Origin of the sequence: Novosphingobium sp. KN65.2, assembly GCF_001368935.1 — a bacterium.
GTDB classification, from domain to species: Bacteria; Pseudomonadota; Alphaproteobacteria; order Sphingomonadales; family Sphingomonadaceae; genus Novosphingobium; species Novosphingobium mathurense.
This window is the reverse complement of record NZ_CCBH010000176.1, coordinates 1-45749: the sequence shown is the minus strand read 5'-3', so window position 1 is coordinate 45749 and position 45749 is coordinate 1. Positions and strand designations below refer to the sequence as shown.

Below are 45749 nucleotides of genomic sequence, written 5' to 3'. Positions count from 1 at the left end.
GGGGGGGGGGGGGCTTTTCAATTCCGGTCTGTGCCGTGCAGGTCAGCGCAGCGAGACGACGTTGTCCGAAACGCGCGGATCCTTGCGGCCGGTGTAGAGGCTCGCCATCGGTTCGTCCGACACGGTCACGACATCGCCCTGGCCGAAGCCGTTGAAGGCCGTGCGCATGGCCGCGCCGTAAGCGCCGAGCATGCCGACCTCGATCCAGTCACCCGCCTTGATATCCGCCGGCAGCATGAAGGGGCCCTCCATGAAGTCGGCATCGTCGCAAGTCGGGCCGTAGAACGAGAATTCCTGCATTTCCGCAACGTCGATCGCAACATTATCGTTGCTGCCACCGCGCGGCAGGTGCCGTACCGGGAAGCGCCATGCGACATGCGCTGCATCGTAGAGTGCGCCGTAAGCGCCATCGTTGATGTAGAGCTCGTCGCCGCGACGCTTCTCGACCTTGACGATCAGCGAGTTGTACTCGGCCGACAGCGCCCGGCCCGGTTCGCACCAGAGTTCGGCGTTGTAGGCGATCGGCAGGGCCTCGAAGTGGCGATGGATGATCGCGAAGTAGTCCTCTAGCGGCGGCGGCTCCATGCCCGGATAGCTCGACGGGAACCCGCCGCCGACATCGATCATGTCGATGACCACGCCGGCATCGGCAATCGCGGCACGTGCGCGTTCCAGCGCCTGGACATAGGCGAAAGGCGTCATCGCCTGCGAGCCCACGTGGAAGCAGACGCCGAGCCAGTCGGCGACCTGGCGGGTCGCCTGCAGCAGCGGCGCGGCATCGGCAAGGTCGATGCCGAACTTCGAGGCCAGGCTTAGCTCCGAATACTCGGAAGAGACGCGCAGGCGCACGCAAAGGCGCAGGTCAGTGGCGACATTGCCTTCATCGTCGACGGTCGCGGCGAGGATCTTTTCCAGTTCCTCCTGCGTGTCGAGGCTGAAGGTACGCACGCCATGAACGCGATAGGCCTCGCGAATGGCGCTCGCCGTCTTGACCGGGTGCATGAAGCACAGCGTTGCCTTGGGCAGGACGCCGCGGACCATGCGCACCTCGGCAATCGAGGCGACATCGTAATGCGTGATGCCGTTATCCCACAGGATCTGCACGAGATCCGGGGAGGGATTCGCCTTCACGGCATAGAGCGACTTGCCCGGGAACTTCGTTGCAAAGAAGCGGGCAGCGCGCGCAGCAGCGTGCGGGCGGTTCAGAATAACGGGTTCGTCGGGCGCGAGGGCGCGAACTACAGCCGGTGCGTCAGGATGTTCGAGCAACTCAAGGGACCCCCAATCGGTGTGTTAGCGTCAAAAGCTGCCTTGCGGTTTGGAAGTCCCCATGGGGCAGCGAGGGGCGGGATATAAGCCTGCGGTGATGAATCGCAAGTGAAAATCCGGAGGATTCACAAAAACGTCACATAGGGTTTCCAGCCCTGCTCGGCAGGGTGGTTACCGGTGACTATCTCCTGTGATTTCCGTAGGTTACCCAGAAATCTCTCCACTCGGAAAAATGCAAACCCGAGGCGGCAAATCCGCCCCGCACACCATTATCAACGTCAGCGCTAACATGAAGGTCCCGGCGACTCGCCGCCAAGGGGACCGACAGGGTCTGTGTTGAGACGAAACGCCCCTACTCGCCTAAGCCTTTCAACTCAAGCGGTCGCGGAAATCCTCGTATCCGAACTTGCGGACGCACTCGAGCGAATCCGTTTCCGAATCCCACAACCAGATCGAAGGAAGCGGCACCCCGTTGAAGGTCGTGGTCTTGACCATCGAGTAGTGGGCCTGATCGAGAAAGGCGAAGCGTTCGCCCGGCTTGGCCTCGACCGGAAGCGCATAGTCGCCGATCACATCGCCTGCGAGACAGGACGGCCCGCCAAGACGGACCCTGCCCCCTTGCGCCTCATCGACGAGGTCGTCGTCGTCGATGGGCACTTCACCCAGCATCGCCGGGCGGTAGGGTGCCTCGATCACGTCGGGCATGTGGCAGGTGGCCGAAATGTCGGTAATCGCCACCGGCATCCCGTTGAAGCCCACGTCGAGGATCGTGCCGACGAGGATGCCGGCGTCGAGTGCCACCGCCTCACCCGGTTCCAGATAGATTTCCGCACCGGTGTCCTCGGCCATGTCGCGCAGGAACTCCACCAGCTCGTCGCGCTGGTAGTCGGCACGGGTGATGTGGTGGCCACCGCCGATGTTGATCCACTTGAACTGGCCGAAATAGGGTTCGAGATAGTCGAACACCTTGTCCCACGTCCGGTGGAGCGGTTCGAAATCCTGCTCGCACAGCGTATGCATGTGCACGCCGTCGATCATCGCGACATGCTCGTCGGTCAACTGGTCGATCGGGAAACCCAGTCGCGAATGCGGCGCGCACGGATCGTAGCGGGGCACTTCGCCCTCGGGATGCAGCGGGTTGATACGCAGCCCGATGTCGAAGTCCTCACCCCGGGCACGGGCGGCCTCGATGATCGGCCAGCAACGCTCGATCTGCTGGGGCGAATTGAAGATCACGTGGTCCGAAAGGCGCAGGATCTCGTCGAGGTCGTCGGGCTTGTAGGCCGCGCAATACGTCGCGATCTCGCCGTCGTAGAACTCGGAGGCCAGCCGCGCTTCCCACAGGCCAGAAGTGCACACGCCGTCGAGATACTCGCCGATGATCGGTGCAGTCGACCACATCGAGAACGCCTTGAGCGCCGAGAGCACTTTGGCGCCCGAACGCTCGCCGATATCGGAGAGTATGCGCAGGTTGTCGCGCAGCTTGGCGGCGTCGACGACGAAGCTGGGACTGTCGACGCGCGACAGGTCGAATTGGGCGAAGGCGCCCGGATCACCGGCTCTGGTTTCCATATCTTTCACACCTGCAGCATCGCCCCGTCACTGCGAGGCGCAATTGCGTCGAAGCAATCCGGAGCCGATCCTGCAACGCCCCGGATTGCTTCGCTACTTTCGCAATAACGGCCTTGCGGCCGAAAACCTTAGAACGGCAGCGGTTCGGCCAGTTCCTCGCAGGTCCACGGCAGACCGTGCTCGTTGAGCATCGCCATGAACGGATCGGGGTCGAACTGCTCCATGTTGAACACGCCCTCACCCTTCCAGGCGCCGGTCAGCACCATGGCGGCACCGATCATCGCCGGAACGCCGGTGGTGTAGCTCACCGCCTGGTTGCCGGTTTCCTCGTAAGCGTCCTCATGGTCGCAGATGTTCTTGATGTAGAACGTCTTCTCACCCGATCCGTCGAGTGCCTCGCCGGTCGCGATATCGCCGATGTTGGTCTTGCCCTTGGTCGTCGGGCCGAGCGAGGCCGGCTCGGGCAGGACCGCCTTGAGGAACTGCAGCGGGACGATCTCGACACCGTTGTAGATGACCGGATCGATGCGGGTCATGCCCACGTTCTGCAGCACGGTCAGGTGCTTGATGTACTCGTCGCCGAAAGTCATCCAGAAGCGCGCGCGCTCCATCTCGGGGATGAACTTCGCAAGGCTTTCCAGTTCCTCGTGGTACATCATGTACATGTTCTTCGGGCCGACCGCCTCGAAGTCGAACGACTGCTTCACGCCCATCGCCGGGGTCTCGACGAATTCGCCGTTCTCCCAGTGGCGCGCGGGCGCGGTCACTTCGCGGATGTTGATTTCCGGGTTGAAGTTGGTCGCGAAGGCCTGGCCGTGATCGCCGCCATTGCAGTCGAGAATGTCGAGCGTGCGGATGGTCTTGAGCTTGTGCTTCTTGAGCCACATCGCGAACACGCTGGTAACACCCGGATCGAAGCCCGAACCGAGCAGCGCCATGAGCCCGGCGTCCTTGAAGCGGTCCTGATATTCCCACTGCCAACGGTACTCGAACTTCGCCACGTCCTTGGGCTCGTAGTTCGCCGTGTCCATGTAGTTCACGCCGGTCGCAAGGCAGGCGTCCATGATCGCCAGGTCCTGGTAAGGCAGCGCAAGATTGACGACAAGCTCGGGGCCGATCGAGCGGATCAGCGCCGAAGTGGCTTCCACATCGTCGGCGTCGATGGCGTAAGTGCCGATCGTCACGCCGGTGCGATCCTTCACCGATTCCGCAATCGCCTCGCACTTGGAGACCGTGCGGCTGGCGAGGTGGATGTCACTGAAGATATTCGGGTTCATCGCCATCTTGTGGACTGCGACCGAGCCGACGCCGCCTGCGCCGATCACCAGAACCTTGCTCACCGGGTATTCTCCTTCAATTCGCCTGCAACTGCGGCGCGCACGAACAGGTGCGAAAGGCCGCATATAGAATGCCTGTGTGACAACTCAACGCCGATCCGCGCCCGGGGTTCACGGATTTTTCGATTCCCGGGCTGTCATAAACTGCCATCGTCGCGTCATCACCCGGTCACGCACCGCGCACAAAAGCCCCAGAACCGTCAGCGGCGAAGGACTGACCCAGATGCCCAAGAGTGCCTCGACCCTCATCGAGAAGGCTGTTGTCCGACACGAATCCCCCCGCCTCTCGCGCCTGCTCGACAAGGCTTTCGCCATGGCTTTCAAGGGCCTGGTCTATGCCCAGATCTGGGAAGACCCGGTGGCGGACATGGATGCGCTGCAGATCGGACCGGAAAGCCGCATCATCACCATTGCCAGCGGCGGCTGCAATGCACTGAGCTACCTGACGGCCAACCCGCACTCGATCACCTGCGTCGACCTCAACACCGCGCACATCGCCCTCAACAAGCTCAAGCACGCCGCGGTGCGCCACTTGCCGGACTATGCGAACGTGCGCCGCTTCATCGCCGAGGCCGATCATCCTTCCAACGTCGAGACCTACTCTCTGCTGCTCGCCCCCCATCTCGACGAGGCCACGCGCCGCTACTGGGAAGGCCGCGACATCGTCGGCCGCCGTCGGATCGGCGCCTTTACCCGGGGTATCTACAAGCACGGCCTGCTCGGCAACTTCATCGGCCTCGCCCACATCCTTGCCAGGCTGTACCGGATCGATCCGGCCGAGATCCTCGGTGCAGGATCGCTCGAGGACCAGCGCCGCGTCTTCGACGAGCGGTTCGCGCCCATCTTCGAACGGCGCCTCGTGCGCTGGCTGACCAATCACCCCGCCTCGCTGTTCGGGCTTGGCATTCCCCCCGCGCAGTACACCGCTCTGGCCGGCGAGCAGCGCATGGCCGACGTCCTGCGCGCCCGGCTCGAAAAGCTGGCGTGCCACTTTCCGGTCAACGACAACTACTTCGCCTGGCAGGCCTTCGGACGCGGCTACGGGCGCGGCGCGGAGCACCCGCTGCCGCCGTACCTGCAGCGCGGCAACCTGCCCCTCGTGCGCGAACGGCTCGACCGGCTCACCGTGCGCCACGCCAATTTCACCCAGGTCCTCGCCGAAGCCGACGATGTATCCTACGACCGCTACATCCTGCTCGACGCGCAGGACTGGATGACCGACGGGCAACTGGCCGAGCTATGGAGCCAGATCTCCCGCACTGCCCGACCGGGCTCGCGCGTGCTGTTCCGCACGGCCGCCGAGCCCTCGCTGCTGCCGGGCCGCGTGCCCGACGCCATCCTCGATCGCTGGGAATACCGCGAGGCGGAGTCGCAGGCTGCGACGCGAGCCGACCGTTCCTCGATCTATGGCGGCGTCCACCTCTACGCGTTGCGCCCGTGACCGGTTCGACACCTGCGACCGACCATGCCGCGCTGATGGACAGGGTCTATCGCGGCCAGCGCCACATTTACGACCTGACGCGCAAGTACTACCTGTTCGGCCGCGACCGGCTGATCGACGAACTCGAATGCCGCGCCAGTCACGCCGTGCTCGAACTGGGCTGCGGCACCGGACGCAACCTGCAGCTCATCGCCCGACGCTGGCCCAGCGTGCAGTGCCACGGCCTCGATATCTCCGCCGAAATGCTCAAGAACGCCAGCAAGCGGCTTGGCTCTTCCGGTCACCTGGCACTCGGCGATGCCACCCGCTTCGATGCACGCAACCTGTTCGGACGCGAGGGCTTCGATCGCGTCGTCCTGTCCTATGCACTCTCGATGATCCCGGGCTGGGAAGCCGCACTGGAGCAAGCGGTCGCGGCGCTGGCCCCGGGCGGCTCCGTGCGCATCGTCGACTTCGGAGACCTCTCGGGCCTGCCGACGCCGCTCGCCGGGGGATTGCGCAAGTGGCTGGCGCATTTCCACGTCACCCCGCGCGTGGAGCTGCAAACGGTGTGCGCCCGGATTGCGAACGACAGGCGCCTGAAACTGGAGCACATGCGCGGGCCGCTGGGCTATTACCAGATGGTGCATATCTCGCGCTGAGCCTATAGCGCGGCGATGAGCAATGCATCCCCCCGCAAGCCGACCGCCGAGGGCGTCAGCCTCGCCGCGCGCAAGGTCGGCGAAATCCTGCCCATGACTCCCCTGCTCCCGCTCGAGGTCGAGGGCACGACGATCTGGTGCAAGGCCGAGTGCCTGCAACCGGTCGGCGCCTTCAAGATCCGCGGCGCCTGGCATCGCCTGACGGCGTTGTCCGGGGACGAGCGCAAGCGCGGTGTCATCGGCGTGTCGAGCGGCAACCACGCCCAGGGGGTCGCCTGGGCCGCGCGCGAACTGGGCATCGCCGCAACCATCGTCATGCCTCTCGACGCACCGCAGGTGAAGCTCGCGAACACCCGCGCGCTGGGCGCAGAAGTCGTGCTCTACGACAGGCCGGGCGGCGAGGACCGCGACGAAGTGGCCGAGCGCCTTTCTGCAGAGCGCGGCGCCACCCTCGTCCATGCCTTCGGCGACCCTTGGATCATCGAGGGTCAAGGCTCCGTCGGGATCGAGATTGCCCGGCAGATGGACGGTGCGCCCGATCTCCTCGTCACACCTTGCGGCGGCGGCGGTCTTGCCGCAGGCCTTGCCCTCGCCTGCCCCGATTCGCGCGTGATCCCGGTCGAACCGGAAGGGTGGGACGACGTCTGCCGCAGCCTTGAAGCGGGCGAGATCGTCCCGGTTTCACGCGATGCGCCGCCTACCGCCTGCGATGCCCTGCAGACGCCCGCAACACGACCGGTCAATTTCGAAGTGCTCAAGGCACGTTGCCCCTTCGGCCTTGTCGCCACACCTGCGGAAATTCGGGCCGCGCAGCGTCTGGCATTTCAGAAACTGCGCCTTGTCGTCGAGCCGGGCGGTGCGGCGGCACTGGCCGCCGTTCTGGCGGGCAAGGTCGAACTGGCGCCGCGCACCGCAATCGTACTGTCCGGCGGCAATACCGATGCCGCAAGCTTTGCCGCGGTACTCGCCGGGAACGATTGACAAGTTCCCCGTCTCGGCAGACGCTTAGGCACTGGCAGAGGGGGGAAATCTAATGATCGGAATGGCGATACTGCAACCGGTGGTGGCGCTGGCCGCTTGGACCATGATCATGTGGTTCTGGCTCTACGGCACCCGCATTCCGGCCCTCAGCGCCGCCAAGGTCGATCCCGAGGAACTGGTCAACGATCCCGCGCTGACGCTCGACAACATCCTGCCGGCGCAGGTGCAGTGGAAGGCCCACAATTACAACCACCTGCACGAAGCGCCGACCGTCTTCTATGCCGTAGCGATCACCCTTGCCATCATCGGCCAGGGCGACGGGCTCAATGCCCAGATCGGCTGGGCCTACGTTATCCTGCGGGTGATCCATTCGATCGTGCAGTCGACGATCAACAGGGTCACCCTGCGCTTCGGGATCTTCGCGCTCTCGAGCTTCTGCCTGATGTTCCTCGTCGCACGCGCGGCCCTCGCCATGTTCTGAGGCCCGGCAGGCTCTGGACCGAGGCGCCGAATCGGCATATTGTACTTTCAAGAAACAATGAATTTGGGAGTTCGAGCGTGGCAGCTGGTCGCTCTTTTCCGGCTATCAAGCCGGGAAAATACGCCTTCTTCGGCGTAGTGGTCTTCTTCATCCTGCTGACCCTGACCTCGCTGGTGGACAAGGTCCTCCAAACCGGGTGGGGCCTGAACTGGTACACATTCTTCGTCGGGTTCATCGCCAGCGCCTGGGGCATCGTTTCCTACCAGCTTTGCGCTTCCTGCCTGGGATGGACGAAGCGGCGCGACTGAACCCTCGGCCGCCCGCCAACCGGCACGGCCGTCACCGAATGCCCTGCCTCACTCCGTCTTGCATCACACCCCACTGCATAACATTGCAGCTTCGCGTGATGCGCGCCTGCTGGTAAGGCGTGGCGCATGGATTTCGACGACCAGCTCCGCCGCTACTTCGGCACCGAGGACCTCACCACCATTGCCCCGACCACGCTGGAGGTCGGGATCGACCGCATGAAGGTCGACTTCGGGATGGAGAAGGACCGCAGCCGCAAGTTCGCGCTGTGGACGCTGATGTACATGTTCGGCGCTGCGCCCGACCTCGACGTCGCCTTCAAAAGCGAGGAAGACCGCGAGGCCGCGCGCGACTTCATGGACATGATGGCCAAGGCCGCCGGAGAATAGCGCAGCAGCGGCCCAGGCCGCCCGCGCCCGCTCAATCCCTTACGAACAGGCTCGCCAGCTCGACGTGCGTCGACCAGCGGAACTGGCCAACCGGGCGCAGTTCGACGAGCCGGAACCCCGCCTCGATCAGCCGTGCGGCATCGCGCGACCAGCTCGACGGGTTGCAGGAAATGTAGACCACCCGCCCGACGCTCGATTCGGCGATGCAATCCACCTGTTCGCGCGCACCGGCGCGCGGCGGATCCAGCAGAACGGCGGCGAACTTGCCCAACTCGTCCGCCTGCAGCGGATTGCGGAACAGGTCGCGGTGAACGGCGAAAACCGGTTGCTGCGAACGATCCGCAGCGGCCTTGCAGGCAAGGTGCGCATCGCGCGCGGCCTCTGCAGCCAGCACCTTCGTGTCCGGCCCGGCCAGTGCGAAAGCGAAAGTGCCCAGCCCGGAGAACAGGTCCGCGACCGTCGGCATCCCGGCAAGCCATTCCTTCGCTGCGCCGACCAGCGTCTCCTCGCCGTCGAGCGTTGCCTGCAGGAAGCTGCCCGGAGGGAACGGCACCGAGACTTCGCCCAGCTTTACCGTGACCGGCTCGGGCTCCCAGACGACCTCATGCCCATAGCCGCCGTCCATGGTCAGGCGCGCAAGGCCATGGTCCCGCGCGAAGTCGAGCATGGCCTCGGTCGCCGCGAGCCCCTCTGTGGCCAGGCCCTTCACGCCAAGGTCAACGCCCTGCTCGACCAGCGTCATTTCGATATCGGCAGCCATGCGCGGCATGGCGCCGCCCTTTTCCGCGCGCCGTCCCTGCTTCCCGCCCTTCTTCGGCTTGGCCGCGCCCTTGCCCATCGTGATCAGCAGCTTGCGCAAGGGCGCAAAAAGCGCCGCAAGCTCAGGCGCCATCACATGGCATTCCTCCAGCTCGACGAGCCGGTGCGAACGCGCCTCGCGGAAACCGACGACGATGCGGCCTCCCGAACTTTCCGCACGCAGCGACACGCGGCGGCGGCTCATCGGCGGCGAGAGATGCGGCGGCGTGATCGTCTCGGCGCCCAGCTCCTGCGAGACCGAGGCATTGGCCACGCGCGCCTCGACGAACGCGGCAAGGCTCTCTTCGTCGAGCTGCTGCAGCTGGCAGCCACCGCAACGGCCGAAATGGCGGCACGGCGGCTCCACGTGGTGCGGTCCCCATTCCAGGGTGCCGTCCTCGCGCAGCAGGTCCCCCGGGGCGGCACCCCAGGCAAATCGGCCACTTGCGGTAACGCCATCGCCCTTGGAGGCGATGCGCAGGATTTCTTCGGTTTCGCTCACAGACAGGCCGCTAGCGCAGCCGGTATCCTCTCGGCAAGCTGTCCGGCCGTGAAAGCCGGCGGACAAACCCGCGCAGCCTCGCCGTGGAGCCATATGCCCTCGCAGGCTGCCTCGAAGGCGGGCACTCCGCTCGCAACGCGGCTGGCAATGGCCCCGGCAAGCACGTCCCCGGTTCCGGCGGTCGAAAGCCACGCAGTTGCGCGCGGCGCGCAGGCCAGACGGCCATCGGGCGCGGCGATGACCGTATCCGGCCCCTTGGCAACCACGACCATGCCGCTTTCCGCCGCCAGCGCGAGGGCGCGCTCGGGCCGCGAACCGCTGCCATCGAGGTCGAAGGCACGTTCGAGCGCAACCATTTCGCCTTCATGGGGCGTGGCGATCGTCGCCGCCTGCCGCACGGCAAGTTGGCGCGGACCAAGCAGGATCAGCGCGTCGGCATCGACCACGGCAGGCACCGCATCGGCGAGTGCGATCGCCAATCTCTCGCGCGCCAGAGCGTTGCGGCCGAGGCCCGGGCCAACCAGAACTGCGCTGTTGCGGTCGTCGGCCAGCACATCGGACAGCGCGCCGGTATCGACAACGAGATCGGCAGGCGCATTGCGCTTGCTGTCGGCAAAGAGTTTCACATAGCCCGCGCCCGCGCCCTGCGCCGCTATGCTGGCAAGGATCGCCGCGCCCGGCATGGCCCCGCCCACGACGGCGAGAAGTCCGCGCTTGTACTTATGCGAATCCGGGGCCGGTGCGCCAATGGTCGGGCGCGCAACCGCGACGGCAGCACCCTCGACCGGCTCGACGCCGATCGGGACCAGCCGCAAGGCCCCCATGCGCGCCGAAGCAGGCATCAGGAAATGCGCGAACTTCCAGGCCCCCAGGGCAATCGTCAGGTCGTACTGCGGCAGGCACTCGTTGAGCAACATGCCGCTATCGGACTGGACCCCGCTCGGCAGGTCGACCGCCACCGACAGGCGGTGCGATGCCGCCAGCACGTTGACGATGGCCGCGTGCTCCGCGGTCAGGGGACGTGCAAGGCCGCTGCCGAACAGGCAGTCCACGAAGACGTCGCCTTCGAGCCGGGCATCGCCGCCAAGGCCATCGAGGGCGATCACTTTGCCCTTGTAGAGCGTCCGCGCATTTCGGGCGGCGTCCGTCTTAGGCTCGGTTGCGGCGATGACCACGGCATCGCCCCCGCGCTCGCGGATCGCCTCGGCAATCACATAGCCGTCGCCGCCGTTGTTGCCCGGGCCGCACAGGACCGTGACCTTGTGCTGTCCGGCCAACCGCCAGACCCAGTCAGCAGCTCCGCGCCCCGCCACCTGCATCAGCTCGTCGACCGATGTCCCGGCATCGATCAGCGCCTGTTCGGCATCGCGCATCTGCGCGACAGTGAGGATCTGGTCAGTTTGCGTCAGATTGCAGTGCGTCTGTTCGCTGGACATCAGGTTCTCCGGTGGCATCCTGCTTCGGTCGCACCTTCGCAGGGAAGACATAGCGGTCCGTGCCCACGGTTACGTCGAGCGAACCATCCCTGAGCGCGGTCACCGCCTCGTCCGCACCGTCGGCCACGGCAACGCCGCGCCCGTCGGTCAGCACTTCGAAGCGGCGAAAGGCGCCATCGGGATGATGCACGACGAGCATGAGCTTGCCGTCGACCTCGTCGCGCTCAACCGCGCAAACATCGGCCAGATTGTCAGCCCCGCTCACCGCGCAGGCGATGTGATCGGCGCCTGCGGCCGTTGCGGGCGCCTGCGGCTCCCCGCCCGAGCAGGCTACGAGCGCGAGGAACGGCAAAAGCGCGAGCGCGCCACGCGAAAGTCCGTCAACCACCGCGCAGTGCGCCATGCGGATCAGCTCCGCTTGAGCTGGCTTACGTCGCGCACTGCGCCGCGTGCGGCACTGGTGGTCATTGCCGCATAGGCCTGCAGTGCGACCGAAACCTTGCGCTTGCGCGGATGGACCGGCGCCCAGGCGTCGGCCCCGCGCGCTTCCATCCTGGCGCGGCGCGTAGCCAGTTCCTCGTCCGAGATCTTGAGCGAGATGGAGCGGCCCGGAATGTCGATCTCGATCACGTCGCCGTTCTCGACCAGACCGATCGCCCCGCCTTCGGCCGCTTCGGGCGAAACGTGGCCGATCGACAGGCCCGAAGTACCGCCCGAGAAGCGTCCGTCGGTGATCAGCGCACAAGCTGCGCCGAGGCCCTTCGACTTGAGGTAGCTGGTCGGATAGAGCATTTCCTGCATGCCCGGTCCGCCCCGCGGTCCTTCGTAGCGGATGACGACAACGTCGCCGGCAACCACTTCGCCGCCGAGAATTCCGGCAACCGCCGCATCCTGGCTTTCATAGACCCGCGCCGGGCCGGTGAACTTGAGGATGCTGTCGTCCACGCCCGCCGTCTTCACGATGCAACCGTCGAGCGCGACATTGCCCGACAGGACAGCAAGGCCGCCGTCCTGGCTGAAGGCATGTTCCTTGGAACGGATCACGCCGCCTTCGCGGTCGATATCCAGTTCCTTCCAGCGGCGCGACTGGCTGAACGCGGTCTGCGTGGGCACGCCGCCCGGAGCCGCCTTGAAGAATTCCTGCACCGAGGCGTCCTTGGTGCGCACGATGTCCCAGCGCTCCAGCGCATCGCCAAGGGTGCGGCTGTGAACGGTGGGCAGATCGCGATGGATCAGTCCGGCCCGGTCCAGCTCGCCGAGGATCGCCATGATGCCGCCGGCGCGGTGAACGTCTTCCATGTGGACGTCGGACTTGGCCGGAGCGACCTTGGACAGGCACGGCACCTTGCGCGAGAGCCGGTCGATGTCGGTCATGGTGAAGTCCACGCCGGCTTCGTATGCCGCGGCAAGCAGGTGCAGCACAGTGTTGGTCGAACCGCCCATGGCGATGTCGAGGCTCATCGCGTTCTCGAAGGCGCCGAAGCTGGCGATCTTGCGCGGCAGGACGCTTTCGTCCTCCTGCTCGTAATAGCGGTGGCACAGGTCGACGACCAGACGGCCCGCCTCGCGAAACAGCTTCTCGCGGTCGGCATGTGTGGCCAGCACCGAACCGTTGCCCGGCAGCGAAAGGCCCAGCGCTTCGGTGAGGCAGTTCATCGAGTTGGCCGTGAACATGCCCGAGCACGAACCGCAAGTCGGACAGGCCGAACGCTCGATCGCGGTGACTTCCTCGTCGGTGTAGCTCTCGTCGGCAGCGGCGACCATGGCATCGACCAGGTCGAGCGCATGTTCCTTGCCCTTGAGGACGACCTTGCCCGCTTCCATCGGCCCGCCCGAAACGAAGACCGCCGGAATGTTCAGACGCAGCGCGGCCATGAGCATGCCCGGGGTGATCTTGTCGCAGTTCGAGATGCACACCAGCGCGTCTGCGCAGTGGGCATTGGCCATGTACTCGACACTGTCGGCGATCAGGTCACGGCTCGGCAGCGAGTAGAGCATGCCGTCGTGCCCCATGGCGATGCCGTCGTCGACCGCGATGGTGTTGAATTCCTTGGCAACGCCCCCCGCGGCCTCGATCTCCCCGGCGACGAGCTGGCCAAGGTCCTTGAGGTGGACGTGACCGGGCACGAACTGGGTGAAGGAATTGACCACGGCAATGATCGGCTTGCCGAAATCGCCGTCCTTCATGCCGGTCGCGCGCCACAGGCCACGGGCACCGGCCATGTTGCGGCCGTGGGTGGAAGTGCGGGAACGATAGGCAGGCATCAGCGAAACTCCGGTCGAAACAGGCGCCCCACAGGGCGCATTGATACTTGGTGCGCCCCCTACGCCATATGCGGCCGCAGCCGAAGCGAAAAAATAACATGAACTGCGCCCGCACAGCACCCTTTCTTGCGCGGCCGGCCCCCACGGCGATTGCTCACAGGCAATTCACAGGCCGGTTTTGGCCACCGGGCGCCATGCTGCTATTATGGCTCCATGGACATGCCGGAACCCCTTACCCTCGCACCCGAGGAGCAAGAGTGGCTCGATCTGGCCAGGGGATGGATCAAGGGCCACTTCGCCAACAACCCCGACGAGGCCTATGGTACGATCGAGGGCAAGCTGGCCGTGATCCGCGCCAATCTGGCGCAAGGGTGGGTCGGCCCCGAAGACACCTGGAAGCTGCAGTCGCTGGGAATCGCCATGGGAGACGCGCTGGCGCAGGACCTCATGCTCGACTGGGTCACGGTGGACGACGAGTATGGCCGCCAGCCCGCGCTCAACTGGCCGGGCACCAGCATCCTGTGCTTCCCGGTCACGATGATCTCGCAGCGCGTCGAGGAAGGCGAGCGGGTCGACATCGACATGATGTACGAACAGACGCGCGAACAGCTGAACGAGATCGCCTTCGGCGGCGAGGCGGAATAGCGCAAAGGGAGAGCTTTGCCACGGTCAGGCTAAGCCTGCCGAAACCTTCGGTCGCGTCCCCAACCCTACTCCAGCCCGATCGCCACCTGATTGCAGATGCGCGTCAGGCGCTCGGCCCACTCCTCCTGCCCGGCATCGTCGGCGATCAGGTCCTGCCGCACTTCGAGGTAGAGGTAGGGGCGCCCCTCGCTTTCGACGTGGCGGCAGATCGTCGAGTTATAGATCTTGCCCGAGTAGGGAAGCTGGTCTCCGACGATCAGGCCGTCCGCCTCCAGCAAGGGCTCGGCAAGGCGCGCGCCGCGATCGTCCTCGTCGTAGAGCAGGCCGCAGTGCCAGGGGCGCTCCTCGTCCGGCCGGGTTTCCAGCGCCGGGGTGAAGCTGTGCAGGATCAGGGTCAGTGCCTGCGGGGTGCCGTGAAGGATCTCTCCCAGCGCGTCGTGAAAGGGGCGATGGAAGCGCACCAGTCGCGATTCCCGGTCGATGTCGAGATTGCCGGGAATGACGCGGCCGTCGCTCTTTTCGGGGATCGCGGCAGGGTCGCTCTCGTCTCGGTTGGTGTCGCACACGAGGCGGCTGACATTGCCGAGAAAGGCGGCCGTGCCGGTATTGCGCGCCATCTTCTCCGCGATCCCGGCAACGCCGATGTCGATAGCGATGTGCTCGTCCATCAGCGGCGCATCGATGCCGAGCGCGATGTCCTCCGGAACGCGGTTCGAGGCATGATCGGCAACGACGAGGATGCCGCCGAAACGCGGGGTTCCGACGATACGATAGGCTTCGTGAATCAACGCAGGGCTCCGGTCATCTGCCAGTATTCGGGATGGTCGCGCGCAATCGCCTCGGCAGCGGCCCGCATGGCATCGCAGCTGTCGTAGAGGGCAAAACAGGTCGCGCCCGAGCCGGACATGCGGGCGAGGAAGGGTTCTGTGCGCTTCAGGGCCGCCAGCACATCGGCCACCTGCGGACAGATGCCGATGGCCGGGTCCTCCAGGTCGTTGCGCCCGCAAAGCGCAATCTCGCGCAGCGAGCCTTTCGGCATCGCCCCGCGATCCTTGCCGTCCCACGCCTTGAACACCGGCCCGGTCGGCACCGGCACGCGCGGATTGACGAGCAGGACCGGGCACCCGGCGAGATCGTTTTCGGCCACTTCTTCCAGTTCGGTTCCGGTCCCCGTACCGATGCACGGCCGCGAGAGGACGCAGGCCGGCACGTCCGCGCCCAGCTTCGCCGCCTTCGCCTGCCAGTCGTCCGGCAGGCCCCGGGCCCGCTCGACCATGCGGAACACCGCGCCCGCGTCCGCCGACCCACCGCCCAGCCCCGCCGCGACAGGCAGGCGCTTGTCGAGATCGACCGCCCAGCCCTTGCCATGCGGCAGGGCCGTGAGCGCCTTGGCGACGATATTGCCGAAGGGATCGTCGATCTTCCCGGCGAATTCGCCGTGCGTCGTCAGGTGGTCGCGATCCGCGGGGGAGGCAGAGAGACGGTCGCCGTCATCGACGAAGGCGAAGAGGGTCTCCAGCTCGTGATAGCCGTCCTCACGACGCCTGCGCACGTGCAGCGCGAGGTTGATCTTCGCATAAGCGGTTTCGGAAAGAGTCATCGCCCCCTCCCTGAAACGAGTGAAGCGCCGGAGCAACCCCCGACGCTTCACTGTCATTGCGCTATGATCCGAAAATCACATGTTCGGATAGTTCGGGCCACCGCCGCCTTCGGGCGTGACCCATTCGATGTTCTGGGTCGGGTCCTTGATGTCGCAGGTCTTGCAGTGGACGCAGTTCTGCGCGTTGATCTGCAGGCGCGGCCCCGCGCCGTCCGGATCGACGAACTCGTACACGCCGGCCGGGCAGTAGCGCGCTTCCGGCCCGGCATAGACCGGCAGGTTGATCGCCGTCGGCACCGTCGGGTCCTTGAGGCGCAGGTGACAGGGCTGCTCCTCCTCGTGGTTGGTGAACGAGTAGGACACGCTGGTCAGGCGATCGAAGCTGATGACGCCGTCGGGCTTGGGATATTCGATCGGCTTGTACAGATCGGCCCGCTGCAGCGTCGAGGCGTCGGTGTGGTGCTTCATCGGCTTGGCGAGACCGAAGCCGAACAGGGTGCGCAGCCACATGTCCGCACCGGCAAGGATCGTGCCCAGTTCGCCGCCCCACTTGGCAACCATCGGCTCGGCGTTCTGCACGAGCTTGAGTTCCTTGGCGATCCAGCTTTCGCGCACGGCGGTGTCGTATTCCATGAGCGCGTCCTGCTCACGGCCCGCCTTGATCGCAGCGGCGATCGTCTCGGCGGCGAGCATGCCCGACTTCATCGCGGTGTGCGTACCCTTGATGCGGGGCACGTTGACGAAACCGGCAGAGCAACCGGCCAGCACGCCGCCCGGGAAGGCAAGCTGCGGCACCGACTGCCAACCGCCCTCGTTGATCGCACGCGCGCCATAGGCCACGCGCTTGCCGCCCTCGAGGATCTTGCGGATTTCCGGGTGCTGCTTCCAGCGCTGGAATTCCTCGAAGGGGTAGACATAAGGGTTCTTGTAGTCGAGCGCGGTCACGAAGCCGAGCGAGACCTGGTTGTTGGCCTGGTGGTACAGGAAGCCGCCGCCCCAGGAATCGCTCTCGCTGAGCGGCCAGCCCTGGGTGTGGATGACGCGGCCCGGCGCGTGCTTGTCGGGATCGATGTCCCACAGTTCCTTGATGCCAAGGCCATAGATCTGCGGCTCGCAGTTCGCCTCGAGGTCGTACTTGGCCTTGAGACGCTTGGTCAGGTGACCGCGCGCGCCTTCGCAGAAGACGGTATACTTGCCGAGCAGGTTCATGCCCGGCTGGAAGTCGTCCTTGGGGTTACCTTCCCGGTCGACACCCATGTCGCCGGTCTGGACACCGATCACCGCGCCGTTGTCGTCGTAAAGGATTTCGGCAGCCGGGAAGCCGGGGAAGATCTCGACTTCGAGTTCCTCGGCCTTTTCGGCAAGCCAGCGGCACAGGTTGCCCAGCGAGCCGGTGAAGTTGCCTTCGTTCGACATGAAGGGCGGCATCAGGATCTCGGGCATCGAGACCTTGCCCTTCTTGGTCAGGTGCCAGTGCAGGTTGTCGGTCACCGGCGTTTCGGCCAGCGGACAACCGTCATCGGCCCAGCCCGGAAGCAGTTCGTCCAGCGCCTTGGGATCGATGGTCGCACCCGAAAGGATGTGGGCGCCGATCTCGGAACCCTTCTCCAGAACGCAGACCTGCAATTCGGGATCAACCTGCTTGAGCCGGATCGCCGTCGACAGGCCTGCCGGACCGCCGCCGACGATGACGACGTCATATGGCATCTCTTCACGTTCAATCATGGGGCCCCCAACTCCGATCCTGTTATTCGGTATCAACTTAGTCGTACGATTAATTTCTCTTGTGCCTTGATTGCTCGTCGCCGACAGGTCAAGACCCCGGCGATGGTTCAAGCCACGAATACGCAATTTCTGGACGAAATCACAGGCGCGCTCGACTGGTGGCGGGACGCGGGTGTGGAATATGCCTTCCTCGACGAGCCGCGCCAATGGCTGGCCCCGCCCGAAGACGAACAGGCCGACGCCTCCGGATCGCAGCGTCCCCGCCGCGCACCGGTCGAACAGGCGGAAGTGGCACCGCCGCCCAGCCGCTTCGACCCCGCGGCGCTGCCCGGCGACCTGGCCGCCTTTGGCCAGTGGTGGCTGAGCGAGCCCCTGCTCGACGATGGCTCCACCGAGGGCAGGATGCTGCCTCAGGGCCCGGCGGGCGCGAAACTGATGGTCGTCGTCGATATGCCGGAGCCCGACGACAGCGAGGCACTGCTTTCCGGACCGCAAGGCCGTCTGCTCGATGCCATGCTGGCCGCATTCGGTACGCGCCGCGACGATATCTACCTCGCAAGCGCCCTGCCCCGCGCCGCACCGGCGCCAGACTGGCCGGCGATGAACGAACGCGGGCTTGGACAAGTCCTCGTTCACCACATCAATCTGGTGGCGCCTGAGCGGCTTATCGTACTGGGAACAAACGTTCTACCGCTCATCGGGCACGAATTGCCGCAACGCTCTGCCGTTTTGCACACATTCGATCATGAAGGAGGAACGATACCTCTGCTTGCTTCGAGGGGGCTACCCGCACTGCTGGCGCAGCCGCGTTGGAAAGCCGTTCTCTGGCAGGCCTGGCTCAAGTGGACGGCCGGCTGAATCGGCCCAGCGCAGACACCACGCGGGCAGGTTGCGCCGGAACGGTCCGGGCCGCACCGGACAGGCAGAGTGATCGAACGATCGGGGATGCGAATTTTGAGTAAACTTGCCAAGGCAGGATGGATCGCCGGTATCGCCATCGCGTGCACCGCGACAGTGGCGACCGCTCCTGCATATGCGAACAGTGCCGCCGTCGACTATTTCCGCACCCGGGCGGACCGCACCGCCGTGCCGTCGCTACTGAGCCAGGACGACCGCGCCTACTACAAGCAGGTGTTCGACGCGATCGACGCCAAGAACTGGTCCAAGGTCCAGCAGATGCTGTCCGAGCGGCCCGATGGTCCGCTGCACCAGCAGGCCCGCGCCGAGTACTATCTTGCCGCTGGTTCCCCGAAGATCGAACTGCCCGACCTGCAGGATTGGCTGGCCAAGGGCACGGAGCTTCCCGGCGCCGACCAGATCTCCCGCCTCGCCCTGAAGCGCGGGGCCGATGCGATCCCCGACCTGCCCACCGAACAGCAGTTCGCCCGCCTGCCCTCGATGACCAAACGCACCCGTCCCGCCTCGATCAGCGACGGAACGATGCCCGAGGCGATTTCCTCCAGCATCCTCGAGCGCATCAAGAACGATGACCCGATGGGCGCGCGCGTCCTGCTCGATGGGATCGATGCCGGGCTGAGCAATTCGGCGCGCGCCGAATGGCGCCAGCGTGTCGCCTGGAGCTTCTACATCGAGAACCAGGACACATCGGCCTACCAGATGGCACAACTGGCTGCCCTGGGCACCGGCCCGTGGGTAGGTGAGGCATGGTGGACAGCCGGCCTCGCCGCATGGCGCCTTGGCGACTGCGACGCCGCCAGCGACGCCTTCGCCAAGGCCGCGAAAGCGTCCGAGAATGCGGAACTGACTTCCGCTTCCTATTACTGGCAGAGCCGCGCCCTCGTACGCTGCCGCCGCCCCGACCTTGCCACGGAACCCCTGCGCATGGCGGCGAAGCGCGACGAGACGCTTTACGGCATGCTGGCGAGCGAACAGCTCGGCGTGCACCTGCCCGAACAGCACGCCGGCGCTGACTTCACCCAGACCGACTGGCAATCGCTGCGCAACAACACCAATGTGCGTGCTGCCGTGGAACTGGCCGAAATCGGCGAGGTCGGCCTCGCCGACGAAGTCCTGCGCCATCAGGCGCGCATCGGCGATCCTAAACAGTACGAACCGCTCTCGCGCCTTGCACGCGACCTCGGCCTTCCTTCGACCCAGCTGTGGATGGCCTACAATGCGCCGCGCGGCGGCAAGCCCGAGCCGGCTACCCGCTTCCCCACACCGAAGTGGACGCCCATCGGCGGCTGGAAAGTCGATCCGGCGCTCGTCTATGCCCATGCGCTGCAGGAATCGATCTTCCAGACCAGCGTCGTCAGCCCCGCCGGCGCGCGCGGCCTGATGCAGATCATGCCCTCGGCCGCACGCGACCATGCGTCAGACATCGGCGTATCCGGATCGCCCAGCGATCTCAACAAGCCCGAAATCAATCTCGCCTTCGGCCAGCGGCATCTCGAAATGCTGAAGAGCGCGTCGGGGACGCAGGGCCTGCTGCCCAAGGTCATGGCAGCCTACAACGCAGGGCTCGCGCCGATCACGCGGTGGAACACCGAGATCAAGGACGACGGCGATCCGCTGCTCTGGATGGAATCGATTCCCTACTGGGAAACCCGTGGCTACGTGAACATTGTCCTGCGCAATTACTGGATGTACGAGCGCCAGGCGGGTGGCGTTTCGGAAAGCCGGGTGGCGCTCGCTCAGGACATGTGGCCGACTTTCCCCGAACTGGCCGGGTCGAAGGCCGTACGCATGGCAGCGAACGGAGCGATCTTGCGTGGCCATTGATCTCGAGCGGACTTTCAAGCCGATAAATATTGCCCTTCTGACAGTATCCGACACCCGAGGCCCCGAAGACGACACGTCGGGCGACATTCTCGAACAGCGGATCCGGGATGCCGGCCACAAACTGGTCGAGCGGGCCATCGAACGCGACGATGCAGGTCGCATCGTCAACCGGCTGAACAACTGGATCGACGATCGCGGCATCGACGCCATCATCTCGACCGGCGGCACCGGCCTCACCGGCCGCGACGTCACGCCAGAGGCGCTCGACAAGATCAAGGACAAGGAAATTCCGGGCTTCGGGGAGCTGTTCCGCTGGCTTTCCTACAAGACCATCGGCACCTCGACCGTGCAGAGCCGCGCCTTGGCCGTGGTTGCGCGCGGGACCTACATCTTCGCCCTGCCCGGATCGAACGGCGCGGTGAAGGACGGCTGGGATGGCATTCTGGCCGAACAGCTCGACAGCCGTAACCGGCCCTGCAACTTCGTCGAGCTGATGCCGCGCCTGCGCGAAGTCTGACCGCCACTCACCGGCTTCATCGACATACCGGCCCGCACCACCTCGCCCTTGTGCGAGTAGGCTACCTGAACCTGCAGACCTAGCGTCTCACCCGAAAAGACATTGGGAGAGAGTGCGATGGCAACTGTGACGGCGAACCGTCCCGACCATGTTCCTGCAGACCGGGTTGTCGATTTCGACATCTTCGCCCCGCCCGGCGCGGAGGACGATTACTTTGCGGCCTGGGCGTCAGTACGCGGAGACCATGCACTTGTCTGGACCACGGCCAACGGCGGCCACTGGATCGCCGCCGATGGCGAGACGACGCGCAGGCTCTGGAACGATGCCGAGAACCTGTCCAACGAGGCGCTGGCGGTAACCCCGGGTCTTGGCGAAGCGATGGAGTTCATCCCGCTCCAGCAGGACGCCCCCGAGCACAAACCGTTCCGTATGGCGGTGATGAAGGGCTTCGCCAACAACCACGTCGTCGCGATGGAACCGCTCATCCGCGAGGTCGCGCGCGAACTGACCGCGCAGATCGCCCCGCACGGCGAATGCGAGTTCATGGAGGAATACGCCGAAGTCCTGCCGATCCACATCTTCCTCACCCTGATCGACGTGCCGACGCAGGACCGCCTGCGCCTTCGTCCGCTGGGCCAGCAGCTGACCCGGCCCGACGGTTCGATGACGGTCGAGCAATTGCGCGATGCGGCCGACGGCTACTTGCGCCCCTATATCGAGGAACGGCTGCGCAATCCCGGGCAGGACCTGTTCAGCCGCATTCTCTCCATCCCCATCGAGGGCCGCGCATGGACCTTCAACGAGGCCCAGCGCATGTGCCGCAACCTGCTTTTCGGCGGGCTGGACACGGTCGTCTCGATGTTCGGCAACATCGCCCTGCACCTTGCGCGCCATCCCGAGAACCAGGACCTGCTGCGGCAACGTCCCGAGCTGATCCCGCAGGCCGCAGACGAACTGATGCGCCGCTATCCGATGGTCTCGGTCACCCGCAATCTCGTGAGGAATGTGGAGATCGACGGCATCACGCTCAAGGCAGGCGATCTCGTCTACCTCAACAGCTCGATCCACAACCTCGACACGGCCTGCTTCGACAACCCCCACAAGGTCGATTTCGAACGCAATCTCCCGCCAGTGCGCCACACCACCATGGGTGTCGGCCCGCATCGCTGCGTGGGTGCGGGGCTCGCCCGGCTGGAGGCGATCCTGTTCATCGAGGAATGGCTCAAGGGCATTCCGCCGTTCCGGGTCAAGCCCGGCTCTCCTCCGCGGTACCGCGCAGGCAATGTCGGCGCCCTGACCGAGCTACGGCTTGAGTGGGACTGACCCGCTCAGGTAAACAGCGGTAGCTCGGCGACCTCGTCGTCGGTCATCGCGATGCGGAAAAGATCGCGCAGGAGACGCCCATAATCTCGCGGATCGTCGATAGTGCGCGTCTCGCTTGTGCCGTCACGATAGACCGTCAGCTGCCTTTCGCTGAGCGCTGCAAAACCACCCGGCAGGACAATGCTGGCGATATGCAGCGCGGTGAAGCGCGTATCGGGCCGCGTCGCAGTCCAGTGATTGCCCATCTCCAGGTCATCGGGAGCAACCTGCGTGAGGTCGAAGGCGTACTGCGGCTGCCAGTCGCCGTGCGGGGCGCTGCGGCCATCGGTCGCACTCACCGGCCCGGCACGTTCGAGCCGCCATTCGCCCAGCAGCGAACCCGGTTCGCCCGCGCGCAGCAGGCGATGGCGGGCACCGTCCGACGTCCCCACTTCCGCGCAGTGTTCGAGCGGCAGAGGCGGCACGAAGCTGCCTCCGAAGCCCGCATCGGCAATCCACGGCTTGCCGTCGACTTGCACAAGGAGCAGCGTGTGCGTGCGCGGCGGAGCGACACCCTCGGGAATGCCGAGCAGGACCCGTGCCAGCAACGGGCGATTTGCAGAACCCAGCAGCGTGAGCATGTCCGCATAGAGGCGGTTCTGCTCGAAGCAGTAGCCACCCCGCTCGCGCACCACGAGCTTGTCGAACACCGACGCACTGTCGATGCGGATGCCGCGTCCCAAGCGGATATCGAGATTCTCGAAACCGATGGCGCGCCGGTGCGCGAGCTGCAACTGGGCCAGCCCGCCCGCATCGAGGGCCGGCGCTTCGCTCAGGCCGATACGGCCAAGGTACTGTTCGAGTTCCATTCGCGGCGGAATGGCATGTTCACGCGGCCTTGGGCAAGCCTGTGAATAACTCGGGGATAACCGGTGCATGGACGGGGGAAATGCTGTGCGTGAACGGGGGACTATTCAGCGCCCCCTGTCCTCCCCTTGCGATACTGCCGATCAGGTAATGACGTCAGGCGCCGTGCGTCCGGTATGTTCCACGATGCCCGCAATCGCCTCGGCTGCCACGATCTGGTCGGCCAGCATCGCCCCGGTTTCCTCGTCGAGCCTTCCGTCTGCCGGTTCGTATCTTTCGAGATAGACGCGCAAGGTCGCGCCCTGCGTGCCGGTGCCGGAGAGGCGAAAGACGATGCGCGAGCCGTCCTCGAACAGCACACGGATGCCCTGGTTCTCACTGACCGAACCGTCGACCGGGTCGGAGTAGGAGAAGCTGTCGGCCAACTTCACCGTCAGGGGGCCGAAGGCATGGCCCTTGAGCACGCCAAGGCTGTCCTTGAGTTCAGCCATCAGGACATCGGCGCCGTCCTTGGCGATCCCCTCGTAGTCGTGGCGGGCGTAGTAATTGCGACCGAACCGCGCCCAATGCTCTCGGGCAAGCTGATCGACCGGGATCTGCCTTGCCGCCAAAATGTTGAGCCACAGGAGCACGGCCCAAAGGCCGTCCTTCTCGCGCACGTGATCGGAACCCGTGCCCGCGCTCTCCTCGCCGCAGATCGTCACCTTGCCCGCATCCAGCAGATTTCCGAAGAACTTCCAGCCCGTCGGCGTCTCGAAACACGGCACGCCCAGCGCTTCGGCTACGCGGTCGGCCGCGGCGCTGGTCGGCATCGAACGGGCAATTCCGGCCAGGCGTCCCTTGTAGGCCGGCGCGATCTCGATGTTGGCTGCCAGCATGGCCAGCGAATCCGAAGGCGTGATGAAGCGACCGCGCCCGATGATCAGGTTGCGGTCCCCATCGCCATCGGAGGCAGCGCCGAGGTCGGGCGCGTCCTCACCCATCATCAGGTCATGAAGTTCCTTGGCGTGGATGAGGTTGGGGTCGGGATGATGACCGCCGAAATCCTCAAGCGGCGTGCCGTTGACGACGGTGCCCTTCGCAAAGCCCAGTCTGTTCTCGAGGATTTCGACGGCATATGGGCCGGTCACCGCGCTCATCGCATCGAAGCGCATGGTGAACCCGTCCGCGACCGCCTTGCGGATTGCGGCGAAGTCGAACAGCTCTTCCATGAGGTCCGCATAGTCGGCGACCGGATCGATCACGCTGACCGTCATCCCTGCCACTTCGACATCGCCGATCCGGTCGAGATCGATGTCATCGGCCTCCACGGTGAGCCAGCGGTCGATCTCCAGCGTGCGGGCGTGGATCGCCGTGGTCACGCCCTCCGGCGCGGGACCGCCGTTGGCGATATTGTACTTGATGCCGAAATCCTCGTCCGGACCGCCGGGGTTGTGGCTGGCCGAAAGGACCAGTCCACCGCTTGCCCTGTACTTGCGGATCACGTGGCTGGCTGCCGGGGTCGAGAGAATGCCGCCGCGCCCCACGAGCACCCGACCGTAGCCGTTCGCCGCCGCCATGCGGATCGCCTGCTGGATGACCGTGCGGTTATGAAACCGGCCGTCTCCACCGATAACAAGCGTCGCCCCGGGATCACGCGTCACGGAATCGAAGACGGACTGGATGAAATTCTCGGCATAGTTCGCTTGCTGGAACACCTTCACCTTCTTGCGCAGGCCGGACGTGCCGGGGGCCTGTCCATCGAAGGGCTGGGTTTGAACCGTGACGATCTGGGTCAATCCGAAGTCTCCACCGGGATGAGCTGAACAGCATAAACCAAAAAGGGATGAACCGCGGGGCAGAACCACCGGCGGAACGGCGCGATTGCACCTGCGAACACTTTCATGGCGTTTCCATTGAAGTCAAACGCCCGATGGGATGACGCGAGTGCGCAATTGGCTGAATCGAAAAGGACCGGTTCCCGGACCGATCCGACTTCGGCTCACATGACCTTGTGCAACGTCAATACGATGCCCAGCGACACAAGCACGACGAGGATCGTCCCACCGGTGATGATCAGCGCCTTCGCCAACGGACTGCGCGGCGACGGCTCCGGAAGAGGAGAAGCGGCTCGTGCCAGGCTCCCGGGTGTCAGGGGATCGACCGCGATAGCGCCACTGACGATAACAGCATCGACATCGGGCACGCGGACTTGTTCTTCACCATCGTCCACGGTCGCATCCGGCTCTTTGGACGCAGGCGCCAGTTCTATGAATGCGGGCGCCGGCTCTTCCGGCTCCGCAGTCTTTTCCTGCTCCAGCAGGTAGGTCCGGTAGGCGCGCGCCAGTTCGGCACGCGGCGGAGATCCGGTGCGATTGCGGATGCTCTCGATACGCTGATTGACGGCACTCACCGAAATGCCGAGTTCGAACGCGATTTCCTTGCTCGTGCGATTTTCCGCCACGTATCCCAGGACTTCATGCTGCTTTGGCGTCAGACTGGGAAACACATCGAGCGGACTTGGCGCCCGATCGGCGCCGTCGTCACCCATGCCCCGCCCGACAGATAGTATTGTTCATGTATAAACCCCAGTTTCGCGCCGACACCCTTTCCCGGCACTTAACTTGTTGCATTATAAGGCTGACTTTGACTTCCTAGCAAGCCAAAGAGACGAAAAAATGTCCGGCCCGGTATCGTTTCTTCCGGGGCATAAAGCGGCGCCCATCCGCGCACCCGAATGTCGAGAAGGCGCACCGGACAAGAACACGCCTGGCAACATGGCACTGCAGGCTTTCCAAGGCCTTGGCGCGCCATCGGCCGGACGAGGAGCGCAAGAACGGCGCACCGGCTTCTGCAATTCCGCCTTGCCCGCCCTTGCCTTTCGCGCGCCCTGCCCCTAGCGGCACACGCGCGTCAGGTCTGAAGGAGTCGAACCATGGTCCCCCGTTATGCCCGCCCCGCGATGTCCGCGATCTGGGAACCCGAAGCCCGTTACCGCATCTGGTTCGAGATCGAGGCTCATGCCGCCGTCAAGATGGGCGAGCTTGGCGTCGTGCCGGAAAGCGCCGGCAAGGCCCTGTGGGACTGGTGGGCCTCCAACCCGGTGATCGACGTTGCCGCCATCGATGCCATCGAGGCCGTCACCAAGCATGATGTCATCGCCTTCCTCGACTGGGTCGCCCAGCAGGTAGGCCCCGAAGCGCGCTTCATGCACCAGGGCATGACCAGCTCGGACGTTCTCGACACCACGCTCAACGTCCAGCTCATCAAGGCTGCCGACATCCTGCTTGCCGACCTCGACGACCTGCTGGCCGCGATCAAGCGCCGCGCCGAAGAGCACAAGTACACCCCGACCATCGGCCGCAGCCACGGCATCCATGCCGAACCGGTCACCTTCGGCCTCAAGATGGCCGAAGCCTATGCCGAGTTCGCCCGCTGCCGCAAGCGCCTCGTCGCCGCGCGCGAAGAAATCGCCACTTGCGCCATTTCGGGTGCCGTGGGCACATTCGCCAACGTCGATCCTTCGGTCGAAGCCTATGTCGCCGAGAAGATGGGTCTCGAGATCGAACCGGTTTCGACCCAGGTCATCCCGCGCGACCGCCATGCGATGTTCTTCGCCACCCTGGCCGTGATCGCCAGCTCGATCGAGCGCATCGCCGTCGAGGTTCGCCACCTGCAGCGCACCGAAGTGCTCGAGGCCGAAGAATACTTCTCGCCGGGCCAGAAGGGCTCGTCGGCCATGCCGCACAAGCGCAACCCCGTGCTGACCGAGAACCTCACCGGCCAGGCGCGCATGATCCGCTCCTATGCCTTCCCGGCGATGGAGAACGTGGCGCTGTGGCACGAGCGTGACATCTCGCACTCCTCGGTCGAACGCTTCATCGGTCCGGACGCAACGATCACCCTCGACTTCGCGCTCGCGCGCCTCACCGGCGTGATCGACAAGCTGCTCGTCTACCCCGAACGGATGCAGAAGAATCTCGACCGCATGGGCGGCCTGGTGCACTCGCAGCGCGTCCTGCTGGCCCTCACGCAGGCGGGCCTGACCCGAGACGAGAGCTACCGCCTCGTCCAGCGCAACGCGATGAAGGTCTGGGAATCCGACGGACAGCTCAGCCTGCTCGAATTGCTCAAGGCCGATGCCGACGTTGCCAAGGCCCTGCCCGCCGAAGTGATCGAGGACAAGTTCAACCTCGACTACCACTTCAAGCACGTCGACACGATCTTCGCGCGGGTCTTCGGCAACTAAGCCTTCTGCCCGGTCTTCCAATGCCCTGATTTCACGCCTAGCATCGTGAAATTCCCTCAGGGAGCACAGGAGGAAAAATGCAGGTCATTCGTACCGTCCTGTGGATCGCGCTCACCGCGATCCTCGTGGCGTTCATTGCCATGAACTGGACCAAGGTTCCCGTGAACTTCTGGCCGCTCGACGATGGCAATTACGTCCACTTCGAATGGCCGGTGGGCGTCGTCGCCCTGCTGTTCTTCCTCCTGGGCATGCTTCCGGTCTGGCTCTACCTGCGTGCCGTGCGCTGGCGTCTGACCCGCCGCATCGCTTCGCTGGAGAACTCGATCCGGGCAAGCTCGATGCCGTCCATGACTTCGCAGCCAGGCGACACCCCGCTGGCTGCCGAACCACTCGATACGCCAACGCCCACCCCCTCTCCGGAAGCCTGAGAATGAGCAACAACCCCATCTATCTCGCCCTCGACGTGCCCCGCCTCGACGCCGCCGAAACGCTGGCGCGCAAGGTTGCGGGCCATATCGGCGGGATCAAGCTGGGGCTCGAATTCTTCTGCGCGCACGGACATCACGGCGTGCACGAGTTGCACAAGCTCGGCCTGCCGATCTTTCTCGACCTCAAGCTGCACGACATTCCCAACACGGTCGCCGCCGCGATGCAGGCGATCCACGTGCTGGAACCGGCGATCGTCACCATCCACGCCGCCGGTGGGCGCGCCATGATGGAAGACGCCAAGGCCGCTGCCGGGGAAAACTGCAAGGTCGTGGCCGTTACCGTGCTCACCAGCCTCGACGATGACGACCTGACCGCGATCGGCGTCCAGTCCGACCCCGGCGAACAGGCCCTGCGCCTTGCCGACCTCGCCCATTCGGCCGGACTCGACGGCATCGTCTGCTCCGGCCACGAAGTCGGCGCGGTACACAAGCAGTGGAAGGACGGATTTTTCGTCGTCCCCGGCCTGCGTCCTGACGACGGCAAGGGCAACGGCGACCAGAAGCGCATCGTCACCCCGCGCCAGGCGCGCGACAACGGCGCCAGCGTGCTGGTAATCGGCCGCCCGATCAGCCGCGCCGAAGATCCCCTCGCCGCTGCGCGGGCCATCGAAGCCACCCTGTAACGCGCGCACTCGGTTCAGCGCGCAGAAACCTCTTTCCGTCCAGATCGTTGCACGGTCACCAAGACGGAGAATACCCAATGAAACGCCTGAGCCTGATTGCCGCCGCCGCGCTTGCCACTGCCATCGCGCCGCCGGCTCTTGCCCAGCAGAGCGATGTCGTCCCTGCCATTGCCGCAGGGCACACGCTACTGACTGTCACTGCACAGGGTAGTTCCACGCGCACGCCCGACATGGCCAGCTACTCGGCCGGAGTCGCCACCCAGGGCCGCACCGCCAGCGAAGCGCTGTCCGCCAATTCGCGGCAGATGGCGCAGGTCATGGCTGCCCTGAAGAAGGCGGGCATCGCCGACAAGGACATCCAGACCAGCGACCTCAACCTAAACCCGGTCTATTCCCAGCCCAAGCGCTTGCCCGACGGCAGCTATGACAGCGACGCGCGGACCATCGTCGGCTACGAGGCCAACAACAACGTCATGGTGCGCCAACGCAAGCTCGACGACATGGGCAAGGTGATCGACGCGCTGGTCAGCGCCGGTGCCAATCAGGTCAACGGCCCCAACTTCATGCTGGCCGAGCCCGGCGCGGCAAGCAACGAATCGCGCGTCGATGCCATGAAGGAGGCCCGCGCACGCGCCGATCTTTACGCCAAGGCAGCCGGACTGCGCGTGGTACGCATCGTATCCATCAGCGAGAGCGGCGGATACTCGCCGCCGATGCCGATGGCCGTACGCATGGAAGCGAGCAAGGTCGGCGCAGCCCCGCCGGTCGCTGCGGGCGAACTGGAACTCAACACCAACGTCACGGTTCAGTTCGAACTGGCGCCCTGAGGCCTTCAGCAACCCGTCAGTTGAGCATCATGTCCTGCGACTGGATATTGTAGCGCACCAGCGCCATAGCCTTCCCTTCGCCGCGACGAAAGACGAACTCCTCGGTGCCGGTGCCTTTTGCAAACGTGGTCTGCATGATCACGGTCACGAAAGTGCCACCGGTGCCGGAATTCACGTTGAGGCTGACCTGCCTGCTGTCCCTGACGGCTCCCAGCTTGCGATGGACCGCTTCGAGCAGCTTTTCGAACTGCGCCTTGTCGGTCCCCTTGCGCAGATCCGGGTCGGCGGCGATCCAGATCTTCTTCCACTGGCCGCCATCCAGAGCGGCATGGAACTCGCCGACTTCGACCTGGGCGTCCTTCACCGACTCCTTGATCCCGCAGCCCGCAAGCATTGCGGCTGCGGCAAATGGCATTAGATAGCGCGCGACACGGTACATCTTCGTCCCCGGAATGGCTGGGGCCAATACATAGGCGACGACTGCGCGATGCCAACACCCGAGATCAAGATATGCGGTATCCGCGAGCCCGGTTCGCTCGACGTGGCGATCAGGGCGCGTGCCGCCTATGCCGGGTTCGTCTTCTTCCCCAAGAGCCCGCGCAACGTCACGCCCGCTGAAGCCGCCGCACTCTCTGCCCGCGCGCAGGGGCGCATTGCGCGCGTCGGCCTGTTCGTCGATGCGGAAGATGCCATGCTCGCCGAAGCGATGGCCGCAGCCCGCCTCGACGTCCTGCAGCTCCACGGCCAGGAAACGCCCGAACGCGCAGCACAACTGCGTGCGCGCTTCGGCATTCCGGTGTGGAAGGCACTTTCGGTGGCGAGCGCCGAGGACGTGGCGCGCGCCGAGACCTATGTCGGTGCCATCGACCGGGTCCTGTTCGACGCCAAGACGCCGAAAGGCACGCTGCCCGGCGGCATGGGCCTGAGCTTCGACTGGACGCTGGTGGCGAACTGGAAGGGCCCGATGGCCTGGGGCCTCGCCGGCGGGCTGACGCCGGACAACGTTGCGCAGGCGGTCGAACTTACCGGCGCACCGCTCGTCGATACATCGTCGGGCGTGGAAAGCGCGCCGGGCGTGAAGGACAACGACCGGATCGCCGCCTTCTGCCGCGCAATCCAGGCACCCTGACGCCACAACGAGAAAGGGCGGCCCCTCATGGACCGCCCTTCCCCTGGCTTACGCTCCGAGGAGCGAATTCAGATCAGGCCTGAGCCCGAAATCAGAACTTCACGCCAACGCCGATGAGGCCGAGGTCGGCATCGGGGGTGTTGTCGCCAACGAGCAGGTGCTTGTACTCGACCTTGGCGTAGACCTTCTGGCCGAGGTCCTGCTGCCAGCCACCGCCAACGCCCACGGCGCTGTTGCAGGTACGGCAGAACTTCGACTGCCAGTTTGCCGCAGCATAGAGCTTGCTGCCCGGGAGCACCTTGAAGCCGGCGCGGCCGCCTGCACCCCACGAAACGCGGGTGTCGTCAGCCAGAACCTTGTCAGCCGAACCTTCGATGCCGACGAAAAGCTTGTCGCCGAGATCGTAGTCGTAGCCGGCTGCGACGCCCGCAACTGCATCGCTGTCGCTACCGTTCCAGATGAGGCCGGTGCGCGCCTCGATGCGGGCTTCATTGGCCATGGCGGGGGTGGCAGCAGCTGCGGCAGCAACCGCGGCGAGCGAAACAAGTGCAATACGCATATTTTATAACTCCAGAATTCTTCCCCCGACCCTCATCGGGGACGGCCCCGCTGCGCCCGCCTTCCTTGCCGCCAGATGAACAAAATAATTCAGGAAAGCTCGAAAGTGTCACAAATCCGCCATTTAAGGATACTATCGTGTTATATCCTCATGTTAAGATGCATAATTTGCAATTGAATTCGGTCGTCAGCCACCCACCGCGCGAAGGCTCTGGACTTGGCCGCGCTCGTCTGCCAAGCGGCCCGATTATGACTACCATCACGCCCGTGAATTCGCTGCGTTCCCTGCCCGACGAGACCGGCCACTTCGGCAAGTTCGGTGGTCGTTACGTCGCCGAAACGCTGATGCCGCTGATCCTCGATCTCGAGAAGGAGTATCGCAAGGCCAAGCAGGACCCTGCGTTCGAAGCAGAGTTTCAGGACCTGCTGAAGAACTTCGTCGGCCGTCCGAACCCGCTCTATTTCGCGCCGCGCCTGACGGAACATTTCCGCAAGCTGGCGCCCGCGGGCAAGGGTCCGAAGATCTACTTCAAGCGCGAGGACCTCAATCACACCGGCGCGCACAAGATCAACAACTGCATCGGCCAGATCCTGCTGGCGATCCGCATGGGCAAGACCCGGATCATCGCAGAGACCGGCGCCGGCCAGCATGGCGTTGCCACGGCCACCGTCGCCGCCCGCTTCGGCCTGCCCTGCACCATCTTCATGGGCGCCAAGGACGTTGAGCGGCAGAAGCCCAACGTGTTCCGCATGAAGCTGCTGGGCGCGCAAGTGCAGCCCGTCACCAGCGGCGCGGAAACGCTCAAGGACGCGATGAACGAGGCCCTGCGCGACTGGGTCGCGAACGTCCACGACACGTTCTACATCATCGGCACCGCAGCAGGTCCGCACCCCTATCCGGAACTCGTTCGCGACTTCCAGAGCGTGATCGGCCACGAGACCCGCCAGCAGGTCCTCGAAGCCGAAGGTCGCCTGCCCGACATGGTCCTGGCCTGCGTTGGCGGCGGATCGAACGCGATCGGCATGTTCCACCCCTTCCTCGATGACCCGGAAGTGGCGATGGTTGGCGTCGAAGCGGCAGGCCACGGTATCGAGACCGGCCAGCACGCGGCCAGCCTCACCGGCGGCAAGCCCGGCATTCTGCACGGCAACAAGACCTACCTGCTGCAGGACGAGGACGGCCAGATCACCGAGGCACACTCGATCAGCGCCGGACTCGACTATCCCGGCCTCGGCCCCGAGCACTCCTGGCTGCATGAAAGCGGCCGCGTGCGTTACGTGCCGATCACCGATGACGAATCGCTCGAGGCGTTCCAGCTGTGCTGCGCACTCGAAGGCATCATCCCGGCGCTCGAAAGCGCCCATGCGCTGGCCGCCCTGCCCCAGCTCACCGCCGAAATGGACGAGGACAAGATCCTCGTCGTCAACGTCTCGGGCCGCGGCGACAAGGACATCTTCACCGTCGCCGAAGCGCTGGGAGTGGAACTCTAAGACATGACCCGCTTCGAAACTGCCTTTTCCAAGGGCCCTGCGCTCGTCTGCTTCATTACCGGCGGTGACGGCGATACCGCGGCCAATCTCGACGCGCTCGTCGAGGGCGGCGCCGACGTGATCGAACTGGGCATGCCCTTCACCGATCCGATGGCCGATGGCCCGGCGATCCAGGAAGCCAACCTGCGCAGCCTGGCCAAGGGCACGCGCACGGCTGACATCTTCCGCATGGCGGCCGAATTTCGCGCGCGTCACCCGCAAGTGCCGCTGGTGCTGATGGGCTATGCCAACCCGATGACGATCCGCGGCCCCGAATGGTTCGCCGAGGAGTGCCGCAAGGCCGGCGTCGACGGCGTCATCTGCGTGGACATCCCGCCCGAGGAAGACGCCGAACTCGGCCCGGCACTGCGCGGAGCCGGCGTTTCGCTGATCCGCCTCGCCACGCCGACCACCGACACCGCGCGCCTTCCCGCCGTTCTCGAAGGCTCCTCCGGCTTCCTCTACTACGTCTCCGTCGCGGGGATCACCGGCATGCAGCAGGCTGCGCAGGCTTCGATCGAGGATGCCGTCGCCCGCCTGAAGGCAGCCTCGGACATCCCGGTGGCCGTCGGTTTCGGCGTGCGTACGCCTGAACAGGCCGGCAAGATCGCCAAGGTCGCCGATGGCGTCGTCGTCGGCTCCGCCTTCATCGACCTGGTGAAGCAGCACGGCGACAACGCCGCCGGTCCCTTGCGCGAACTGACCGCGGCATTGGCCGAAGCGGTACATTCGGCACGCTGATCCCATGCGCGACTTTGCGGTTTCGGACGACCCCCGCGTCCAGGCCCAGCTCGATCGCCTCGGCGCACTCTCGGTGCCGCAGGGGCGCATCGGTCTCGACGTCGTGCGCGTGCTGCTCGATCGCCTCGGTAACCCGCAGCGCAACATGCCGCCGGTGTTCCACGTCGCCGGCACCAATGGCAAGGGTTCGACCTGCGCCTTCCTGCGCGCCGCGCTGGAGGCGGCGGGCAAGACCGTCCACGTCTTCACCAGCCCGCACCTCGTCCGCTTCAACGAGCGTATCCGCGTTTCGGGCAAGCTGATCGCAGACGAAACGCTGGCAGAGCTGCTGAACGAAGTGCTCGACGTTGCCGTAGCTGCCGGAATCGGCGCAAGCTTCTTCGAGGTTTCGACCGCGGCGGCCTTCCTTGCCTTTTCACGCTATCCTGCCGATGCCTGCGTGATCGAGGTCGGCCTTGGCGGACGCTTCGATGCGACCAACGTCATCGAGGCACCGGTGGTGTGCGGCATAGCGTCGCTGGGCATCGATCACGAGGCCTTCCTCCTCTCACCCGAAGACAACGTGCCGACCGATGCCATGGCCCGCATCGCCTTCGAAAAGGCAGGCATCGCCAAGTCCGGCGCGGCGCTGGTCACCCTCGACTATACCCCGGCGATGAACCAGGCGATCCAGGGTCAGGCCGCCATCGTCGGTGCGCCGGTGATCCGCCGCGGCCAGGACTGGGCGATCGTCGCGTCGCCCGAGGGCCTGACCTACTCCGACGCGCAAGGCAGCCTGCCCTTGCCGACCCCGCGCATGCCGGGCCTGCACCAGGGCGTGAACGCCGGGCTGGCCATCGCCATGCTGCGCCAACAGCAGGCCATCGACATACCGCAAGGCGCCTATGCCCAGGCCATGGAGCAAGCCAGCTGGCCTGCCCGCCTGCAACGGCTGGGCGATGGTCCTCTGACTGCGCTGCTGCCCTCGGGCACGACATGCTGGCTCGACGGCGGGCACAACCCGGATGCGGGCAATGCCATCGCCACCCACTTCCGCCGACCGACCAGAGTTCACCTCATTCTCGGCATGCTGGCCAACAAGGCGCCGCAGGCCCTGCTCGATCCGCTGCGCGAAAGGCTCGCCAGCGTCACGGTCGTGCCGGTACCCGGCCACGATTGCCATGGCCTCGACGCTTTTCTCCAGGTTCCGGAAATTCCCGTCCCGGTGGCTGCGGCCAGTGTCCGAGCGGCGCTGTCGACACTCGAGATCGATCCCGCGCAGGATGAAGTCGTGCTGATCGGCGGCTCGCTTTACCTTGCCGGTACCGTGCTTCGGGATAACGACGAGATTCCCGAGTAACCGAAGCAAGCACCCGCGCGCCCTGAAACAGGGGCTCTGGGTGAGCGGTGATCCACAGCAGTCCGGAGCGGCTAGCCGGTCAGGCGCCTTCCAGCGCGGTCGCGTCGATGCCCGATGCCCGGCCCAGCCGCGCAACGCGCGCCCATTCGATCAGGCACAGCACAACCGCGACCATTCCCATCGCGGTGGTAAGCAGGAACACCGGATAATATCCGTATTCTTCGATCATCTGCCCGAGCGCGCCGCGCCCGAGCGTGCCGACCAGCAGGGTCAGGGACGACAGCAGGGCGTACTGGACGGCGCTGTATCCTCTGGCGACAACCGAAGAGAGATAGGCAACGAAGGCTGCCCCGGCGATGCCCACGGCGATGTTCTCGCCCGCGATCGTCAGCATCAGCTTGGCCAGCCGCTGGTCTCCGCCAAGGTGCGAGACGAGCCAGGTGAAACCGGTCGCATCGCTGACGGCGGCCATGCGCGCGCCGCCAACGGCAAGGTCGGCATAAAGCAGGTTGGTCAGGGCGGCGATCAGAGCGCCGAAGGTCAGCGTGGCCATGCGCCCCATGACCGTCAGCAGGGTCCCGCCCAGCGCCAGCCCGATGACCAGCGCACCGACGCCGAAGAACTTGGAGGCAATCGCGACTTCGTCTTTCGAATACTTCAGTTCGCCGAGGTAGAACGGATAGGCAAAGCTGCCCCAGATCGCGTCGGTGATGCGATAGGTGAGCACCAGCGCGAAGACGAGGATGACCGCCCAGCCCAGTCGCCCCACGAAATCGGTCAGGGGCAGGATCAGGGCGCGATAGCCGTGGTCGACGAAGCGGTCCATCGCGCTGCGGGCAGGCGCAGCGGCCGTCAGCACGTAGCGCCCCTTGTCCTTCATGCGCACCAACCAGGCGGCCACCAGCGCCGGCACGACGACGGTCGCAATGACCACCAACGGCCCTTTCGTGGCAATGAAGGCGACCGAATCGGGCCGGGTTCCGGGGTCACTGCCGAGCGAGCGGACCATGAACACGCCGACGGTGATCAGTGCCCAGGCCCAGAGCAGGCCGATGCCGAAAAGCGCCCACTTGCGCACGCGCGGGTCGATCTCCCCCACATCGCGCAGCGCCAGCAGTTCGTCCTCGGCCGCGCCGATCGTGGCGGCAGTGACTTCTGCATCGGGTGCGAACAGGCCCAGCACGCCGACAAGGGCCATGATCGCACCCATCGTCGCATAGACCGTCGGCCAGTCGGTGCGCTCGGCCATGAACAGCGCCAGCGCACCGCCGACCAGCGCGGCGATGCGATAGCCCATCTGGTAGACGGTCGAGAGCATGTCGATCGTCGCTTCCTCGTCGGCGACATCGACGCGCCAGGCATCGACCACAACGTCCTGCGTTGCCGAGGCGAAGGCACCGATCCCGGCGAGCAGCGAGAACCAGCCGAGCGCGGTCAGCGGATTGAGCGTCGAGAGCACCAGCAGGATCAGCCCAAGCATGAGCTGGGCCGAAACGATCCACTGCTTGCGCTTTCCGAGCCGTTTGAGAAGCGGCAGCTCTACCCGGTCGAGCAAGGGCGACCAGAGGAACTTGAACGAGTAGGCAAGGCCGATCAGCGAGAAGACGCCCATCGTTTCCAGATCGACCCTGGCGTCGGACAGCCAGGCGTAGAGCGTGCCGAGCAGCAGTGCGTAGGGCAGGCCCGATGCGAAGCCGAACAGGGCCATGAAGCCCGTCTTTCGGTTCCTGAGTGCGAGAAGGACGCGGCGCCAGCCCGGCTTCTTCGGCTGATCTGTCGCGGCTTCGGCCATTCATGAAACTCCATCGGCGTTCGAGGCTTCGGGATACGCAGGCCCCACCTGTATGGGAAGGCTGGATGAACCGGCGATCAACAGCTAAGGCGCTGCCATGGCCAGACCTCCCCAGAAACCCGGCGAACCGAGGCGCCCGCGCGCCGCGACCGGCAGCAAGCGTCCCTTCAACAGCCGTTCCGGCAAGCCTGAAGACCGTTCCGGCGGCGAAAAAGGCCGTTACGGCAATGACAAGGGCCGATCCGGCGGTGACAAAATCCGATCCGGCGGTGACAAAATCCGTCCGGGCAAGGACGACGCGCGCGGCAATGCGCCGCGCAAGCCGCGTACTGCGCGTCCCGCGGCCGCACCGCCGACACCGCGCGATCCTTCCCTGCCCGAGCGCGAGGGTGAGCGCATTGCCAAGCTGCTGGCCCGCGCCGGCGTCGCCAGCCGCCGCGAAGCGGAGCGAATGATCGCAGAGGGCCGCGTAAAGCTGGACGACGAGCCGATCACCGCACCTTCAACCGTGCTGAAGGACCTGCGCGGAGTGACCGTCGACGGCAAGCCGGTGAAGGCGCCCGAGGAAACCCGCCTGTTCGTGTTCCACAAGCCTGCCGGGCTGCTGACCGCCGAACGCGATCCCGCCGGTCGCCCGACCATCTACAACGCCCTGCGCAATGCCCTGCCCGCCGGAACCGGCCGAGTCATGCCGATCGGCCGTCTCGATCTCAATACCGAGGGCCTGCTGCTGCTGACCAACGACGGCGAATTCAAGCGCCAGCTCGAACTGCCCGCCAACGGCGTCCCGCGCACCTATCGCGCGCGCGCCTTCGGCGACATTACGCAGGCCCAGCTCGAGGACCTGATCGACGGCATCGAGATCGACGGCATCCACTACGGCAAGATCGACGCCAACATGGAGCGTCGCACCGGGCGCAACCAGTGGATCGAAATGACCCTGACCGAAGGCAAGAACCGCGAAGTGCGCCGCGTGCTCGAGCATCTCGGGCTGAAGGTCAGCCGGCTGCTGCGCATCTCCTATGGCCCCTTCGTGCTGGGCGACCTGCCCAAGGGCACCGTAGGCGAAGTATCGCAGCGCGATCTCGACAACTTCCGCCGCTCCCTTGGAAAGGGCAAAGGCGAATGAAGGGCGCAAGCACCGGCCTGCGAATCGTTGCGGGCACGTGGCGCGGGCGCAAGCTCGCCGCGCCCGAGGGAGACACGACGCGCCCGACCGCCGACCGCACCCGCGAGACGCTTTTCTCGATGCTGACGAGCCGCCTCGGCACGTTCGAGGGGCTGAAGGTGGCCGACCTTTTCGCAGGTTCGGGCGCGCTCGGCCTTGAAGCCCTGTCCCGCGGCGCGGCGCATTGCCTGTTCGTCGATCAGGACGCTGCCGCGATCCGGGCGATCCGGCGCAACATCGCCAACCTGCAGGCCCAGTCGCAATGCGACGTGCGGGCCTGTTCGGCGCTCTCGCTCGGCCCGGCTAAGGAGCCGCTCGACCTCGTTCTGCTCGATCCGCCTTACGATACGGGCGCGGGTGCTGTCGCCGTCGACAAACTGACGCGGCTTGGCTGGATCGGCGAATCGACCTGGGTGAGCCTTGAGACGGCACGCGGCGAGGACGTCTCTATCCGCGGGTTCGATACCGATGCCGTGCGCGATGTCGGCAAGGCACGACTTCACATCCTGCGCCGCGTCGAAGCCTGACACTACGCGGCTGTAAAAAGGGCCCCGCCAAGCGGCGAGGCCCTTTCCGTGCGCAAAGGCAAGATCGTTACTTGCCGCCGGGATTGCGGCAGTTGTCCTGCACGGTCTTGCTACAGACCGGGTAATCCTTGTTCATGGCCGAGGCCGGAGGCGGCGTCAGCGCGCCCTTGTAGGGCCCGCCCTGATAGCTCTGATCCGCAGGCATCGCGGGGCGCACGGCCTGCTCGGCGGTTTCCGGTGCCGGCACTCCGGCAGTGGGGACGCCTTCGCCCGGGGGATTGGCCTGCGTCGCCGGCGTCGTCGGGGTCTGTCCGTTCAACTGCTGGATGATCGAAGTCCACGCCGCCTCGCGCTGCTGCGGGCTCATCTTGTAGACCTGTCCGCGCTGGTCGGGCGTCAGGGCCCAATAGCCCTCCTGCCGCTCGGGGACGAGCGTCCAGAAGTAGCCCTTGTACTCGTCGGGCCATGCATCGTACTCGGCCTGACGGTCTGCCGGCCAGCCATCGTACATGGCCTGCTGCTCAGCTGTCAGCGTCACCGGCGCCGCTGGACTGACCTGCGCGGAATCGCCTGCCGCGGATGGCGCATTCTGGGCCAACAGCGCATTGGGCAAGGTTGCAAGTGCGAGCGCCGATGCGCCCGCGAAAATCAAGTGTCGCATGGTCTCTCTCCTCTGTGTACCTGTTGCCAAGCGGACGTTTCGCGCTCGGGAATGTTCCATGTTTGCGGCAAAGCGGCCTTGCGCCGCGATGTTCCGTTCCCTAGTTGTTCGCATGTGAACAGCCTGCAAGATACCTCGCGCGGCGGCTTGCCTGCCGAAAGCAACGATCCCCTGATCGAGGGCCTCAACGCGCCCCAGAAGGAGGCCGTGCTGACCACCGAAGGGCCGGTGCTGATGCTGGCGGGCGCGGGAACCGGCAAGACCGCCGCCCTCACCCGGCGTCTTGCCAACATCATCCGCAATCGCCTTGCCTGGCCGAGCGAAGTTCTGTGCGTCACGTTCACCAACAAGGCTGCGCGCGAGATGCGCGACCGGGTCGGCCAGCTCGTCGGCCCTGCGGTCGAAGGCATGCCGTGGCTGGGCACCTTCCACGCCATCGCTGCCAAGATGCTGCGCCGCCATGCCGAACTGGTCGGCCTCGAACCCAATTACACGATCATCGACACCGACGATCAGCTGCGTCTGCTCAAGCAGCTCATCCAGGCCGAAGGGGTCGACGAAAAGCGCTTCCCCGCCCGCCAGCTGGCGGGATGCATCGATCGCTGGAAGAACCGCGGCCTCAATCCGCAGGATCTCGATGCGGCGGAAAACGAAGCCTATGCCAACGGCCGCGGCCAGAAATTCTACAGCCTTTACCAGGACCGCCTGAAGACGCTCAACGCCTGCGACTTCGGCGACCTGCTGCTGCACATGCTCAACATCCTGCGTACCAATCGCGAGGTGCTGGAGCAGTACCAGCAGCGCTTCAAGTACGTCATGGTGGACGAGTATCAGGACACCAACCAGGTCCAGTACCTGTGGCTGCGCCTGATCGCGCAAGGCCGCCAGAACATCTGCGTGGTGGGTGACGACGACCAGTCGATCTATTCATGGCGCGGCGCAGAAGTCGCCAATATCCTTCGATTTGAAAAGGATTTCCCCGGAGCGAAAGTGATCCGGCTCGAACAGAACTATCGCTCGACGCCCGAGATCCTTGCCGCCGCTTCCGGCCTCATCAACGAGAACAGTCAGCGCCTGGGCAAGACCTTGTGGACCGAGCGCCATGCCGGGGACAAGGTTCGCGTCATCGGCGTCTGGGACGCACCGGAAGAAGCGCGCCGCGTCGGCGACGAGATCGAGCGACTCGAACGCGAGGGCGCCCCGCTGGACCAGATGGCGATACTCGTGCGCGCGCAGTACCAGACGCGCGAGTTCGAAGACCGCTTCATCTCGATCGGCCTCAAGTACCGCATCGTCGGCGGCTTTCGCTTCTATGAGCGCGCGGAAATCCGCGATGCGCTGGCCTACATGCGCGTCATCGCCCAGCCCGCCGACGACCTGGCTTTCGAGCGCATCTACAATGCTCCCAAGCGCGGCCTTGGTGCCAAGGCGCTGGAGAAGCTGCACCAGCTCGCCCGCCGCCAGGGCATTCCGCTTGCCGCAGCCGCCATCGAGATCGTCGATACCGACGAACTGCCCGCGCGTGCGCGCAACACCTTCCTGTCGCTGATGCGCGACTTCGCCCGCTGGCGCGATCTGGAGAAGACGGAGAACCCGGCGGACCTGATGCGCACCGTCCTCGACGAAAGCGGCTACACCGACGCGCTGCAGGCCGAGCGGACGGCCGAAGCCTCAGGGCGACTCGAGAACCTCGTTGAACTCGCCCGCGCCATGGAAGAGTACGAAAGCCTCGGCGACTTCCTCGAGCATGTCAGCCTCGTCATGGACAACGACGCGGCCAGCGACGAGGAAAAGGTCACGATCATGACCATGCACGCCGCCAAGGGCCTGGAATTCGACCACGTGTTCCTGCCCGGATGGGAGGAAGGCGTATTTCCCTCGCAGCGCTCGCTCGACGAAGGCGGCCTTGCCAGCCTCGAGGAAGAGCGGCGCCTCGCCTACGTCGCGATCACCCGGGCGCGCCGCAATTGCACGATCCTCCATGCCGCCAATCGGCGCATCTACGGGCAGTGGACGAGTTCGATCCCTTCGCGCTTCATTGCCGAACTGCCCGAAGATCATATCGACAGTGAGACGACCCTGACCGGCGGCGCCTCGCTGTGGCGTGCGCAATGGTCCGAACATGCCGATCCCTTCGCCGACGTCGCCCGCGCCCAACCGGCCCGCACGATGACGCGCGGCCCGGGTTGGCAGCGGGCCGCCGCGCGCGAATTCGAAACAAAGCCGCGCCGGATCGCCGAAACGACGCGCAGCGCAGCCAGCTTCGCCGCCAAGCCGCGCACCGACATCGCCATCGGCGCGCGCGTGTTTCATGAAAAGTTCGGCTACGGCACCGTGGCCGGGCAGGAAGGCAACAAGCTGGAGATCGACTTCGAACAGTCGGGACGCAAGCGCGTCATCGACAGCTTCGTCAAGCTTGCAGGCTGAGGCCGCAGGGACCGGACCGGTCCCTGCCTGCCCTCACCCGCAACCGGCCTTGATCAGGCCAGTGCGGAAACGCGGAGGAATTCGGGAACCGGACCGTTCCAGCCATCGTCGGCCGGCTCGGGCTCGCTGCGGCGCTGGCGACGTTCGCGGCGCGGTTCCTCGGTAGCAGCGCGCGGTTCGCGACGCGGTGCTCGCTCTGCCGGCTCTTCGCGCTCTTCCCTGACCTTCGATGTGCGGCGCGACTTCGGCTTTGCCTCGCGCGGCTCTTCGGCGTCTTCGATCTTGAGGTCGAACAGCGGGATCTTGTGACCGGTCAGCTTCTCGACGCTGTCGATCGCTTCGGCATCTTCGGGGGCCACGAACGTGAAGGCCCGGCCCGAAGCACCGCCACGACCGGTCCGTCCGATACGGTGGACGTAATCGTCGGGGTGCCAGGGCGTGTCGAAGTTGAAGACGTGGCTCACGCCCTTCACGTCGAGGCCGCGGGCCGCAACGTCGGAGGCGACGAGAATGTTCAGGTCGCCCGACTTGAAGCGTTCAAGTTCGGCCAGGCGCGCGGGCTGGTCCATGTCGCCATGGATTTCACCGGCGCCGAAACCGTGCCGCTTAAGGCTCTTGGCCAGTTCGCGCACGGTCGTCTTGCGATTGCAGAAGACGATCGCGGTCGAGACATTGTCGGTCTGCAGCAGGTGGCGCAGAACTTCGCGCTTCTTGCGCGCGTTCACGGCAACCTTGTGCTGAACGATGTTGATATTCGCAGTCGCCGGACGCGCCACTTCGATATACTTCGGGTTCGACAGGAAGCGGTCGGACAGCTTCTTGATCGGCGGCGGCATCGTCGCCGAGAACAGCATCGTCTGGCGATTGGTCGGCAGCTTCGAGCAGATGTTCTCGATATCGGGAATGAAGCCCATGTCGAGCATGCGGTCGGCTTCGTCGATGACGAGCAGCTCGCAGCCGGTCAGCAGGATCTTGCCCCGCTCGAACAGGTCCATCAGGCGGCCCGGAGTCGCGATAAGGACGTCCACGCCCTCTGTCAGCGCCTTGACCTGATCGCCCATCTGCACACCGCCGATAAGCAGCGCCATCTTGAGATCGTGGTTCTTGCCGTACTTCTCGAAGTTCTCGGCAACCTGTGCGGCGAGTTCGCGAGTCGGCTCGAGGATCAGCGAGCGCGGCATCAGCGCGCGGCGGCGGCCATGCGCAAGAATGTCGATCATCGGCAACACGAAGCTGGCTGTCTTGCCGGTGCCGGTCTGGGCGATGCCGATGAGATCCTTCATCATCAGGACTGGCGGAATCGCCTGCGCCTGGATCGGAGTCGGTTCGGTATAGCCCGCGGCTTCCACCGCTTGCAGCAATTCTTCAGACAGGCCGAGATCGGCAAAGTTCATAGGCGAACAAGTTTCCGGAAATACGAGAGTAACAGGTTGCAGGGACGCTTGCGGGATTACCCATCACCACGCGCATCGTTTGTGCAACTGGCCGCGCCCTATGCGTGATCCAGCACAAAAGTCAAGGAAATCCGCGATAGAGCCGCACACAAAGGACTCAGTGATCGACTTCGACCAACTGGCGGATACGGGTGAGCCTGCAATTCATGCCACTGCGCGAAAGCAGCGTATCGCGGTCGATGCACAATTGTCCGTCGGACGTATGCGAAAGGTAGAAGCCGGAATAGAAGTCCCGCGCCCGGCAGGCGCGCTCGAGTTCGGCGCTGACGAGCCGCCTGTCGCGCATGAAGAGGAGCAGGCGATTGTCGCCATCGGGCTGCACGCCTGCAATACCCGCGATCGAGAGACACTTGCCGATCTTGCGCTCGGAAAAGTGCGAACCGATCTCGCCATCGGGCAAGCCGACGAACATGTCCGGCGGCGCCGTGCGCGGACTGCGCGGGCTGATGCGGATCGTCATGCGCTGTTCGATCCGGATCTGCCAGGCATCCTGCGGCTCTACACGCTGGAAGGCCGAGACGGAGAACGGCCAGGCGGGAAGCGCCGCGCGGGCCTCATCGTCGAACGGCGCGGCATCGGATTCGCGCCACGAATAGACCGCCGTGCCATCTTCGCCGGACGTCCAGGCGGCATCGAACCCGCTCTCGTCCGTCGACCGCTCGCTATCGACCAGGCCTGCTGCCGGAAGCAGCGCCATGATCGGATAAAGCATCGCAGTCGCAAGATTCATCGTCGAGCAGGTTCCCTGAACACGGTCATGCCGCTTGTGTAGCCATAGCCCATGAGCTTGAACCACCGCTTAACTCGAAACGAAAGTTCCTCACTCGGCGCAAGGCTAGGCAATGCATCCAAGCAGTTGCAAGGATTGAGGATGAAACGGCCAAATCGCTGTGGCATAGCGCACCCATGACACATGCCGACACATTCTTCGAAGAAGCCCTCGCACTGCTCGGTCCGCGCGGAATTACGCGTGACGCCGATCTCGTTGCCCCTTCGCTGACCGACTGGCGCGGACGCTATACCGGGCGCGCCATCGCCCTCGCCTCGCCCGCAAACACCGCAGAAGTCGCCGCCCTCGTCCAGCTATGCGCGAAGCATGGCGTGCCGATCGTCCCGCAAGGCGGCAACAGCGGCATGTCGGGCGGAGCGACTCCGGACGAATCGGGCACGGCCATCGTCCTCTCGCTGCGGCGCATGAACGCCATCCGCGAGATCGACATCGAAGCCCGCCGCGCCACCTGCGAAGCCGGCGTGGTGCTCCAGACGCTGCACGAAGCGGCGGACGCAAAGGGCATGCGCTTTCCGCTCACTCTTGGCGGCAAGGGCTCTGCGACCGTGGGGGGCCTGATTTCCACCAATGCCGGCGGCTGCCAGGTCCTGCGCCATGGCTCCATGCGCGCGCTCGTTCTCGGGCTCGAAGCGGTCCTCCCCGACGGTCAGGTCTACTCGATGCTGACGCCACTGAAGAAGGACAATCGCGGCTTTGACGTCAAGCAATTGCTGATCGGCTCCGAAGGCACGATGGGTGTCGTTACCGCGGCCACGCTCAAGCTGCTGCCCGCCGTCGCGGACCGCGTGGTGATCTGGGCTGGCTTGCCCACCCTCGGGGATGCGCGCAGGCTGATGCTGTTTTGCGAGGATGCCATGGGCGATGCCCTCGAGGGTTTCGAGGTTCTCCCCCAGGCCTGCCTCGATGCCGTGCTGAACCACCTGCCCGATTCGCGCGCCCCGCTGGAGGGCCGCCACGGCTGGCATGTGCTGATCGAGGTCGTGGCCGATCGCGCTGCGGCGGACACACTGCGCGAGCGCTGCGAAGACATGATGGCCACCGCCTTCGCGCAGGAGCTGGTCGAAGACGCCGTGATGTCCGCCAGCGAAGCCCAGGCCGAAGCCTTCTGGCTCCTGCGCGAATCGATTTCTCCGGCCGAGCGCGAGCGCGGACCGGCGATGCAGCACGACATCTCGGTTCCCGTCGAGAAGATGCCTGAATTCGTCGAGGCGACGGCGCCGATGATCGAAGCGAAATGGCCCGGCACGGAGGCCGTCGCATTCGGGCACTTGGGCGACGGCAACGTGCACTACCACGTCATTGCGCCCAACGTGCAGGACCCGCTTGCCTGGCAGACCGGCCCGGGCAAGGACATCAGCCGCTATGTCCATGATCTCGTAACCGAGTGGGGCGGCTCGATTTCCGCCGAACACGGCATCGGCCAGATGAAGCGCGACGAACTGGCCCGCCTTGGCGATCCGGTCGCGCTTTCGATGCTGCGCGCGGTCAAGCAGGCACTCGACCCGAAGGGCATTCTCAACCCCGGCAAGCTCATCTGAGCCAGCCCGCAGAAAGTCGCCGCCCGCCCGTGCGCAACGCGGGCAGCGCGCTTGCGCGCCTGCAGACCAGCCACTAAAGCGACCTATCCAAAAATCTACCCAGCCTGCGGAGAAGATCGTAATGGCCAGCGCGCCGCAAAATTCTGCCCTGCCCTTGTTCTACAAGGACCTTATCCCGCTCAATTCGCAGCAGCATGCTTCGTGGAAGACGCGCGCAACCGACAAGGCCACCTGGCTGGTCGGGGTGAACTCCGTCCCGCTTACGGTCGAGGAATTCCCGCAGGCCCAGCGCAATTTCCCGATCATCTTCACCACCGGCGACAATCCGGTTCCGCTTGCGCTGATGGGCATGAACGAAGGCGTGAATGTCTTCGTCGACGAAGACGGCAGCGTGAACAGCCCGGTCTATATTCCAGCCTATGTCCGCCGCTACCCCTTCATGCTCGCCAAGCTGCGTCCGGAGAGCGAGGAACTCTCGCTGTGCTTCGACCCGACCAGCGACCTTGTCGGCGAACTCGACGAAGGCCAGGCGCTCTTCGACGGCACCGACCCCGCCGAAGCGACCCAGAACATGCTCAAGTTCTGCGAAAACTTCGAAATCGCCGGCAACAAGACCGCCAACTTCATCGCCGAACTCAAGAAGCACGACCTGCTGATGGACGGCGAGCTGAACATCGAGACCGGCCAGGGCCAGCCGTTCAACTATCGCGGCTTCCAGATGGTCAACGAGGAAAAGCTGCGAGAGATGCGCGGCGACATTCTGCGCCAGTGGAACCAGAACGGCATGCTCCCGCTGATCTACGCACACCTGTTCTCGCTCGAGCTCGTGCGTGACATTTTCGGGCGCCAGATCAGTCAGGGCAAGGGCCCGCTGGCGCTCGCCAACGCCTGAGGCAAAAGCCGATGCGGACGAGAGTTTTGACAAATTTGTCACACTCTCGTCCAATTCGCCACGGTCACGTCGGAAACTCCGTGCAAAGCGATTCCGATTTGTTTTAAAGAACCTCTTGAATCTCGCCTCAGGCCTGCATATTATTGCAATGCCTGATCGGCGCTACCCTCATGGCCCGGTCGGGTTGGTGCACATCGTGCACCTCCTCCCTGAACCTTGGC

The 45749-nt window shown here is 65.1% G+C and carries 43 protein-coding genes; 24 read left to right on the top strand and 19 right to left on the bottom strand.

Annotated features, from left to right (window positions below):
- Positions 1-42: 42 nt before the first annotated feature.
- From SPHV1_RS18115 to SPHV1_RS18105, 3 genes are all read right to left on the bottom strand, one after another.
- Entirely contained in the window at positions 43-1269 is a 1227-nt protein-coding gene (locus SPHV1_RS18115) for a type III PLP-dependent enzyme (RefSeq protein ID WP_054947435.1), read from the bottom strand.
- A 369-nt stretch (positions 1270-1638) separates the two neighbouring features.
- On the bottom strand, positions 1639-2841 hold the full coding sequence (locus tag SPHV1_RS18110; protein WP_054947438.1) for a carboxynorspermidine decarboxylase: 1203 nt from the start codon (positions 2839-2841) through the stop codon (positions 1639-1641).
- Positions 2842-2969: 128 nt separating this feature from the next.
- Positions 2970-4181, bottom strand: coding sequence for a saccharopine dehydrogenase family protein (locus tag SPHV1_RS18105; RefSeq protein ID WP_054947434.1), 1212 nt, complete (start codon positions 4179-4181; stop codon positions 2970-2972).
- Between the two features lie 220 nt (positions 4182-4401).
- On the opposite strand from SPHV1_RS18105, the gene SPHV1_RS18100 reads away from it, so the two are divergent.
- The 6 genes from SPHV1_RS18100 to SPHV1_RS18075 all read left to right on the top strand — a co-directional run bounded on the left by SPHV1_RS18100 (position 4402) and on the right by SPHV1_RS18075 (position 8417).
- Complete coding sequence (locus SPHV1_RS18100; protein WP_054947433.1) at positions 4402-5619, top strand: DUF3419 family protein; 1218 nt, start codon at positions 4402-4404, stop codon at positions 5617-5619.
- The gene (locus tag SPHV1_RS18095; RefSeq protein WP_156367384.1) at positions 5616-6260 is read left to right on the top strand and encodes a class I SAM-dependent methyltransferase; all 645 of its coding nucleotides are present in this window, start codon (positions 5616-5618) and stop codon (positions 6258-6260) included. The genes SPHV1_RS18100 and SPHV1_RS18095 overlap by 4 nt, the downstream gene beginning before the upstream one ends.
- Positions 6261-6275: 15 nt before the next feature.
- Positions 6276-7241: a threonine/serine dehydratase gene (locus SPHV1_RS18090; protein WP_054947432.1), complete on the top strand. Its 966-nt coding sequence runs from the start codon at positions 6276-6278 to the stop codon at positions 7239-7241.
- A gap of 52 nt (positions 7242-7293) precedes the next feature.
- On the top strand, positions 7294-7722 hold the full coding sequence (locus SPHV1_RS18085) for an MAPEG family protein (RefSeq protein WP_054947431.1): 429 nt from the start codon (positions 7294-7296) through the stop codon (positions 7720-7722).
- A 77-nt stretch (positions 7723-7799) separates the two neighbouring features.
- The gene (locus SPHV1_RS18080) at positions 7800-8030 is read left to right on the top strand and encodes a hypothetical protein (protein WP_041559061.1); all 231 of its coding nucleotides are present in this window, start codon (positions 7800-7802) and stop codon (positions 8028-8030) included.
- A 126-nt stretch (positions 8031-8156) separates the two neighbouring features.
- Positions 8157-8417 carry a hypothetical protein gene (locus tag SPHV1_RS18075; protein ID WP_054947430.1) on the top strand — a complete coding sequence of 87 codons (261 nt, stop codon included), beginning with the start codon at positions 8157-8159 and terminating at the stop codon, positions 8415-8417.
- Between the two features lie 31 nt (positions 8418-8448).
- On the opposite strand, the gene SPHV1_RS18070 is transcribed toward SPHV1_RS18075, so the two are convergent.
- Genes SPHV1_RS18070 through ilvD form a run of 4 tightly spaced genes read right to left on the bottom strand, consistent with a single transcriptional unit; the run spans position 8449 to position 13418 of the window.
- Positions 8449-9717 carry a class I SAM-dependent RNA methyltransferase gene (locus SPHV1_RS18070; RefSeq protein ID WP_054947429.1) on the bottom strand — a complete coding sequence of 423 codons (1269 nt, stop codon included), beginning with the start codon at positions 9715-9717 and terminating at the stop codon, positions 8449-8451.
- Positions 9714-11153: an NAD(P)H-hydrate epimerase gene (locus SPHV1_RS18065; RefSeq protein WP_054947428.1), complete on the bottom strand. Its 1440-nt coding sequence runs from the start codon at positions 11151-11153 to the stop codon at positions 9714-9716. The genes SPHV1_RS18070 and SPHV1_RS18065 overlap by 4 nt, the downstream gene beginning before the upstream one ends.
- Positions 11113-11556, bottom strand: a complete 444-nt coding sequence (locus SPHV1_RS18060; RefSeq protein WP_054947427.1) for a hypothetical protein — start codon at positions 11554-11556, stop codon at positions 11113-11115. Before SPHV1_RS18060 ends, SPHV1_RS18065 begins: the two co-directional genes overlap by 41 nt.
- Before the next feature lie 5 nt (positions 11557-11561).
- Positions 11562-13418, bottom strand: coding sequence for a dihydroxy-acid dehydratase (gene ilvD, locus SPHV1_RS18055; RefSeq protein WP_054947426.1), 1857 nt, complete (start codon positions 13416-13418; stop codon positions 11562-11564).
- A gap of 219 nt (positions 13419-13637) precedes the next feature.
- Here ilvD and SPHV1_RS18050 point away from each other — a divergent pair, with 219 nt between their 5' ends.
- The gene (locus SPHV1_RS18050; RefSeq protein WP_231634730.1) at positions 13638-14063 is read left to right on the top strand and encodes a DUF3806 domain-containing protein; all 426 of its coding nucleotides are present in this window, start codon (positions 13638-13640) and stop codon (positions 14061-14063) included.
- 65 nt (positions 14064-14128) lie between these two features.
- Here SPHV1_RS18050 and SPHV1_RS18045 read toward each other — a convergent pair whose 3' ends face one another.
- The 3 genes from SPHV1_RS18045 to SPHV1_RS18035 all read right to left on the bottom strand — a co-directional run bounded on the left by SPHV1_RS18045 (position 14129) and on the right by SPHV1_RS18035 (position 17388).
- Positions 14129-14851 (bottom strand): N-formylglutamate amidohydrolase, encoded by a 723-nt coding sequence (locus SPHV1_RS18045; protein WP_054947424.1) that lies wholly within the window; start codon positions 14849-14851, stop codon positions 14129-14131.
- A complete protein-coding gene (locus tag SPHV1_RS18040) occupies positions 14848-15663 on the bottom strand; it encodes a 4-(cytidine 5'-diphospho)-2-C-methyl-D-erythritol kinase (protein ID WP_054947423.1) in 816 nt (271 codons plus the stop codon). The genes SPHV1_RS18045 and SPHV1_RS18040 overlap by 4 nt, the downstream gene beginning before the upstream one ends.
- 75 nt (positions 15664-15738) lie before the next feature.
- Positions 15739-17388: an electron transfer flavoprotein-ubiquinone oxidoreductase gene (locus SPHV1_RS18035; RefSeq protein WP_054947422.1), complete on the bottom strand. Its 1650-nt coding sequence runs from the start codon at positions 17386-17388 to the stop codon at positions 15739-15741.
- Positions 17389-17490: 102 nt separating this feature from the next.
- Here SPHV1_RS18035 and SPHV1_RS18030 point away from each other — a divergent pair, with 102 nt between their 5' ends.
- The 4 genes from SPHV1_RS18030 to SPHV1_RS18015 all read left to right on the top strand — a co-directional run bounded on the left by SPHV1_RS18030 (position 17491) and on the right by SPHV1_RS18015 (position 21970).
- Positions 17491-18246: a hypothetical protein gene (locus SPHV1_RS18030; protein ID WP_054947421.1), complete on the top strand. Its 756-nt coding sequence runs from the start codon at positions 17491-17493 to the stop codon at positions 18244-18246.
- Between the two features lie 87 nt (positions 18247-18333).
- Positions 18334-20130, top strand: a complete 1797-nt coding sequence (locus tag SPHV1_RS18025) for a lytic transglycosylase domain-containing protein (protein ID WP_231634732.1) — start codon at positions 18334-18336, stop codon at positions 20128-20130.
- Positions 20120-20647: a molybdenum cofactor biosynthesis protein B gene (gene moaB, locus SPHV1_RS18020; RefSeq protein ID WP_054947419.1), complete on the top strand. Its 528-nt coding sequence runs from the start codon at positions 20120-20122 to the stop codon at positions 20645-20647. The genes SPHV1_RS18025 and moaB overlap by 11 nt, the downstream gene beginning before the upstream one ends.
- Positions 20648-20764: 117 nt before the next feature.
- Positions 20765-21970 carry a cytochrome P450 gene (locus SPHV1_RS18015; RefSeq protein ID WP_054947418.1) on the top strand — a complete coding sequence of 402 codons (1206 nt, stop codon included), beginning with the start codon at positions 20765-20767 and terminating at the stop codon, positions 21968-21970.
- A gap of 5 nt (positions 21971-21975) precedes the next feature.
- Here the strand turns inward: SPHV1_RS18015 and SPHV1_RS18010 are convergent, their stop codons facing one another.
- From SPHV1_RS18010 to SPHV1_RS18000, 3 genes are all read right to left on the bottom strand, one after another.
- Entirely contained in the window at positions 21976-22818 is an 843-nt protein-coding gene (locus tag SPHV1_RS18010) for an arylamine N-acetyltransferase (protein ID WP_054947417.1), read from the bottom strand.
- 141 nt (positions 22819-22959) lie between these two features.
- Positions 22960-24594: an alpha-D-glucose phosphate-specific phosphoglucomutase gene (locus SPHV1_RS18005; RefSeq protein WP_054947416.1), complete on the bottom strand. Its 1635-nt coding sequence runs from the start codon at positions 24592-24594 to the stop codon at positions 22960-22962.
- A 203-nt stretch (positions 24595-24797) separates the two neighbouring features.
- Positions 24798-25346: a helix-turn-helix transcriptional regulator gene (locus SPHV1_RS18000; protein WP_054947415.1), complete on the bottom strand. Its 549-nt coding sequence runs from the start codon at positions 25344-25346 to the stop codon at positions 24798-24800.
- Between the two features lie 384 nt (positions 25347-25730).
- On the opposite strand from SPHV1_RS18000, the gene purB reads away from it, so the two are divergent.
- The 4 genes from purB (at position 25731) to SPHV1_RS17980 (ending at position 28982) form a co-directional block, all read left to right on the top strand.
- Positions 25731-27044, top strand: a complete 1314-nt coding sequence (purB, locus tag SPHV1_RS17995; RefSeq protein WP_054947414.1) for an adenylosuccinate lyase — start codon at positions 25731-25733, stop codon at positions 27042-27044.
- Positions 27045-27121: 77 nt separating this feature from the next.
- The gene (locus tag SPHV1_RS17990; RefSeq protein ID WP_054947413.1) at positions 27122-27472 is read left to right on the top strand and encodes a LapA family protein; all 351 of its coding nucleotides are present in this window, start codon (positions 27122-27124) and stop codon (positions 27470-27472) included.
- A gap of 2 nt (positions 27473-27474) precedes the next feature.
- Positions 27475-28155, top strand: coding sequence for an orotidine-5'-phosphate decarboxylase (pyrF, locus tag SPHV1_RS17985; RefSeq protein ID WP_054947412.1), 681 nt, complete (start codon positions 27475-27477; stop codon positions 28153-28155).
- A gap of 77 nt (positions 28156-28232) precedes the next feature.
- Positions 28233-28982, top strand: coding sequence for an SIMPL domain-containing protein (locus SPHV1_RS17980; RefSeq protein WP_054947411.1), 750 nt, complete (start codon positions 28233-28235; stop codon positions 28980-28982).
- Between the two features lie 16 nt (positions 28983-28998).
- Here the strand turns inward: SPHV1_RS17980 and SPHV1_RS17975 are convergent, their stop codons facing one another.
- Entirely contained in the window at positions 28999-29346 is a 348-nt protein-coding gene (locus SPHV1_RS17975) for a DUF4019 domain-containing protein (RefSeq protein ID WP_231634729.1), read from the bottom strand.
- Between the two features lie 123 nt (positions 29347-29469).
- Here SPHV1_RS17975 and SPHV1_RS17970 point away from each other — a divergent pair, with 123 nt between their 5' ends.
- Positions 29470-30111, top strand: coding sequence for a phosphoribosylanthranilate isomerase (locus SPHV1_RS17970; RefSeq protein WP_054947409.1), 642 nt, complete (start codon positions 29470-29472; stop codon positions 30109-30111).
- Positions 30112-30202: 91 nt separating this feature from the next.
- Here the strand turns inward: SPHV1_RS17970 and SPHV1_RS17965 are convergent, their stop codons facing one another.
- Complete coding sequence (locus tag SPHV1_RS17965; RefSeq protein WP_054947408.1) at positions 30203-30670, bottom strand: outer membrane protein; 468 nt, start codon at positions 30668-30670, stop codon at positions 30203-30205.
- 248 nt (positions 30671-30918) lie between these two features.
- Between SPHV1_RS17965 and trpB the strand changes: the two genes are divergently transcribed.
- From trpB to SPHV1_RS17950, 3 genes are read left to right on the top strand one after another with little or no spacing between them, the layout of a single operon-like run.
- Positions 30919-32160 (top strand): tryptophan synthase subunit beta, encoded by a 1242-nt coding sequence (trpB, locus tag SPHV1_RS17960; protein WP_054947407.1) that lies wholly within the window; start codon positions 30919-30921, stop codon positions 32158-32160.
- A 3-nt stretch (positions 32161-32163) separates the two neighbouring features.
- Positions 32164-32940, top strand: coding sequence for a tryptophan synthase subunit alpha (gene trpA / locus SPHV1_RS17955; protein WP_054947406.1), 777 nt, complete (start codon positions 32164-32166; stop codon positions 32938-32940).
- A 4-nt stretch (positions 32941-32944) separates the two neighbouring features.
- Positions 32945-34279: a folylpolyglutamate synthase/dihydrofolate synthase family protein gene (locus tag SPHV1_RS17950; RefSeq protein ID WP_054947405.1), complete on the top strand. Its 1335-nt coding sequence runs from the start codon at positions 32945-32947 to the stop codon at positions 34277-34279.
- Between the two features lie 79 nt (positions 34280-34358).
- On the opposite strand, the gene SPHV1_RS17945 is transcribed toward SPHV1_RS17950, so the two are convergent.
- Positions 34359-36071, bottom strand: a complete 1713-nt coding sequence (locus tag SPHV1_RS17945) for an MFS transporter (protein WP_054947404.1) — start codon at positions 36069-36071, stop codon at positions 34359-34361.
- Positions 36072-36168: 97 nt separating this feature from the next.
- On the opposite strand from SPHV1_RS17945, the gene SPHV1_RS17940 reads away from it, so the two are divergent.
- Positions 36169-37200 (top strand): pseudouridine synthase, encoded by a 1032-nt coding sequence (locus SPHV1_RS17940; RefSeq protein WP_054947403.1) that lies wholly within the window; start codon positions 36169-36171, stop codon positions 37198-37200.
- Positions 37197-37766, top strand: coding sequence for a 16S rRNA (guanine(966)-N(2))-methyltransferase RsmD (rsmD, locus tag SPHV1_RS17935; protein WP_054947402.1), 570 nt, complete (start codon positions 37197-37199; stop codon positions 37764-37766). The genes SPHV1_RS17940 and rsmD overlap by 4 nt, the downstream gene beginning before the upstream one ends.
- Positions 37767-37833: 67 nt before the next feature.
- Here rsmD and SPHV1_RS17930 read toward each other — a convergent pair whose 3' ends face one another.
- Entirely contained in the window at positions 37834-38427 is a 594-nt protein-coding gene (locus SPHV1_RS17930; protein ID WP_054947401.1) for a hypothetical protein, read from the bottom strand.
- A gap of 114 nt (positions 38428-38541) precedes the next feature.
- On the opposite strand from SPHV1_RS17930, the gene SPHV1_RS17925 reads away from it, so the two are divergent.
- On the top strand, positions 38542-40854 hold the full coding sequence (locus SPHV1_RS17925) for an ATP-dependent helicase (RefSeq protein ID WP_369817944.1): 2313 nt from the start codon (positions 38542-38544) through the stop codon (positions 40852-40854).
- Positions 40855-40907: 53 nt separating this feature from the next.
- Here the strand turns inward: SPHV1_RS17925 and SPHV1_RS17920 are convergent, their stop codons facing one another.
- Together SPHV1_RS17920 and SPHV1_RS17915 are read right to left on the bottom strand one after the other, a co-directional pair.
- Positions 40908-42248, bottom strand: a complete 1341-nt coding sequence (locus SPHV1_RS17920) for a DEAD/DEAH box helicase (protein WP_054947400.1) — start codon at positions 42246-42248, stop codon at positions 40908-40910.
- Between the two features lie 157 nt (positions 42249-42405).
- Entirely contained in the window at positions 42406-43038 is a 633-nt protein-coding gene (locus tag SPHV1_RS17915; RefSeq protein ID WP_054947399.1) for a hypothetical protein, read from the bottom strand.
- A gap of 176 nt (positions 43039-43214) precedes the next feature.
- Between SPHV1_RS17915 and SPHV1_RS17910 the strand changes: the two genes are divergently transcribed.
- Entirely contained in the window at positions 43215-44636 is a 1422-nt protein-coding gene (locus SPHV1_RS17910; protein WP_054947398.1) for an FAD-binding oxidoreductase, read from the top strand.
- Positions 44637-44757: 121 nt separating this feature from the next.
- A complete protein-coding gene (locus SPHV1_RS17905; RefSeq protein WP_054947397.1) occupies positions 44758-45528 on the top strand; it encodes a SapC family protein in 771 nt (256 codons plus the stop codon).
- Positions 45529-45749 lie beyond the last annotated feature (221 nt).

Coding starts and splice junctions, on each gene's coding strand:
- SPHV1_RS17945 (WP_054947404.1), bottom strand. CDS start 36,071: ATGGCCGAAGCCGCGACAGATCAGCCGAAGAAGCCGGGCTGGCGCCGC.
- rsmD (WP_054947402.1), top strand. CDS start 37,197: ATGAAGGGCGCAAGCACCGGCCTGCGAATCGTTGCGGGCACGTGGCGC.
- SPHV1_RS17930 (WP_054947401.1), bottom strand. CDS start 38,427: ATGCGACACTTGATTTTCGCGGGCGCATCGGCGCTCGCACTTGCAACC.
- SPHV1_RS17940 (WP_054947403.1), top strand. CDS start 36,169: ATGGCCAGACCTCCCCAGAAACCCGGCGAACCGAGGCGCCCGCGCGCC.
- SPHV1_RS17980 (WP_054947411.1), top strand. CDS start 28,233: ATGAAACGCCTGAGCCTGATTGCCGCCGCCGCGCTTGCCACTGCCATC.
- SPHV1_RS18030 (WP_054947421.1), top strand. CDS start 17,491: ATGGTTCAAGCCACGAATACGCAATTTCTGGACGAAATCACAGGCGCG.
- trpA (WP_054947406.1), top strand. CDS start 32,164: ATGACCCGCTTCGAAACTGCCTTTTCCAAGGGCCCTGCGCTCGTCTGC.
- SPHV1_RS17915 (WP_054947399.1), bottom strand. CDS start 43,038: ATGAATCTTGCGACTGCGATGCTTTATCCGATCATGGCGCTGCTTCCG.
- SPHV1_RS17905 (WP_054947397.1), top strand. CDS start 44,758: ATGGCCAGCGCGCCGCAAAATTCTGCCCTGCCCTTGTTCTACAAGGAC.
- SPHV1_RS18085 (WP_054947431.1), top strand. CDS start 7,294: ATGATCGGAATGGCGATACTGCAACCGGTGGTGGCGCTGGCCGCTTGG.
- SPHV1_RS18050 (WP_231634730.1), top strand. CDS start 13,638: ATGCCGGAACCCCTTACCCTCGCACCCGAGGAGCAAGAGTGGCTCGAT.
- purB (WP_054947414.1), top strand. CDS start 25,731: ATGGTCCCCCGTTATGCCCGCCCCGCGATGTCCGCGATCTGGGAACCC.
- SPHV1_RS17920 (WP_054947400.1), bottom strand. CDS start 42,248: ATGAACTTTGCCGATCTCGGCCTGTCTGAAGAATTGCTGCAAGCGGTG.
- SPHV1_RS17970 (WP_054947409.1), top strand. CDS start 29,470: ATGCCAACACCCGAGATCAAGATATGCGGTATCCGCGAGCCCGGTTCG.
- SPHV1_RS18040 (WP_054947423.1), bottom strand. CDS start 15,663: ATGACTCTTTCCGAAACCGCTTATGCGAAGATCAACCTCGCGCTGCAC.
- SPHV1_RS18100 (WP_054947433.1), top strand. CDS start 4,402: ATGCCCAAGAGTGCCTCGACCCTCATCGAGAAGGCTGTTGTCCGACAC.
- SPHV1_RS18110 (WP_054947438.1), bottom strand. CDS start 2,841: ATGGAAACCAGAGCCGGTGATCCGGGCGCCTTCGCCCAATTCGACCTG.
- SPHV1_RS17910 (WP_054947398.1), top strand. CDS start 43,215: ATGACACATGCCGACACATTCTTCGAAGAAGCCCTCGCACTGCTCGGT.
- SPHV1_RS18010 (WP_054947417.1), bottom strand. CDS start 22,818: ATGGAACTCGAACAGTACCTTGGCCGTATCGGCCTGAGCGAAGCGCCG.
- ilvD (WP_054947426.1), bottom strand. CDS start 13,418: ATGCCTGCCTATCGTTCCCGCACTTCCACCCACGGCCGCAACATGGCC.
- pyrF (WP_054947412.1), top strand. CDS start 27,475: ATGAGCAACAACCCCATCTATCTCGCCCTCGACGTGCCCCGCCTCGAC.
- SPHV1_RS18035 (WP_054947422.1), bottom strand. CDS start 17,388: ATGATTGAACGTGAAGAGATGCCATATGACGTCGTCATCGTCGGCGGC.
- SPHV1_RS18065 (WP_054947428.1), bottom strand. CDS start 11,153: ATGTCCAGCGAACAGACGCACTGCAATCTGACGCAAACTGACCAGATC.
- SPHV1_RS18060 (WP_054947427.1), bottom strand. CDS start 11,556: ATGGCGCACTGCGCGGTGGTTGACGGACTTTCGCGTGGCGCGCTCGCG.
- SPHV1_RS17950 (WP_054947405.1), top strand. CDS start 32,945: ATGCGCGACTTTGCGGTTTCGGACGACCCCCGCGTCCAGGCCCAGCTC.
- SPHV1_RS18075 (WP_054947430.1), top strand. CDS start 8,157: ATGGATTTCGACGACCAGCTCCGCCGCTACTTCGGCACCGAGGACCTC.
- trpB (WP_054947407.1), top strand. CDS start 30,919: ATGACTACCATCACGCCCGTGAATTCGCTGCGTTCCCTGCCCGACGAG.
- SPHV1_RS18025 (WP_231634732.1), top strand. CDS start 18,334: ATGCGAATTTTGAGTAAACTTGCCAAGGCAGGATGGATCGCCGGTATC.
- SPHV1_RS18090 (WP_054947432.1), top strand. CDS start 6,276: ATGAGCAATGCATCCCCCCGCAAGCCGACCGCCGAGGGCGTCAGCCTC.
- SPHV1_RS17965 (WP_054947408.1), bottom strand. CDS start 30,670: ATGCGTATTGCACTTGTTTCGCTCGCCGCGGTTGCTGCCGCAGCTGCT.
- SPHV1_RS18015 (WP_054947418.1), top strand. CDS start 20,765: ATGGCAACTGTGACGGCGAACCGTCCCGACCATGTTCCTGCAGACCGG.
- SPHV1_RS17990 (WP_054947413.1), top strand. CDS start 27,122: ATGCAGGTCATTCGTACCGTCCTGTGGATCGCGCTCACCGCGATCCTC.
- SPHV1_RS18000 (WP_054947415.1), bottom strand. CDS start 25,346: ATGGGTGACGACGGCGCCGATCGGGCGCCAAGTCCGCTCGATGTGTTT.